Source organism: Meiothermus cerbereus (assembly GCF_051297115.1).
Lineage (GTDB): Bacteria > Deinococcota > Deinococci > Deinococcales > Thermaceae > Meiothermus > Meiothermus cerbereus_A.
The window spans coordinates 1-53,849 of sequence record NZ_JBEVAL010000001.1; the positions used below are offsets into that span (position 1 = coordinate 1).

60 protein-coding genes and 4 pseudogenes (1 of these 64 running past the window's edge) are annotated in these 53,849 nt (G+C 63.2%); 23 read left to right on the forward strand and 41 right to left on the reverse strand.

What is annotated here, in order from left to right:
- The coding region (locus ABWU19_RS00005) for an ABC transporter ATP-binding protein (protein WP_435899750.1) at nt 1-812 on the forward strand (812 nt) is incomplete at its 5' end.
- Between the two features lie 55 nt (nt 813-867).
- On the opposite strand, the pseudogene ABWU19_RS00010 reads toward ABWU19_RS00005, so the two are convergent.
- Nucleotides 868-1,101 (reverse strand): annotated as a pseudogene (locus ABWU19_RS00010) (transposase); the annotation flags it as partial.
- A 109-nt stretch (nt 1,102-1,210) separates the two neighbouring features.
- On the opposite strand from ABWU19_RS00010, the pseudogene ABWU19_RS00015 reads away from it, so the two are divergent.
- Nucleotides 1,211-2,028: pseudogene (locus ABWU19_RS00015) on the forward strand (IS256 family transposase); the annotation flags it as partial.
- 12 nt (nt 2,029-2,040) lie between these two features.
- On the opposite strand, the pseudogene ABWU19_RS00020 reads toward ABWU19_RS00015, so the two are convergent.
- Nucleotides 2,041-3,185 (reverse strand): annotated as a pseudogene (locus tag ABWU19_RS00020) (ISAs1 family transposase).
- Between the two features lie 17 nt (nt 3,186-3,202).
- Here ABWU19_RS00020 and ABWU19_RS00025 point away from each other — a divergent pair.
- A pseudogene (locus tag ABWU19_RS00025) lies at nt 3,203-3,556 on the forward strand (IS256 family transposase); the annotation flags it as partial.
- 40 nt (nt 3,557-3,596) lie between these two features.
- On the opposite strand, the gene ABWU19_RS00030 reads toward ABWU19_RS00025, so the two are convergent.
- Complete coding sequence (locus tag ABWU19_RS00030; RefSeq protein WP_435899751.1) at nt 3,597-4,688, reverse strand: transposase; 1,092 nt, start codon at nt 4,686-4,688, stop codon at nt 3,597-3,599.
- A gap of 233 nt (nt 4,689-4,921) precedes the next feature.
- Between ABWU19_RS00030 and ABWU19_RS00035 the strand changes: the two genes are divergently transcribed.
- Nucleotides 4,922-6,085: a VLRF1 family aeRF1-type release factor gene (locus tag ABWU19_RS00035; RefSeq protein WP_435899752.1), complete on the forward strand. Its 1,164-nt coding sequence runs from the start codon at nt 4,922-4,924 to the stop codon at nt 6,083-6,085.
- A 57-nt stretch (nt 6,086-6,142) separates the two neighbouring features.
- On the opposite strand, the gene ABWU19_RS00040 is transcribed toward ABWU19_RS00035, so the two are convergent.
- The 11 genes from ABWU19_RS00040 to ABWU19_RS00090 form a co-directional block, all read right to left on the reverse strand.
- Nucleotides 6,143-7,210 (reverse strand): VanW family protein, encoded by a 1,068-nt coding sequence (locus ABWU19_RS00040; RefSeq protein ID WP_435899753.1) that lies wholly within the window; start codon nt 7,208-7,210, stop codon nt 6,143-6,145.
- Nucleotides 7,211-7,310: 100 nt separating this feature from the next.
- Nucleotides 7,311-7,586, reverse strand: coding sequence for a metal-sensitive transcriptional regulator (locus ABWU19_RS00045; protein WP_435899754.1), 276 nt, complete (start codon nt 7,584-7,586; stop codon nt 7,311-7,313).
- Nucleotides 7,587-7,672: 86 nt separating this feature from the next.
- A complete protein-coding gene (locus tag ABWU19_RS00050; protein ID WP_435899755.1) occupies nt 7,673-8,485 on the reverse strand; it encodes a redoxin family protein in 813 nt (270 codons plus the stop codon).
- Nucleotides 8,482-8,616, reverse strand: coding sequence for a hypothetical protein (locus tag ABWU19_RS00055; RefSeq protein ID WP_435899756.1), 135 nt, complete (start codon nt 8,614-8,616; stop codon nt 8,482-8,484). The genes ABWU19_RS00050 and ABWU19_RS00055 overlap by 4 nt, the downstream gene beginning before the upstream one ends.
- A 114-nt stretch (nt 8,617-8,730) precedes the next feature.
- Complete coding sequence (locus tag ABWU19_RS00060) at nt 8,731-9,171, reverse strand: copper chaperone PCu(A)C (RefSeq protein WP_435899757.1); 441 nt, start codon at nt 9,169-9,171, stop codon at nt 8,731-8,733.
- Between the two features lie 57 nt (nt 9,172-9,228).
- Nucleotides 9,229-9,981, reverse strand: coding sequence for a hypothetical protein (locus ABWU19_RS00065; RefSeq protein WP_435899758.1), 753 nt, complete (start codon nt 9,979-9,981; stop codon nt 9,229-9,231).
- 2 nt (nt 9,982-9,983) lie between these two features.
- Nucleotides 9,984-10,487, reverse strand: a complete 504-nt coding sequence (locus ABWU19_RS00070) for a nitrous oxide reductase accessory protein NosL (RefSeq protein WP_435899759.1) — start codon at nt 10,485-10,487, stop codon at nt 9,984-9,986.
- Between the two features lie 59 nt (nt 10,488-10,546).
- Nucleotides 10,547-11,200: a nitrous oxide reductase accessory protein NosL gene (locus ABWU19_RS00075; protein ID WP_435899760.1), complete on the reverse strand. Its 654-nt coding sequence runs from the start codon at nt 11,198-11,200 to the stop codon at nt 10,547-10,549.
- A complete protein-coding gene (locus ABWU19_RS00080) occupies nt 11,181-11,819 on the reverse strand; it encodes an ATP-binding cassette domain-containing protein (protein ID WP_435899761.1) in 639 nt (212 codons plus the stop codon). Before ABWU19_RS00080 ends, ABWU19_RS00075 begins: the two co-directional genes overlap by 20 nt.
- Complete coding sequence (locus ABWU19_RS00085; RefSeq protein WP_435899762.1) at nt 11,804-13,000, reverse strand: NosD domain-containing protein; 1,197 nt, start codon at nt 12,998-13,000, stop codon at nt 11,804-11,806. Before ABWU19_RS00085 ends, ABWU19_RS00080 begins: the two co-directional genes overlap by 16 nt.
- A 99-nt stretch (nt 13,001-13,099) precedes the next feature.
- Nucleotides 13,100-13,480 carry a DUF2946 family protein gene (locus ABWU19_RS00090; RefSeq protein WP_435899763.1) on the reverse strand — a complete coding sequence of 127 codons (381 nt, stop codon included), beginning with the start codon at nt 13,478-13,480 and terminating at the stop codon, nt 13,100-13,102.
- A gap of 121 nt (nt 13,481-13,601) precedes the next feature.
- Here ABWU19_RS00090 and trxB point away from each other — a divergent pair, with 121 nt between their 5' ends.
- From trxB to ABWU19_RS00125, 7 genes are all read left to right on the forward strand, one after another.
- Entirely contained in the window at nt 13,602-14,540 is a 939-nt protein-coding gene (gene trxB / locus ABWU19_RS00095; protein ID WP_435899764.1) for a thioredoxin-disulfide reductase, read from the forward strand.
- Between the two features lie 9 nt (nt 14,541-14,549).
- The gene (locus tag ABWU19_RS00100; protein WP_435899765.1) at nt 14,550-15,614 is read left to right on the forward strand and encodes a C4-dicarboxylate transporter; all 1,065 of its coding nucleotides are present in this window, start codon (nt 14,550-14,552) and stop codon (nt 15,612-15,614) included.
- 58 nt (nt 15,615-15,672) lie between these two features.
- Nucleotides 15,673-16,605 (forward strand): heme/hemin ABC transporter substrate-binding protein, encoded by a 933-nt coding sequence (locus ABWU19_RS00105; RefSeq protein ID WP_435899766.1) that lies wholly within the window; start codon nt 15,673-15,675, stop codon nt 16,603-16,605.
- Nucleotides 16,605-17,600 (forward strand): FecCD family ABC transporter permease, encoded by a 996-nt coding sequence (locus ABWU19_RS00110; protein WP_435899767.1) that lies wholly within the window; start codon nt 16,605-16,607, stop codon nt 17,598-17,600. The genes ABWU19_RS00105 and ABWU19_RS00110 overlap by 1 nt, the downstream gene beginning before the upstream one ends.
- Nucleotides 17,593-18,366, forward strand: a complete 774-nt coding sequence (locus ABWU19_RS00115; protein WP_435899768.1) for a heme ABC transporter ATP-binding protein — start codon at nt 17,593-17,595, stop codon at nt 18,364-18,366. The genes ABWU19_RS00110 and ABWU19_RS00115 overlap by 8 nt, the downstream gene beginning before the upstream one ends.
- Nucleotides 18,367-18,635: 269 nt before the next feature.
- Nucleotides 18,636-19,976, forward strand: coding sequence for a DUF3422 family protein (locus ABWU19_RS00120; protein ID WP_435899769.1), 1,341 nt, complete (start codon nt 18,636-18,638; stop codon nt 19,974-19,976).
- 9 nt (nt 19,977-19,985) lie between these two features.
- Nucleotides 19,986-21,047, forward strand: a complete 1,062-nt coding sequence (locus ABWU19_RS00125) for a hypothetical protein (RefSeq protein WP_435899770.1) — start codon at nt 19,986-19,988, stop codon at nt 21,045-21,047.
- Nucleotides 21,048-21,181: 134 nt separating this feature from the next.
- Here ABWU19_RS00125 and ABWU19_RS00130 read toward each other — a convergent pair whose 3' ends face one another.
- Complete coding sequence (locus ABWU19_RS00130; protein WP_435899771.1) at nt 21,182-22,075, reverse strand: LysR family transcriptional regulator; 894 nt, start codon at nt 22,073-22,075, stop codon at nt 21,182-21,184.
- 126 nt (nt 22,076-22,201) lie between these two features.
- On the opposite strand from ABWU19_RS00130, the gene ABWU19_RS00135 reads away from it, so the two are divergent.
- From ABWU19_RS00135 to ABWU19_RS00155, 5 genes are all read left to right on the forward strand, one after another.
- Complete coding sequence (locus ABWU19_RS00135; RefSeq protein ID WP_435899772.1) at nt 22,202-22,348, forward strand: hypothetical protein; 147 nt, start codon at nt 22,202-22,204, stop codon at nt 22,346-22,348.
- Between the two features lie 137 nt (nt 22,349-22,485).
- Nucleotides 22,486-23,160, forward strand: a complete 675-nt coding sequence (rpe, locus tag ABWU19_RS00140; protein WP_435899773.1) for a ribulose-phosphate 3-epimerase — start codon at nt 22,486-22,488, stop codon at nt 23,158-23,160.
- Complete coding sequence (fba, locus tag ABWU19_RS00145; RefSeq protein ID WP_435899774.1) at nt 23,141-24,064, forward strand: class II fructose-1,6-bisphosphate aldolase; 924 nt, start codon at nt 23,141-23,143, stop codon at nt 24,062-24,064. Before rpe ends, fba begins: the two co-directional genes overlap by 20 nt.
- Entirely contained in the window at nt 24,061-24,540 is a 480-nt protein-coding gene (locus ABWU19_RS00150) for a YqhA family protein (RefSeq protein WP_435899775.1), read from the forward strand. The genes fba and ABWU19_RS00150 overlap by 4 nt, the downstream gene beginning before the upstream one ends.
- Nucleotides 24,541-24,622: 82 nt before the next feature.
- Nucleotides 24,623-25,096 carry a c-type cytochrome gene (locus tag ABWU19_RS00155; RefSeq protein ID WP_435899776.1) on the forward strand — a complete coding sequence of 158 codons (474 nt, stop codon included), beginning with the start codon at nt 24,623-24,625 and terminating at the stop codon, nt 25,094-25,096.
- Nucleotides 25,097-25,260: 164 nt separating this feature from the next.
- Here ABWU19_RS00155 and ABWU19_RS00160 read toward each other — a convergent pair whose 3' ends face one another.
- From ABWU19_RS00160 to ABWU19_RS00235, 16 genes are all read right to left on the reverse strand, one after another.
- Nucleotides 25,261-25,557, reverse strand: a complete 297-nt coding sequence (locus ABWU19_RS00160) for a metal-sensitive transcriptional regulator (RefSeq protein WP_435899777.1) — start codon at nt 25,555-25,557, stop codon at nt 25,261-25,263.
- Nucleotides 25,558-25,569: 12 nt separating this feature from the next.
- On the reverse strand, nt 25,570-26,238 hold the full coding sequence (locus ABWU19_RS00165; RefSeq protein ID WP_435899778.1) for a cytochrome c biogenesis CcdA family protein: 669 nt from the start codon (nt 26,236-26,238) through the stop codon (nt 25,570-25,572).
- Nucleotides 26,239-26,254: 16 nt separating this feature from the next.
- Complete coding sequence (locus ABWU19_RS00170; RefSeq protein ID WP_435899779.1) at nt 26,255-26,980, reverse strand: Rieske (2Fe-2S) protein; 726 nt, start codon at nt 26,978-26,980, stop codon at nt 26,255-26,257.
- A gap of 9 nt (nt 26,981-26,989) precedes the next feature.
- Nucleotides 26,990-27,553: a c-type cytochrome gene (locus ABWU19_RS00175; RefSeq protein ID WP_435899780.1), complete on the reverse strand. Its 564-nt coding sequence runs from the start codon at nt 27,551-27,553 to the stop codon at nt 26,990-26,992.
- On the reverse strand, nt 27,553-28,848 hold the full coding sequence (gene soxC / locus ABWU19_RS00180) for a sulfite dehydrogenase (protein WP_435899781.1): 1,296 nt from the start codon (nt 28,846-28,848) through the stop codon (nt 27,553-27,555). The genes ABWU19_RS00175 and soxC overlap by 1 nt, the downstream gene beginning before the upstream one ends.
- 58 nt (nt 28,849-28,906) lie before the next feature.
- A complete protein-coding gene (locus ABWU19_RS00185) occupies nt 28,907-30,187 on the reverse strand; it encodes an FAD-dependent oxidoreductase (RefSeq protein ID WP_435899782.1) in 1,281 nt (426 codons plus the stop codon).
- Nucleotides 30,188-30,310: 123 nt separating this feature from the next.
- Nucleotides 30,311-31,177, reverse strand: coding sequence for a translation initiation factor 2 (locus tag ABWU19_RS00190; RefSeq protein ID WP_435899783.1), 867 nt, complete (start codon nt 31,175-31,177; stop codon nt 30,311-30,313).
- Between the two features lie 9 nt (nt 31,178-31,186).
- Complete coding sequence (locus ABWU19_RS00195) at nt 31,187-31,618, reverse strand: rhodanese-like domain-containing protein (protein WP_435899784.1); 432 nt, start codon at nt 31,616-31,618, stop codon at nt 31,187-31,189.
- 51 nt (nt 31,619-31,669) lie between these two features.
- Complete coding sequence (soxA, locus tag ABWU19_RS00200) at nt 31,670-32,467, reverse strand: sulfur oxidation c-type cytochrome SoxA (RefSeq protein ID WP_435899785.1); 798 nt, start codon at nt 32,465-32,467, stop codon at nt 31,670-31,672.
- A 4-nt stretch (nt 32,468-32,471) separates the two neighbouring features.
- Entirely contained in the window at nt 32,472-33,002 is a 531-nt protein-coding gene (gene soxX / locus ABWU19_RS00205; protein WP_435899871.1) for a sulfur oxidation c-type cytochrome SoxX, read from the reverse strand.
- A gap of 48 nt (nt 33,003-33,050) precedes the next feature.
- Complete coding sequence (soxB, locus tag ABWU19_RS00210; RefSeq protein WP_435899786.1) at nt 33,051-34,757, reverse strand: thiosulfohydrolase SoxB; 1,707 nt, start codon at nt 34,755-34,757, stop codon at nt 33,051-33,053.
- Nucleotides 34,758-34,813: 56 nt separating this feature from the next.
- The gene (soxX, locus tag ABWU19_RS00215; protein WP_435899787.1) at nt 34,814-35,389 is read right to left on the reverse strand and encodes a sulfur oxidation c-type cytochrome SoxX; all 576 of its coding nucleotides are present in this window, start codon (nt 35,387-35,389) and stop codon (nt 34,814-34,816) included.
- Between the two features lie 10 nt (nt 35,390-35,399).
- Entirely contained in the window at nt 35,400-36,191 is a 792-nt protein-coding gene (gene soxA, locus ABWU19_RS00220; protein WP_435899788.1) for a sulfur oxidation c-type cytochrome SoxA, read from the reverse strand.
- Between the two features lie 9 nt (nt 36,192-36,200).
- Nucleotides 36,201-36,527, reverse strand: a complete 327-nt coding sequence (gene soxZ, locus ABWU19_RS00225; protein WP_435899789.1) for a thiosulfate oxidation carrier complex protein SoxZ — start codon at nt 36,525-36,527, stop codon at nt 36,201-36,203.
- A gap of 11 nt (nt 36,528-36,538) precedes the next feature.
- Entirely contained in the window at nt 36,539-37,000 is a 462-nt protein-coding gene (soxY, locus tag ABWU19_RS00230) for a thiosulfate oxidation carrier protein SoxY (RefSeq protein WP_435899790.1), read from the reverse strand.
- Nucleotides 36,993-37,427: a thioredoxin family protein gene (locus ABWU19_RS00235; RefSeq protein ID WP_435899791.1), complete on the reverse strand. Its 435-nt coding sequence runs from the start codon at nt 37,425-37,427 to the stop codon at nt 36,993-36,995. Before ABWU19_RS00235 ends, soxY begins: the two co-directional genes overlap by 8 nt.
- Before the next feature lie 421 nt (nt 37,428-37,848).
- Here ABWU19_RS00235 and ABWU19_RS00240 point away from each other — a divergent pair, with 421 nt between their 5' ends.
- Nucleotides 37,849-38,328: a TlpA family protein disulfide reductase gene (locus tag ABWU19_RS00240; RefSeq protein WP_435899792.1), complete on the forward strand. Its 480-nt coding sequence runs from the start codon at nt 37,849-37,851 to the stop codon at nt 38,326-38,328.
- Between the two features lie 118 nt (nt 38,329-38,446).
- On the opposite strand, the gene ABWU19_RS00245 is transcribed toward ABWU19_RS00240, so the two are convergent.
- The 7 genes from ABWU19_RS00245 to ABWU19_RS00275 all read right to left on the reverse strand — a co-directional run bounded on the left by ABWU19_RS00245 (nt 38,447) and on the right by ABWU19_RS00275 (nt 43,074).
- Entirely contained in the window at nt 38,447-38,899 is a 453-nt protein-coding gene (locus tag ABWU19_RS00245) for a CZB domain-containing protein (RefSeq protein WP_435899793.1), read from the reverse strand.
- A 242-nt stretch (nt 38,900-39,141) separates the two neighbouring features.
- Entirely contained in the window at nt 39,142-39,906 is a 765-nt protein-coding gene (locus ABWU19_RS00250) for a sulfite exporter TauE/SafE family protein (protein ID WP_435899794.1), read from the reverse strand.
- Entirely contained in the window at nt 39,897-40,244 is a 348-nt protein-coding gene (locus tag ABWU19_RS00255) for a rhodanese-like domain-containing protein (protein ID WP_435899795.1), read from the reverse strand. The genes ABWU19_RS00250 and ABWU19_RS00255 overlap by 10 nt, the downstream gene beginning before the upstream one ends.
- A complete protein-coding gene (locus ABWU19_RS00260; RefSeq protein WP_435899796.1) occupies nt 40,244-40,585 on the reverse strand; it encodes a rhodanese-like domain-containing protein in 342 nt (113 codons plus the stop codon). The genes ABWU19_RS00255 and ABWU19_RS00260 overlap by 1 nt, the downstream gene beginning before the upstream one ends.
- Entirely contained in the window at nt 40,582-41,244 is a 663-nt protein-coding gene (locus tag ABWU19_RS00265; RefSeq protein ID WP_435899797.1) for a rhodanese-like domain-containing protein, read from the reverse strand. The genes ABWU19_RS00260 and ABWU19_RS00265 overlap by 4 nt, the downstream gene beginning before the upstream one ends.
- Before the next feature lie 16 nt (nt 41,245-41,260).
- Nucleotides 41,261-41,569 (reverse strand): rhodanese-like domain-containing protein, encoded by a 309-nt coding sequence (locus ABWU19_RS00270; RefSeq protein ID WP_435899798.1) that lies wholly within the window; start codon nt 41,567-41,569, stop codon nt 41,261-41,263.
- Between the two features lie 62 nt (nt 41,570-41,631).
- Nucleotides 41,632-43,074 (reverse strand): MBL fold metallo-hydrolase, encoded by a 1,443-nt coding sequence (locus ABWU19_RS00275; RefSeq protein ID WP_435899799.1) that lies wholly within the window; start codon nt 43,072-43,074, stop codon nt 41,632-41,634.
- 395 nt (nt 43,075-43,469) lie between these two features.
- On the opposite strand from ABWU19_RS00275, the gene ABWU19_RS00280 reads away from it, so the two are divergent.
- Nucleotides 43,470-44,390, forward strand: coding sequence for a LysR family transcriptional regulator (locus tag ABWU19_RS00280; protein ID WP_435899800.1), 921 nt, complete (start codon nt 43,470-43,472; stop codon nt 44,388-44,390).
- A 63-nt stretch (nt 44,391-44,453) separates the two neighbouring features.
- Entirely contained in the window at nt 44,454-45,602 is a 1,149-nt protein-coding gene (locus tag ABWU19_RS00285; RefSeq protein WP_435899801.1) for a phosphopentomutase, read from the forward strand.
- Here the strand turns inward: ABWU19_RS00285 and ABWU19_RS00290 are convergent.
- Genes ABWU19_RS00290 through ABWU19_RS00300 form a run of 3 tightly spaced genes read right to left on the reverse strand, consistent with a single transcriptional unit; the run spans nt 45,599 to nt 48,752 of the window.
- On the reverse strand, nt 45,599-46,990 hold the full coding sequence (locus ABWU19_RS00290; RefSeq protein WP_435899802.1) for a nicotinate phosphoribosyltransferase: 1,392 nt from the start codon (nt 46,988-46,990) through the stop codon (nt 45,599-45,601). The genes ABWU19_RS00285 and ABWU19_RS00290 overlap by 4 nt on opposite strands.
- Nucleotides 46,987-48,012 carry a bifunctional nicotinamide-nucleotide adenylyltransferase/Nudix hydroxylase gene (locus tag ABWU19_RS00295; RefSeq protein WP_435899803.1) on the reverse strand — a complete coding sequence of 342 codons (1,026 nt, stop codon included), beginning with the start codon at nt 48,010-48,012 and terminating at the stop codon, nt 46,987-46,989. Before ABWU19_RS00295 ends, ABWU19_RS00290 begins: the two co-directional genes overlap by 4 nt.
- The gene (locus ABWU19_RS00300) at nt 48,009-48,752 is read right to left on the reverse strand and encodes an NUDIX hydrolase (protein WP_435899804.1); all 744 of its coding nucleotides are present in this window, start codon (nt 48,750-48,752) and stop codon (nt 48,009-48,011) included. The genes ABWU19_RS00295 and ABWU19_RS00300 overlap by 4 nt, the downstream gene beginning before the upstream one ends.
- A 303-nt stretch (nt 48,753-49,055) precedes the next feature.
- Here ABWU19_RS00300 and ABWU19_RS00305 point away from each other — a divergent pair, with 303 nt between their 5' ends.
- From ABWU19_RS00305 to speA, 4 genes are all read left to right on the forward strand, one after another.
- Nucleotides 49,056-51,206 (forward strand): glutamine synthetase III family protein, encoded by a 2,151-nt coding sequence (locus ABWU19_RS00305; protein ID WP_435899805.1) that lies wholly within the window; start codon nt 49,056-49,058, stop codon nt 51,204-51,206.
- 98 nt (nt 51,207-51,304) lie between these two features.
- Nucleotides 51,305-51,610, forward strand: a complete 306-nt coding sequence (locus ABWU19_RS00310; protein ID WP_435899806.1) for a DUF1905 domain-containing protein — start codon at nt 51,305-51,307, stop codon at nt 51,608-51,610.
- The gene (locus ABWU19_RS00315) at nt 51,607-52,122 is read left to right on the forward strand and encodes a DinB family protein (RefSeq protein WP_435899807.1); all 516 of its coding nucleotides are present in this window, start codon (nt 51,607-51,609) and stop codon (nt 52,120-52,122) included. The genes ABWU19_RS00310 and ABWU19_RS00315 overlap by 4 nt, the downstream gene beginning before the upstream one ends.
- A 178-nt stretch (nt 52,123-52,300) precedes the next feature.
- Nucleotides 52,301-53,849, forward strand: partial view of a biosynthetic arginine decarboxylase gene (speA, locus tag ABWU19_RS00320; RefSeq protein ID WP_435899808.1) — the 5' portion only. The gene runs 344 nt beyond the window's last position; only the first 1,549 of its 1,893 coding nucleotides appear in the window; it begins with the start codon at nt 52,301-52,303; its stop codon lies off the right edge, out of view.

Below are 53,849 nucleotides of genomic sequence, written 5' to 3' on the forward strand. Positions count from 1 at the left end.
GCTTGACGCTCGTGCCAGGAGAAAAGGTGGCCCTGTTGGGGCCTAACGGATCTGGAAAGACCACCCTGGTGAGCTTAGCCCTGGGATTGTTACGCCCCCATGCGGGCCAGGTGCAGCTGTTTGGCGAGAGCCCTAAATCGCTCAGCGCCCGCAGTCGGTTGGGGGTCATGTTGCAATCAGCCGCCATCCCCCCGACCCTGGGGGTGCGCGAGGCGGTGGAGCTCTTCCGCAGCTACTACCGCGACCCACTCTCTTTGGCCGACACGCTCCATCTGGCGGGGCTGGAGGGCCTCGAGGAGCGCTGGTATGGTCGTCTCTCCGGAGGGCAACAGCGGCGGGTACAGTTTGCCCTAGCCATCTGCGGCAATCCAGAGTTTCTCGTGCTTGACGAGCCCACCGCGGGCTTGGACCCGGATTACCGACGGGCTTTCTGGGAGTCCCTACACGTCTGGATGCGAGGGAAGACCCTGCTCTTCACCACCCACTACCTTGACGAGGCCGACCGCTGGGCTGAGCGGGTCATCGTACTTCACAAAGGACGGGTGCGGGCTGATGGGCCCGTGCAGCGGGTGAAATCGCAGGTGGCGGCCAAGGTCATCCGCTTCCGCAGCCACGTCGGCTCTACAAGCTTCGAAGGTCTGCCCGGCATACTCCAGGCTTCTGTGGTGGGGGATTATATCGAACTGGCTACCGAGCGGCCTGAGTCGGTCATTCCCCAGATCCTAGCCGTCGATCCCAGCCTGTGCGACTTGGAGGTGCGCGAAGCGGCGCTCGAGGAGGTGTTTCACGAGCTGATCCGGGAGCAAGTTTAACTCTGTCCGTGATCCTGCTGCTAGGCGCCCACATATGCCTCCGTGTGCTACCTCATCACTCCACCCCGGCCATCTTCAGGAGCACCCGGCTGCGAATCAGGTTGTGTACCGGAAGGATGAGATTGACCCGGGCCACCAGGCCCCAGTAGAAGCGGGCTTCTACCCGGTGAAGCCCCAAAGACCGCACCATCACGCTGAACCGGGTCTCGATCCAGTTGCATACCCTTCCCATCCACCCTTTCCACCCCGCCTCCACCACCTTCCCTCCCCTGAGCCGGCAGGGCGGGGTCGTGTAAGGAACTTTGTGTAAGGGTTTGTGTATGAATGGGGGTACCAGGTGAGAAGGGAGGTACCCCGTGGGGTCGTGTAAGGAATTTTGTGTAGGGGTCTGTGTATGAATGGGGGTACCAAAGCTGGAAAGGAGGTACCCCGTGGACCAGGATACCCTGCGGAGCTTGCTGAGGGAAGCGGTGCAGGAAACGGTGGGCGAGATCCTGCAGATGCTCATGGAGCTAGACCGTACAGCCTTCCTGCGGGAGCACGGCGGGCGCAAAAACGGCTACTACCCCAGGAGGCTGGAAACTACCTTTGGGCAGGTGGAGCTAGCCATCCCCCGGGACCGGGAGGGCCGGTACTACCCTGCCCTCCTAAAACCCTACGCCCGCCGCATGGTGGACCTGGGGGAGGTGGCCGTGGCCCTTTACGCCGCCGGGCTCAGCCAGCGCAAGGCGGCAGAAGTGATGAGCCTGCTCTTGGGCCACCGGTACTCCCACGAGACCTTGAGCGCTCTGACGGACGAGGTCTTGGAGGCAGCGGCAGCCTTCCGCAGACGGCCTTTGCCCGAGGAGATGGCCTTGGTCTACCTGGATGGGCTTGCCATCAAGGTCTTGAGGGAAGGGGAGGGGGTGGTACGGGAAACCGTGTACGTGGCCCTGGGGATCACCCCGAGCGGGGAAAGGCGAGTTTTGGGATTCTGGCTCCTGCCCACAGAGAGCGCCACCGCTTGGGAAGCGGTTTTGAGGGAGCTATGGGAGAGGGGCCTGCGGCGGGTCTTGGATGGCCTGTCCGGGATGGAAGAGGCGATCCGCTGGCCCAGTGGCAGCGGTGCGTGGCGCATAGGGTGCGCTCCAGCCTAGCCCAGGGGCGTCTTCGGGACCGGGCCTGGCTGGCCCAGGACCTGAGGGGGATCTGTAGGGCAAGGAGCCGGGTGGAAGCCCAGACTTGACCGCTATGCCGCATAGAGCCCCAGGAAGCGCAGGGCGGAGAGGGGGTTGAAGGAGAAGATTTCTAGGGCTGCCTTCTTCTCCCTCACCCCCTCTCGGTGAAGCATGGAGACCAGGAAGGCCCGCAGCACCGCTAGCACCCACGCCCCCACCCCCCGCACCTGACAGGCATCCTCCCGGCTGTCGCCGCGAAACCACGCCTCCCCAAAGCACACGTCCCGCACCCAGAAAGACCGGTTCTCCACCTCCCAGCGGGAAAGCAACAGGCTCCCCAGCCGCTTTGCGTCCGCTACCTCCGGCCCCAGGCTGGTGAGGGCGTAGCTCACCGTCCGCCGCACCTCCCCCGTCCCCTTGTGCCTCACCTCCCGCCAAAGCCGCACCACCTGCCTGGCCCCAGGGAAGGCCCGCACCTCTTCCGGCAGGTAGGGGGAAGCCCAAACCCGGTAGGTCCACACCTCCCCGTCCCGCACCCCACTCCAGGTCGCCTCCGTCTCCCCGGGAAGACGCCTCCCCGCCATCCCCTTGAACACCTCCAGGGCCCACTCCAAAAGTTCCCCCTGGTTCCCCTTCAGGACCAAGAGATAGTCCCCCCTTTTTTCCGCACCCGGGCCGCCACCTCAGGGTACAGGTACCCCGCGTCCCCCACCACCACCTTGCCCTCCAGCTCCCTCGCCTCCAAACGGTCCAGAAGCTCCAGGAAGGCCTTCTCCTCCCTCCCTTCCGCCCGGGCCTGGGCCAGGGTGGTATGGAGGTGCAGGGCCAGGACCTCCACCAGCTTGACCTGGGGGCTTTTCCCCTTGCCGCTTCCCCGCAGGTGCTTCCCGTCCACCACCAGGACCTCCCCAAGGTCGGCTTCGGGGAAGACCTGGCCAAGGGCCGCCTGGAGCTTCTCAGGATCCAGGCGGTGACTGCTTCTCCGTCAGGAGAACACCTTGAGGAGAAGGGTGATGGCGGTGTGGCCTGGGGCCTTGCGCAGGCCCAGGTGGGGCAAGAGGTGGGGGTTGGCGCGGGCAAAGCGTTCCACGCCGCGCAGGGAGTCCACGCGGCTCAGGAAGGCCACCAGGATGAGGGCCAGAAGGCCCCAAAGGGGGTACTGCCGGTTGTGGGCCCGAGGGTCCGGGACCTGGGATAGCGCCTGGCGCAGAGTCATGATCTTTCTCTACCCCAAGGGCTGTATATCGGTCAAGTCTGGTGGAAGCCCTTGGGGCTTTGAGGTCTGGGGGGCCAGGTACCCTTCCCTGGTGGGAGAACTCGGGGGCTCTTTTGCGCCCTGAGGTGCTCTGGCCTTATTTGCGGAGCACCAACCTGATGGAGCGGTTTATCCGGGGGACCAAGGTGCGGGACCACAGGTTTCCCAAGGAGGAGGCGGTGTACAAGCTGCTTTACCTGGAGTCCGAGAGGCAGGAGGGGAGGTGGGCGGAGCGGAGGCTCAAGGGTTTTGCGGAGGTGCAGGAGGTGCTGGAAGGGATGCTTCGGGAAAGGTATGCCTCTCGTACACAGACGCTTACACATAGATCTTGACACGACCCCTATTCGCGTACTTGAGACAAGCTTGCTCAACTCAAAACTTGCACCTCCCGCATACGCTGCATAACCCCCCACCTCCCCCCGGCGGCCACAGGCCCAGGGTATGGAGTTCCAGCAGGACAACCCGGACCAACAGGTCCGGCAACAAAACCCGCGCGGCCAGCACCCCCGCCTCCCGCCAGGTGAGGCCCCCCTCCCCCTCCACCCGCACCCAGTGGGCCAACAGGTAGGCCAAAAGGGAAAGCACCAGAAACCGGTGGACCCCTACCGCACTCCGCTGCCCAAACTGCCCCAGGGAAAACTCGCTCTTCATCGCCCGGAAAAAGTGCTCAATGGCGAACCGCTTTCTCCCCCAAACCAGCATCGTCCGGGCCGTGGCCACCCCATACCGCCATTCCCACCCGCCCCCGGGCAGAGGGTAGCGGTAGCGGAAGGCCCACACGGGGAAAGAGAGCCCCCTCAGGTAGACCCGGCCCCCCTGGCGCCTGAGCTGGGCCAGATGACCCCCTCCCCGGAGATGCCGGTCCCGGCGTACCCCCACGATAGCCTCCAGACCCATCCTCCTCACCCCCAAAAGGAATCGGGAGGTGCCAAAGGCGGTGTCGGCCACCACCCGAAGGCGGAAGGCTCCCTTCAGCCAAGGGGGTAGGGAGGAGAGCAGACGAAGCGCCAGGAGCGAAAGACTTTTCTCTCCCTTCCCCCGCCACAGGCGGTAGGCCCAGGGGATGCGAAGGTCTCCATAGACGAGGTAGAGGACCACCAGGTGGAGGCCCCACTGGCCGTGGAAGAAGGAGAGGGGGAGATGGGGGAAGCGTCCGCGTTTCTCTAGGGTGACCAGGTCCAGGACTACCAGAAGCCTGGGCTTGGGTCCCCCTCGTCTTCTGGCCCCCTCCAGAGCTTTCTCGGCCTCCCTTCTGGTAAGGCGGATGAGGGCGCGGGTGGGCCAGGGGTAGAGGTTCAGAAAACGGGAGAGGGCGGAGGGGGACTTGGTCTGGCTGTGCTGGGGTCTAGCCTTGCCGTGGCCTTGGAGGAGGAGGAGAAGCAGAGCCTTGAGGGAATCCCGGAGGTAGGGGCTTGGCAGAAGGGCCAGGATGCGGGAGAGTAACACTTGGGCTGCCCTTTGCATGGCACCCGTCATCTGACGGGAAACCGGCAGCCCCTTTCAACTGGTCCCCCCGCATAAATCTGAGGCCGGGAGCATAGGTGCAAGTTTTGAGTTAACCTATGATCCGGAGTCGGGGCGAACAGCCACCATTCAGGTGATTGTTCGCCCCGACCGAAGGGGATCGTTCACTTCTCGTTTTCCTGCAGCGACAAAAAGGCAAAGGCCGCGATAGTATTTCTTTAGAAAGGAGATATATGCTCAGCAAAGCGCAAATCGCCTACCTCCACGAGGTTATAGCGCCACACGCCGCACCGCTGCTCTCCTTGTATCTGGATGTAAACCTTGCCAACCCCGACAACAGTGGCAAGGCCTACGTGCTGCGGGCCAAGGAAGCCATGGAACGCTCAGGGGTTCCGCAGGCCCTTGCCAGGAAGGTGCTCGAGCGCCTCCAGCACTACATTCCCCAGGGCCGTACCCGTGTTCTTTTTGTCGCAGAAGACCTGTTTGAAGACTTCCACCTGCAGGTCGAGCTGCCTTTGCTCGAGCCCCGTGCGGGGGTGGAAGCGCACTGGGGCGCGCCCTACCTGGCCCCGCTGCTGCTAGCCCTGGACGAATATGAGCGCTACGGTGTGGTGCATATGGATCAGGAGCACCTGCGCTTGTTTGAGGTTTTTCTGGGCGGGATTGAAGAAGTGGCCGATGCCTTCAGATTGCTCGACACCCACAACTGGCGCCACCTGGGCGAAGACCGCACCGGCACGCCTGGGCGCAGCGCCTCGCCAACTGCCAGCGATGCGGGGGTGCCGGCGCGCGGAGGTTCGGGCAAGGACCATTTCCGTCGGCGGGTAGATGAGTGGAGCCTGCGCTTCTACCGTGAGGCTGGGATCCTTTTGCAACAGCAGGTGGACCAGCGGGGCTTGCAGCGGTTGATTTTGCTGGGAGTGCCCGAGGAAGCCCAGCTAGCCCTGCCGCAGCCGGTGGCCGAAAAAGTGGTGGCGGTGCTGCCCCCTTTGCACGCCTCTAACCCCAGCCCGGCTGAGATTCTCAAGGCTGTGGCCGCTACCATCGAACAGGTGGAGCGGCGGGGGGAGGAGGCCTTGCTGCTGGAAGTGCGCGAGAAGGGGGTGGGGGGCCTCGATCATGTGCTGAACCTGTTACAGGAGGGGCGCTTGCAGTATGTGCTGGTGCCCTGGCACCTTCAGGAAAAAGCCTGGCGCTGTCCCGATGGCTGGCTAGGCACCAGCCCCCAGGCCGCCCAAATCCACTGCCCCGGTCAGCCAGTAGAAGAGGTGGAACTCAAGCGGGTGTTGCCCGAGCTGGCAGCGCAGTTTGGTTCCCGGCTCGAGTTCGTTCGGGCCGAAACCGAGCAGCGCTTGTTTAGCGAGCTGGGTGGTCTGGCCGGTATGCCCCGCTGGTAGTTGGCTGGCTGTGGCCGGCCTCAGAAAGCACCTGCTGTGCAGGGAAGCATCGGGGGGCTATGGCCGGGTGCCTACCAGATACACCGCCCCCCAGGCTTTATAGCGGCTCTCGAGCACATCCTGCCGAACTGCCCCAGTTTGCAACCGCACGGTTCGGTAAACCCGCACCCAGGCACCCTCCGCGGCAAAGTCAATTTGCCGGCGGTATCCGAGGGGCAGGGTGGCGTCGTAGATGTAGCGGGTGGGCAGGGGAGGGGTGCGCCACAGAACAACCGGGCCTTGCCAGGTTACCTCGCGGTCTTTGCTGCCGAAAAGGCGAAAAATCAGGTCGTTTCCCTGGACTGAGGTCTGGATGAGCAGATGACCAGGGGTATCGTTTCTGAAGCGTAAGTCCCTGGTTAAAGCGACGGTAGCGTCCAGGCCGGTAGGTTTGTAGTAGCCCACCTGATAGCTATGGGGGTAGCGTTCCACGATGGGCAGGCCAGCGAAATAGGCGGCCCTGAAAAGGGTGGTGCTGACCTGGCAGACCCCACCCCCCACATCCCATACGGTCTGGTTGCCCCGGATGACCCAGGCTCTCTGATAGCCAGCCGCCGCGGTTACAGGCCCCAGGGTGCGGTTGAACGAAAAGACTGTCCCGGGTGGGATTTGCACCCCATCGAACTTGGAAGAGGACAGCCGGATGTTGTGAATCCGACTGGGCGGCGAACCGGCAAAGCCGGTGCGTCCTTCGCCCACCAATTCCAGGATGCCACGCTGCCACAGGTCGTGCACACTGGGTCTGGGCGGCTCCAGGGTTACCGGCAGCACAAACTCACGCCTGCCGACCTCGAGCGCAGCCCGGTAGGCCAGCCGAACCGCCTTAGAATCCAGGCGATAACCCGTTTTTTGCACCGCAATCCAGCCCTTATGGGGGTCGAAGACGAAGCGGGCCGGTCGTGCGGGGCGGTTTAGCTGACCAACCAGCAGCTCGAGTTCGGCCTCGTTTTGTACGGGGTAGCGCTGGGTACCCACATACTCCACCACCCGCCCTTGCTCCAAAACCTGATCCCGCACCACCAGAACGGCATCCGGCCCGGCAAAGGCCAGCGAGAACAAGCCGAGTGTGGCAATTAACCCCCGCATGAGGCCCTTCCTAAAAGGTAGCTACAAGCTAAACCGCCAGGGTTACTGGAGCATTACCTGGCCCGGCCAGGGTCTGGAGGGGGCGCTTGAACGCTGGGCTTTAGCCGCGCAGCAGGCGCACGGCCTCCACGATGGCTTTGGTGTCCCCTTGGCCTTTGGCTAGATCGGCCCGGCACTCCTCCAGGTAGGCTTCAAAGATGAGCTCGCCGGTGGCTTCCAGGGCGCTTTTGACTCCTGAGAGCAGGGTCAGAATCTCGCGGCAGTCGCGGTCTTCTTCCACCATCTTTTGCAGGCCCCGCACCTGCCCCTCCAGCCGCTTGAGCCGGTTCAACACGCGGGTACGGGCCTCGAGGTCATTTTTCTTAACAGTGCGCATGGTGTATCCCTAGGGGGTATCGTACCCCATGCGCCTGCTTCTTCCAACGGGTGCAAGCGGAGGCTGCCATCTACAGGCAAACCGCCCTACTGAAGCTGCCGCAAAAGCTGCTCGAGCTGGGCCCGGTTGACTGGCCCCAGGTGGCGGGCCAGCACCTGCCCATTGGAGCCAATCAGCAGGGTGGTGGGCAGCCCGCTCACCTGGAAGGCCCGCTGCAAGCCCGCACTGTCCAGGAAAACCCGCGCCGAAAGCCCGGTCTGGGCCATAAAGCCCTGGATGGCCCCTACGTCCTCGCCAGCGTTGAGCAGCACGATGGGGTAGCCTTTTTGCTGGTACTCCACCAAAAGCGGCATCTCGGCCCGGCAAGGGGGGCACCAGGTGGCCCAGAAGTTGAGCAGCATGGGCCGGGGTAGCTGGTCAAAGCGCACCTCGGTAGGGCGGCTTTGGGCGGGCTCGAGGTACTGCACCATGCGGCTGGCGTGCTCGGGCGCAGCGGAGGATAGGGTGGGCCGGGTCAGGCTAAACTGCACCCCCAGGGGCAGCAAGGCCAGCGCAAGCGCAGCCCCCCCCGGCAGCAAAAGCCGCGGGCTTTCCTGGCGCAAGAGCAGCGCTGCGGCCAGAGCCCCCACCGGAAGCCCCACCCACCAGTTCCAGCCCCCGCTGCGGATGTCCAGCGTGCCCAGCAGGGCGGCCTCCAGGCTGGGCCAGGTGGAGAGGTGCGCCACCGTATAGCCCACCCGGGCTGCCAGCAGCGTGGCCAGCAGCACCCACCAGGCTTTACTTTCTACCCCCTGCCGTGCCGCCAACCAGGTAAAGGCCAGAATTCCAATCAACAGGGCCAGGTTGGGCCAGCTCAGGGCCAAAGGGCCCAGCAAAAGGGCGTCCGGGCTTAGCTTCATCGGCTATACACCACCCATCCCAACGCCAGCAGCGCCACCCAGGGCATCACCCGGCACAGCGAAAACCCCCGTAGCCTGCAAGCCAGGCTGCTGCGCAGGCGCTCTATGCCAACTTTTGCGAATCGCGTCATATCCGGGGACATTATACCCCTGGGGGATATAAAGCGCAAACGGATTTGGCGGAGAAAATAAAAAGGGGCTTCCATTGCTGCCCCAAAAAAAGCACCTGCCAGACGCTCGAGCTTTTAGCGCATCTCTGCGGTGAGGGTAAAGGTGAGGGTGGCCCCACCTTGTAGCCGTAGCGTCAGGGGCACCTTTTGCCCTTCCTGCAAGGGGCGGGGGTTCTTCTCGCGCAGGCCATAAAGCATCAGGTGGTACTTGCCGGGCAGGATTTCCAGCCGACCCCGGGCGGGCACGGTGAGGAACTCCACCCGCTTCATGGCCGAGATATCCTGGTGGTCGTTGTGGCCGGCGTGGGTGGTCTGGTGAAACTCCACCCGTGTGGCCACAGGGGTGCTGGCCCCCACAATGCGAATGGGTTGATTGGTGGGGTTGTAGAGCACCAGGTAGGCCGCGGTGATGTTGCCCGGTACCCGCCTGATCCAGCCCTGCTCGAGCTTCAGGGTAGGCTGGGCCTGAGCCAGACCTGCCAGCACGAGGAGCATAGTGAGAAGAAACCTTTTCATACGCATTATTTTGCGGGTGGACGCGCTATGTATATGTAAGAAGCCGTACAGCCAGGTCTATCTATCCCGTCTTGAAAAGCGCCAGCCCGCGCCCAGGAGCCCGGCCCCAACCGCCAGCAGGCCTGCCCAAAGCGGGAGCAGGCCGCCGGTATAACCCAAAATCTCCTTGAGCAAATACCCCGTGGGCCCCACCAGCACCGGGGCCCCCAGGGCATACAAAAGCCCCACCCGAAAAAGCTCCAGTGGGTTCAGGAGCACCGCCGCCAGCAAAAACCCTTCCAGCGGGTACTCTCTGAGCGCCACCGCCACCCCCACCACCAGGGGGTCGTAGGCCAGCACCAGGAGGCCCCAGACCAAGAGACCCACCCCCAGCGCCCGGGCGGGCTCGAGGCCTGCCCCCACCCAGCCCGCCAGGGCCACCCAGAACCACAGCAGGCCCAGCCCGCTTAAGAGCAGGAGCATCGCCGCCTGGCCCCCCATCCCCAGGAGCCCTGCTGCCAGGGCCAGCCCCCCCAGAATGGGCAGGCTCAGGCCCAGCCCCACCCCCAGCACCCCACTCAGGTAGAGCCGGGCCGGGCTCTGGGGCATCCCGGCCCAGAAGGCCCAGTCTTCCCGCGCGGTGAGGAGGGGCACCGCCAGGGCCAGCACCAGCGGGGGCAACAACAGCGCCAAAGAAGCAAAAAGCGAGACCACCGCCACCGCCTCCCCCCGGCCCTGGAAGGCCAGGGCCAGCAGGGGCAGCAGCAGCAGCGGGGCAAAGGCCCAGGTGTTGCGCAGCAGGGCCTTGGCGTAGAGGGGCAGGAGGGCCATGCTTACCTTCCGTAGCCTGGCACCCAGGCCTGTTTGCGGCCCCTGGTAAGGAGCTCGTTCCAGCGCAGTTTTTCCCCCTGGTGCTGGGGGCGCTCTCTCAGGTAGGCTTCCAGGCCCGCGGCAGTGCCAAAAGCCAGCAAGCCCACGCCCATAGGGGTACGGATGCGCTCGCTATACAGGAAATGGGCCTGATTGACCGGGATAAAGCGGGCCTCTTTGCGCTCGGAGGTGGCAAAGTCGGCCACATAAAGTTCTTTTGGGGTGGCTTTGGGGCCCCCATACCCCAGGATGTGGTCGAGCAGGCAGCCCACGTCGTCGTAGGCATAAACCTTGCCGGTGGAGGTGATCATCTGGGCTGCATAGCGGGCATCCAGGATGGTCATGTTGCAGTAGGGGCAGGCCTCCAGCCCTACCCGCAGCGCTCTAGGGGCAGCCAGAGCCGGTTGCAGCACCCCAAACCCCAGGGGTAGGGCCAGCAGACTTTTGATAAGGGTACGTCGTTTCATTGGGGGTTCCTCCGGGGGCTGGGGGTGACAGCTCGCCCCCCAGCCCCAAATGTCCACGCTTACTTCAGCAGCCCAGCGTGCCTGGCCAGAAGGTTCACCAGGTTCATCTCCGGCAGAGGGGCCAGGTCTACCAGGGTCTGCCAGTCCAGCAGGCGGGTGCGCCCCAGGTCGGGGATGGTGCGGGCGAAGGTCATGGCGGCTTCGGCGCTCCTGAAGGCGGCAATCTTGGCGTCCATTACCACCCAGCCGCGCTTTTCTCCCCACAGGTACACCGCCTGGCGGGCCGGAAGCAGCTTAACGGCGGCAGGGCCTTTGGCAGGGTCGTAGGCCCCCCGGTCGGTTACGTAGAAGGTGCTGCCCACCCCGTCGCGCAGGCCGTAGACCCAGGCGTAGTTCACCATACAGGCAATGGACTCGAAGTGGTGGGCCTCCTTGCCTTTGGCCGCTTCTTTGAGGGCAATCTGGCTGTAGGTCTGTTCGAAGAAGCCGGGGGCAAAGGTGCGGCCCATAAAGGCCCCAGGGGCCGGGGTCTTGAGGGGCATCTCGCAGAAGTCGCAGGTGCCCTGCTCCCAAGGGATGGCCCTGGCCGCGATGGTCTCGAGGCTGGCCGGCATGGGGGCCGGCTGCATCTGCTGGGCCAGCACCTGGGAAAGCGCGCCTGAAGTGCCCAGAGCCGTAAGCATCTTCACCACTTCACGACGGTTCTTGTGCATAGTTCAGACTCCCTTTTGCGATCACCTGACCGTTTTCCAGGTGCAAAAATTGCTCGGCCAGGCGCGAGATTTCTTCCTGCCGGTGGGCCGATAGAATCACCAGTCCGCCTGTGGTAAGGTGCGCCGATAGCCAGTCCTGCAAGCGGTGCAGGCCCTCGCTATCCAAAGCCGAGGCCGGTTCGTCCAGCAGCCACAGGGGCGGGTAGCCCATGAGTCCCGCGGCCAGGGCCAGCCGCTGCCGCCACCCCCCCGAGAGCTGGGCCACCGGGCGCTTCAGGTGGCCGGCCAGGCCCATGCGCTCCAGGGCCTCCTCCTTGTCGGCTGGGCTGGCTCCTTTGAGCCACCGGGCGGCTTCTAGCACCTCTTCCACCCGCAGGGTGGCTGGGAAGGTCAGGTGCTGGGGGATGTAGGCCCGGACTTTGGCCGCCCCCAGGCTTTGGGGGTGGTATCCGAAGAGCCGCACCGTGCCACCATCGGGCCTGAGCCGCCCGGCCAGCAGGCCCAGGAGGGTGCTCTTGCCCGCCCCGTTGGGGCCCAGAAGGGCCAGGCTGCCCGCCTCCAGGCGCAGGTCAATACCGGTCAGACGCCCCTTTTTGTACAGGCCTACCACCTCAACCATAGACCCCCCAACAAACTCAAAAAAGCCAGCCCCAGCCAGCCGGGCGCTACCCCAGCGGCGGGTGGCGCCGCCGGACGGGCCTCGAGGTCGGCCAGAGCCAGTAGGCGCAGACCCGGCACCCTGGCCTCGACGGCCTCCCAGAGCATCACCCCCGGCGAAAGCGCAAAGAGGCTCAGGTCGGGCTGGCGCGCACTCAGCAGGGCAAAGCTGCTGCTGGGCAGGTGGGGAATGGGCAATGGCGCGGCGCGGTCGAAGGCGTTGCCCTTGAGCACCACCCGGGCCCTGGGGTCGTCCACGGCGAGGTCGTGGAGGTTGCCCACGAAGGTATTGCCGGTAGCGGCGAGGGTGTTTTGGTCGGTGTCGCGGGCAAAAAAGAGGGCGGTGCCGTTGCCGCTAAAGCGGTTGGCCTCGAGCCGGGTGTCGCGCGAGTCCAGCGACAATAGCCCAATGGTGTTACGCGCAAAATGGTTATCCCGCAGCACGGTTTTCCACTCCTCCTGTAACAACAGCCCGTAGCGCAAGGGGCCCACCTCTTCGGCAAACAGGTTGGACTCCACCCGGTTTTCGGCCCCGTGCATGATGGCCGAGCCCACCCGGTTGCCCTGGCTGTGGTTGCCCCGCACCTGGGCCTGGTAGGTGAACATCAGGTGCAGGCCGTAGCGCGCTGCGCCCTCGAGCTGGTTGTGCTCCACCACCACCCGCTCGCCGTATTCCACATAGAGATTGTCCAGAAAGCCCTCGATGCGGTTGCCCCGCAGCACCACCCCGTCGCTGCGGTAGGACTGGAGGCCGGGGGCAGCCAGGGTGCCCAGGAGGGCGCAGCTCTCCACCACGGCCCGGCTGGACTGCTCCACCCGGATACCCCCCGTAGCGCCCTGGGCCCGCAGGCCCCGCACCACGCAGTCTTCGCACCTGTATAAAACCACGGCGGCATCGGGCTGGTAAAAGTCGTCGCCGGGGCCCACATTACGCACCTCGAGGCCCTCCACCACAATGCCGGGCGCAGAGAGGGTGAGTGCGCTGCCCTGGCCGCCCCCATCCAGCACCGCACCCGGACGGGCCAGCAGGCGCACCCCAGGGCTTGTAATCTCCCAGGGGCCACGGTAAACGCCCGCCTCGAGCACCACGGTCTGGCCGGGGGGCAGGGGGGGTAGGGGGGCAGGGGGATACAGTACCAGCATGGCTAGGTAAGGCGGCGGCGGGGGTTTGGGCCGACTGAAAACCTACTGCACATACCAGCGCCAGCGGCTATAGGCCACCTGCGCACGGTATGGCTGCGTTTAGCCAAGCTGGGGCGGCCCCCGGTTGAGCCGGGGGAAGACCGACTCTAGGGAGGGCTGGGCGGCCTCGAGCGGCCACAGCCTTTCCCCGATTTGCAGCACTGGCTGCGGAAGCGCAACGAAGGGCGGGGCCCCGTCGCTGAAGCCCCCCATCACACAGAGGGGGCAGTGGGGCTGGTGGGTATGGGTGGGGGAGGGGGTGGATGGGGCCTGCGAAGACCCTGCAGGGGAGGTGCAGAGATCCACACCCGGCAAGAAGTGCACCGGCAAGGCATGGCTCTGCGGGTCGCGCAAAGCGTACTGGCTCGAGACCAGCAGCACCAGCCCTGCCAGGAACAAAACCCAGAGGGCACGGCGGGCTTGGGCCGGGGCGGCGGACATAGATAAACCAGTATAGCCAGGCCCCCCGTAGGGGCAAACGTCCCGGAGTACATATCCCCCAGGGGTATGTTATACTGACCCATGAAGGGCCAGCCTTATGCTGGCGCAAGGAGACTTTACTATGAGCCAACTCTACGACGTGGTGATTATCGGGGGCGGCCCCGCCGGGCTGACCGCAGGCATCTATACCGGACGGGCCAACCTGAAGACCCTCATCCTGGAAAAAGGCCTGCCGGGGGGCCAGATTGCCCAGACCGAAGAGGTAGAAAACTACCCCGGCTTCCCCGAGCCCATCACGGGGCCTGAGCTATCCGAGCGCATGGTGCAGCAGGCCAAGCGTTTTGGCGCCGAGATTGTGATGGACGAGGCCCAGGGCGTAGAGCGAACCCCAGAGGGCTTTGTGGTGCGGGGCTACGAGCAAGACTACCGCGCCCGCAGTGTAATTCTGGCTACCGGGGCCAACCCCAAGAAGCTGGGCGTGCCGGGCGAGGAGAAGTTTTATGGCCGGGGTGTGAGCACCTGCGCGACCTGCGACGGCTTCTTTTATCGGGGCAAGGAAGTGGTGGTGGTAGGTGGGGGCGATGCAGCGGTGGAAGAGGGCCTTTTCCTCACCAAGTTTGCCAACAAGGTCACCCTGGTACACCGCCGTGACACCCTGCGGGCCAACAAGACCGCCCAGGCCCGGGCCCTGGCCCACCCCAAGATGCACTTCATCTGGGACACCGTGGTCGAGGAGGTGCTGGGCGACGAGACCGTGACCGGGGTTCGTCTCAAGAACCTCAAGACCGGCCAGGTCTACGACTACCCCACCGATGGGGTCTTCGTCTTCATCGGGCACGAGCCCAACACTGGCTTTTTGCAGGGGGTGGTGGAGCTCAGGCCCGACCGCTACGTGGCAGTGCGGGACGAAATTTTTACCTCGGTGCCAGGGCTTTTTGCTGCGGGCGACGTGGCCGACCCCATCTACCGTCAGCTTTCCACCAGCGTGGGGGCCGGTACCCGTGCGGCCATGATGGCCGAGCGCTACCTGGCCGAGCAGGAACACGCCGCGGTGCACTAGGAGGCCCTTATGGAAGCAGCTCTAGCAGCGCCCAGCGTGCGCTACTTTAACCCGGCCTGGTTTGCCACGGTGATGGGCACCGGTGTGCTGGCCCTGGCCCTGGCCCAGTTCGGCCTGGTCGGGCTGGCCCTGCCGGTCTACCTGCTGGCCCTCCTGGTCATGGCGGCGCTCCTGGCGCTCTACCTGACCAAGCTCCTGCGTTTTCCCCAGGCGGCCCTGGCTGACCTACAGCACCCCCTTTTCTCCCAGATGCTCCCCACCCTGCCCATCGCCCTGCTGGTGCTGAGCCTGGCGACCCGTGCGCTGCCGCTAGGGCCATGGTCGATCCCTTTGGGCCAGGGGCTTTTTCTGCTGGGGACGCCCTTGATCTTTGCGGTGGGCCTGCTGGTGGTCTATACCGTGAGCACCCGGCTTAAGCTGCCGCTCGAGGCCGCCAACGGGGCCTGGTTCATCCCGCCAGTCTCGGCCCTTTTGGTGCCCATGGCCGGGGGGCTCTGGCTTTCCAGTTTTCCCCAAGTCTGGCAGAAAGAGCTGTGGGTGCTGAGCGGGCTTTTCCTGGGCATTGGGTTTTTTTTGTTTTTGTTCGTGCTACCGAGTTTTTTACAACGGCTGTATGGGTACGGGCGGCTCGAGCCCCACTTTCTGCCCTCGGTCTTTATCGGGCTGGCCCCGGTGGGTCTTTTGGTGCTGGCGCCCTGGCGCTGGCTCGAGGGCGGGGCGCAGGTGGGGCTGGTTCCTCCGGGCTGGGTTGAAGCCTGGCCGGTGGTGGGGCTGGCCGTCTGGGGCCTGGGGCTTTGGTGGCTGGCCTTGAGCCTGCTTTTGCTCCTGGATACCCTGCTGGTAGAGAGCCGCCGGGCGCAGTTCCACTTTGCCCCCGGCTGGTGGGGGCTGGTCTTCCCCCTGGGGGCTTTCACCCTGGCCACCCTGGCCCTCTTTAGGGGTTTGGACTCGGCCTTCCTGGGCGGGCTGGCCTGGGTGCTGCTCCTGCTGCTGGGCGCCTTCTGGCTGTGGGTCACTCTCTACTCCCTGCGGGCCTGGGCCGGCCTGGGTGTCCTGCGCCCACCCAAAGGCTAGTGGGTAACACTTTTGTGACAATTGTTTGCCGCGCATTTTGGTATATTCCCCACTTGGTATGAGACTTTGGTTCCTTACTCTTCCCCTGCTGCTGGGGCTGGCGCTAGCCCAGCCCTTTCGCGTAACCGATGCCACGGGCCGCGAAGTCGAGGTCAGAAGCACCGAGCGTATCGTGAGCGTAGGCGGCTCCATCTCTGAGATTCTGGACAAGTTTGGCCTCACCGAGCGCATTGTGGGGCGCGATACCGGCTCGTACATTCCGGCGGCTCTCTTGAAGAAGCCCGATGTGGGGCTGTTTTTCCGCCTGAACGCCGAAGCCTTGCTGGCCCAGCGGCCCACCCTGGTGCTGGCGGTCTCCGAAGCGGGCCCCCCGCCGGTGCTGGCCCAGCTGCGCCAGGCCGGCGTGAGCGTGGTGCTGGTACCCGACGAACCTACCCCGGAGGGGGTCAAAAAGAAAATCCGCACCATTGGGGCTGCGGTGGGGCAGCCGGCACGGGCCGAAGAACTGGTACGGGCCCTCGAGCGCGACCTTCTGGCCTTGCGCTCCAAAACCCGGGTGCGCCGGGGTGAGCCCTTGCGGGTGCTCTACATCTACCCGCGCGATCCCCGCAACACCTTTGTTTGCGGCGAAGAAGCCAGCGGCGCAGGGCTGATTACCCTGGCCGGGGCCCAGAATGCGGTCAAGACTGTGCAGGGGGCCGGTGCGGTGCGGGGCTGCGTGAACATCACCGCCGAAGCGGTGGTGGCAGCCCGGCCCGAGGCCATCGTGGTGCCCTTCTTCCCCGACCAGCCCTTTAGCTTCGAGAACATCCTGCGCCTGCCGGGGGTGGCCGAGACCCCTGCCGGCCGTAACCGCCGGATTGTGGCCATGGACGTGACCTACATCTCGGGCTATGGCTACACGGCGGGCCGGGCGGCGCTCGAGCTCCACCAGGCCCTCTACGAGAAAACCGGCCCGGTGCGGATTAACCACCCCAGCTTCAACCCCTGATGCCCCCCAGCACCTTTAGCCGTCGGCGGCTCTTGTTTGTAGTCCTGGCCCTGCTGCTGCCCGCCAGCCTGCTGCTAGCGGCGGCCAGCGGGGCCTACCACATTCCCCCCCTGGAGATTCCCCGGGTGTTGCGGGAGGGGCTCGAGGGGGCTTCGGTCTTGCTCAACATCCGCTTTCCGCGGGTGCTCCTGGCTGCGCTGGTAGGGGGCACCCTGGCCCTTAGTGGGGCGGTGCTGCAGGGCCTTTTGCGCACGCCCCTGGTGGAGCCCGGCCTGCTGGGCCTGGGGGCCGGGGCGGCTTTGGGCGCGGTGCTCTGGCTGGCTTTTTTTCCCCTGGCCGCCTGGGGCCTTCCCCTGGCGGCGGCTCTGGGGGTGCTGGCAACGCTGGCCCTGCTGCTGCGCCTGGCGCCCGCCGGGGGCGAACAGACCGGGGTGCGGTTGCTGCTGGTGGGCCTGCTCTTGACCACCATTCTGAACGCCCTGGTGGGGCTTTTGCAGTTTCGCGTGGGCGACCCCCAGGGCCGAAGCCTGACCTTCTGGACCCTGGGGGGCTTCGGGGGGGCCGGCTGGGAACTGCTGGCCCTGACCGCCCCCCTGGCCCTGTTGAGCACCCTGGCCCTCCTGCGGCTGGGCCGGGCCCTCAATGCCCTTACCCTGGGCGAAGAGGAGGCTTTCCACCTGGGGATTGGGGTGGCGGCCCTGAAGCGGTGGGCCTTGCTGCTGGTAGCCCTGGGGGTGGGGGCAGCCGTGGCGGCAGCGGGAAGCATCGCCTTTGTGGGCCTGCTGGTGCCCTGGCTGCTGCGGGCCTGGGGTGGGGCCGACCACCGCTTTGTGCTGCCGGCGGCCTGGCTTCTGGGGGCCAGCCTGACCGTACTGGCCGACCTGGTGGCCCGCACGGCCCTGGCCCCGGCGGAACTGCCGGTGGGGCTGCTCACCACGCTTTTAGGCGGGCCGCTCTTCTTGCTGCTGTTGGGGCGGGAGGGCTGGCGTGGCTAGCTGGCTCGAGGCGCACGCACTTGGATTCCAGCGGGCAGGCCGCTGGCTGCTGCGCGGGGCTTCGTTCAGCCTGGAGCCGGGTTTTTGGGGCATTTTGGGCCCCAATGGGGCAGGCAAGAGCACCCTGTTGCGGCTGCTTTCGGGCGAGTGGCCCCCCAGCGAGGGCAGCATAGTGCTCAAAGGGGTGCCCCTAAAGCGCTACACGCCGGCCCAACTGGCCCTGGAGCGGGCTTTTTTGCCCCAGCAGCGCAGCCTGGCCTTTCCCTATACGGTGCGCGAGGTGGTGGCCCTGGGCCGCCTGCCCCACCAGCAGCGCCGCTCCGAAAACCCCACCGACCGGGAGCGCATCGCCTGGGCGCTGGAGCAAACCGGCGCCCTTCCGTGGGCCAACCGGCCCTATTTCTCACTCTCGGGGGGCGAGCGCACACGGGTCGACCTGGCCCGCGTGCTGGCCCAGGAGACCCCCATCCTGCTGCTGGATGAGCCCACCAACCACCTCGACCCCCGCCAGCAGCTCGAGGTACTGGCCCTGGCCCAGCGGCTGGCACGGGAAGGCCGTCTGGTGCTGGCCGCCCTGCACGACCTGAACCTGGCGGCTTTGTTTGCCGACCAGCTTTTGCTCCTTAAGGAGGGCCGCCTGGTTGCCGCTGGTACGCCAGAAAAGCTGCTCCGGCCCGCTTTGTTGCAGGAGGTCTACGGGGTGCCCTTCGAGGTGCTCGTTCACGCCGGTCGGCGGCTGGTGCTGCCCAGCTTCGAAGCTGGCTGAAGGTGATCTCACCCGCTATCGCTCTGGCTCACTACATCAAGGGAACCATCCAGCGAGATTTCATTTATTCAATAAGCATTATTTATCAAAAGAACTAAAACCGAGCTTGATAGTTTTGGATTGCTGCAGCTAGACTGGCCCCCATGATTCACTTTGTGAAAGGAGACACATGTCGAGCGCCCTGAGCGCAATCGCGGCCCAGGCCACCAGGCTGCTCCTTCATGCCCGCCTGCTGGATTCCTGAAAGTTTGCCGCTAAAGTATTGTATTATGTTGCCGCCCGACGACGCCCTGAGACAGGAGCTGCACAACGAATTGCATGCCCGGCCCACCGTGCGTATTCAATTGCCAGCGCTGGTGGTGCAGGTAGCGGTGCTCAACGAAGGGGTCTCGCGTGAGCAGGAGCTCGAGCACCTGCGCCGGCTCAGCGGCCAGGGTGAGCTGCACCTCGACCAGCTCGCCGGCACTTTTTTGCGGCTGCGCCTAGCGGGCGGCACCCTCAAGTGGGAGCGGCACACCGAGTTCACCAGCTACACCCTGATCCAGCCGCTGCCCCGAACCGAACCGAGCGAAAACGGGCTTCTGGGTGGCCTGGTTCTGGACCCCCACTGGCTCAAAAACATCCCTGGGCGCACCATCACGGCGGTCGAGCTGCTGATGCTGGTGGGCGAGGTGGAACCTCCCTCCAAGCCCTTGGAGCAGGCCCAGGCCTGGTTTGGCGGGCAGACGGTGGTGGCTTCGATGCTGGGCCGCAACGGCCATAGCTGTGCGGTTACCGATTTTCGCCTGCGCCCGGACGGCTTCGAGCGGATGGTGGTGGTGGCTCCTTCCAGCACCAGTCCGGTTCGGGCCGGTCGGATTGCGGCGCGGCTGCTGGAGCTCGAGGCCTACCGCATGATGGCCCTGCGGGGCTGGCCGGTGGCCCGCTCCCTGCGCAGCATGCTTCAGGAAGCCGAGCGGAACCTGGCCGGCATCACCAGCGAGATGCAAAGCTCGGCCCGCTCCGATCAGGAACTCCTGGACGAACTCAAGGCCCTGGCCGCCCAGGTCGAGCACGCCATGGCCCAGCACGGTTATCGCTTTGCGGCCAGCGCCGCCTACCAGGGCATCGTACAGGCCCGCCTGGCCGAGCTGCGCGAGGGCCCCATCTCCGGAACCCAGACCATCGGGGAGTTTCTGCAGCGCCGCTTTGCTCCGGCTATGGCCACGGTGGAGTCCACCGCCCAGCGGCTGGCGGCCCTTTCGCAGCGCATCGAGCGGGCCGGGGGGCTGCTGCGTACCCGGGTGGACATCGCCTTAGAGCAGCAAAACCAACAGCTTTTGGCCAAGCTCTCCCGAGGCCAGGAACTGCAACTTCAGCTCCAGCGCACGGTGGAGGGCCTTTCGATTGCCGCCATCACCTACTATGTGGTGGGCCTTTTGAACTATCTGGCAAAGGCCGCCAAAGAGGCGGGCTGGCCGGTTCAGCCCGAGCTCTTTACCGGGCTTTCCATCCCGGTGGTGATGGCCGGGGTCTGGTGGCTGACCCGCCAGATCCACCACCGCCTGCTGGCCTCCCAAAGCAGAGCCAAACCACTCACGCCCCAACGGTCGGAGTACCGTCCGGAGTAACTGCGGGCCATGCTGGCTGCCTGTCTGCTGCTGGCGACCCTGCACAACAGCGCGTTGTTTGCGGGGGCAGAGGGGGTCTGGGTGGGCCGGGCCTGGGTGGAAGGGCGGCGGCTTCAGGCCCTGGTGGTGACGCCGCAGGGGGCCCACACCCTGGGTTTTGCCGAGACCGACGAAGGGCTATATGGCCTGGCCCAGCGCCCCGAGGGCTGGGTGGCGGTGGGTTTTAGTGGCGAGGGGGGCCTGGTGGTGCGGCTGGATCGGCGGGGGAAGCCGGTGGTGGCGCACCGGGTGGGGAAAGGCCTGCTCTGGTCTACCGATGGGGAGTATGCCCTGGGGGGGCTGCGCGGACCCGACTGGGACGCCTGGGTGCTGCGCCTGGCAGACCGCAAAAGCTGGGTGTACCCGGCCTCGGGGGATGCCTACGCCTACAGCGGCTTTGGCACCTCGAGGGGGCTCTGGGTGGTGGGGCGGACGGCGGGGCCGGGGGGGTTCGACGCTTTCTGGATGCGCCTCGACCGGCAGGGAAGGCCGGGCCCGGCCTGGCGCAGCAACTTTCCCGGCAACGACTACCTGCGCTTTGTGGGGCCCGGCCTGGCGCTGGGGCGGGCCGAACAAGAGGGCGACTCGGAGGGGCTATTGCTCTGGCTGGACACCGCTCGAGCCGAGCTGTGGCGCAGGCCGGGGCTCGACTATTTTCGCATGTGGCGCGACTACCCCACCGGTCGGGTGCTGGTGGGCGAGGCCGAGGTGGCAGGCGAGCGGCGAGGTTTGTGGGTAGGGTCAGGGCGGGCGGTGGCACTGGGGCCGGGGCTAGGCTCGCTGCGCTTTTTGGAGCCCCAGGGGCCGCGGGCGGTGGGTTTCAGCTACGGCTACAGCCCCGAGGGCCAGGGCTGGATTACGCGGGGCAGTGAACTGGGCCAGCAGCTACAGTACCGCAAGGAGCCCCTTGTTCTGAGGCCCATGCCGCTCAATTGGCGAAGGGAGGAGGTGCGCCTGGTCTGGGAGCCTTTGCCGCCGCCAGCGCCTTTTGCGGGCAGGCTCGAGGCCTGTCCGGATAAAAACAACCGCTAGCGCTGGAGTGTGGCTATCGCACTCTTCACAGACGTTGCCTCCCATCCGGGAGGCAACTGTACTGTGCAGGACGACGCAATAAAGTTTTTGAGCGGCTCAATAATTGTGAAGAGCGCTCTAAGCACACCCAGCAATCAGGAGACCAGCATGTTCCGCAGCGTCTCGGCAGCAGGGTTGCCGGTCTCGCTGGGGTAAAACAGCCAGAAAAGCCGCCGCAGCTCCATGCCCTTGATGCGCAAGGCCCGCAGGTTGCCCACCTTTAGGTTGGGCCGCACCACCACGCTGGAAACGATGCCCACCCCGGCCCCCTCGAGCACCAGCCGTTTGGTTACCTCGTGGTTGTCGGTGTAGAAGACCGGGTTGACCTCGAGGCCGGCCTGCTCCAGGGCCGACCCCAGCACCCGGAAGGTCATGGCCCCTGGCTCCCGCACAATCAGCGGAACTTCGGCCAGTTGCTCGGGGGCGATCTCTTCTTTTTTGGCCCAGGGGTGCTCTGGCGGCACGATGACCACCAGCTCATCCTCGTAAAAAAGATGCCGCTGAAAGCCCTGAAAGTGCTCCACCGCCTCCACCACCGCCAGCTCGATCTCACCCTGCAATAGCCGCCGGGTGAGCTGCTCGGAGCTGCCGCTCTCCAGCTTGATGCGGATCTCGGGGTACAGCCGCTTGAACTCGGTCAGGTAGCGGGGCAGCACGTATACCGCTATGGTGGTCGAGGCCCCAATCTCCACCCGTCCGCGCTCGAGGCGCTCTAAGGCCTGGGCCGCCTGCACAAACTCTTCCAGTGCCTGTACCGCCCGACGGGCCTCGGGCAGCAGGTCCTGCCCGGTTTTGCTAAGTACCAGCCGACGGCCCTGGCGGTGAAAAAGCGGACGGCCAATCTGCTGCTCTAAAGCCCGCAGGTGCTGGCTCACCCCCGGCTGGGTCATGCCTAAGCTCAGGGCGGCGCGGCCCACACTGCCCTCCTGCACCACGCATAAAAACACCCGAAGGGACTGGGGGTTGGGAAAGGGGCGACGCTCAAGCATAAGTAGATATTATCAAATGCCTGAAAAATGAGCTTCCACTGTTTATGCCCAGACGGTGCTGTCCACCGCCGGAGCAGACCTGCAGGGGTGACGGCAGTGCAGGCGGTAAAGGCCCTGGGTGGGGGTGTGGCGCGATCCTTAGCGCAAGAATACAGTGCCCAGCGGGTCTACACCCCCGCCAAAGACACCCACCGCTGCAACCAGCATCCGACGGGCATTTTTTGCGTGGTGTGCGCTGCCGTGACCAGCACGCCACTGGCCTGGGTCTGCTGATGCACGGCCACACCGGCAGACTGGGCTACTGCCTGGAGAAGCTGTGCCCCAGAAGCGATCTTTACTAACCCAGCGGGTTATCGCGTATTATCTGGTACATATGCGCGCGCTTGCTATTCTGAAGGGGGCCCTCAGCTATGCCTAAGCTGCTGGTGGCTCCTTCCATCCTTACCGCCGACTTTGCCCGCCTGGGCGAGCAGATCCGGGAGGCCGAGGCGGCGGGGGTGGACTGGATTCACCTGGACGTGATGGACGGGCGCTTTGTACCCAACCTGACCTTTGGCCCGCTGGTGGTGGAGGCCATCCGTAAGATAACCACCCTGCCCCTGGACGTGCACCTGATGATTGTGGAGCCGGAGCGCTACCTGGCCGATTTTGCCCGGGCCGGGGCCGACTGGATTACGGTGCACTATGAGGCCACCCCCCACGTCCACCGGGCGGTGCAGCAGGTCAGGGAGCTGGGCAAAAAGGCTGGCCTGGCCATCAACCCTGGCACACCCCTGGAGGCCCTGCTGCCCTTGCTGCCCGAGCTCGACCTGGCTCTTCTGATGAGCGTGAACCCCGGGTTTGGCGGGCAAAAGTACATCCCCGCCAGCACCGAGCGCATCCGCCGGCTTAGTGGCCTGCGCCAGCAGCTAAACCCGGCCTGCCTGATCGAGGTAGATGGGGGTATCAAGCCCGAGAACGTGGCCGAGGTATTCCGGGCCGGGGCCGACGTGGTGGTAGCAGGCAGCGCCTTGTTTAATGACCGGCCTGTGGCCGAAAATATGGAAAAACTGATGGGAGAGGTATATGCCGCTGGCCCCAGGTAAAGATGTTCTCGACAAAGCTCGCCGTGAAGGCTACGCTGTACCCAGCTTCAACACCAACAACCTCGAGATCACCCAGGCCATCCTCGAGACCGCCGAGGCCCTCAAGGCTCCAGTCTTCATTCAGGTCTCGGATGGGGCCCGCAAGTATGCGGGGCTGGAGAACCTATCTAACCTGGTGCGCGATATGGCCAACCGGGTGAGTGTCCCGGTGGTCTTGCACCTCGACCACGGGGCCGATTACAGGATGGTTTTGCAGGCCCTCAGGGCTGGGTTCACCAGCGTGATGATTGACGCCTCGCACCACCCCTTCGAGGAAAACGTGCACGAGACCAGAAAGTGTGTGGAAGCAGCCCACGCCGTAGGGGTCAGTGTGGAGGCCGAGCTGGGGCGCTTGCAGGGCATCGAGGACAACATCGTGGTGGATGCCAAGGATGCTTTCCTCACCGACCCTGACGAAGCTGCCCGCTTTGTCGAGGCCACCGGGATCGACTACCTGGCTATTGCCATTGGTACTTCCCACGGGGCCTACAAGGGCAAGGGGCGGCCCTACATTGACCACGTCCGCCTCGAGCAGATCGCCCAGAGGGTGAGCATCCCCCTGGTGCTGCACGGCTCCTCAGGGGTACCGCAATGGCTCAAGGACAAAATGGCCGCCACCGGAGCCGACCTGGGCGACCCCACCGGCATCCACGACGAGGACGTAAAGAAAGCCATCCCCAATGGCATTGCTAAAATTAACATCGACACCGACCTGCGCCTGGCCTTTACCGCCGGCATCCGCGAGGTGGTGGTGGGCAACCCCAAGGAGTTCGACCCCCGCAAGATTCTGGGCGCGGGACGCGACTACCTCAAACAGGTCATCAAGGAGAAGTTCGAACTGATGGGCACGGTGGGGCGGGCTTGAAACGGTTGGAACAGCTAATCCAGTCGGTGCTCTGGAGTGCCCGCTGGGTGATGCTCCTGCCGGTGGTGGGGCTTCTGGCGGGGGCTATCTACTTTGCGCTGCAGACGGGGCTCGAGGTCTGGCGGGCGCTGGGCTCGGGCAGCCTGGAAAAAGCCCTTCCCCTGATGGTGGGCGCGCTAGACCTGGCCCTCTTGGCCTCGGTGCTGATTATCTTTGCCCTGGGGCTGTACGAGCTTTTCATCGCCGAGGTCAGGCAGCCCGAGGGTGGCCTCAACAACGTGTTGATTGTTAAAAGCCTCAACGACCTCAAGACTAAACTGGGTCAGGTCATTCTGATGATCCTGATCGTAAAATTTTTCGAAAAAGCCCAGGCTTTCTCGCCCAAAGCGGCCCTCGACTTCCTTTTCTATGCTGGGGCGGTGGCGCTGCTGGGGGTGGCCTTATGGCTGGTGCAGGCCGAGAAATCCAGCAAATAACCTTTGGTTATCCCTCAGATAACCAAAAGAAGCTTGCAAATCGGTTTTTTGGGCTCATACTATAGGCTGGAGGTGATACAGCTTGATCAAGCGTAATATTTCCCTACTTGTTTCCTCGACTGTGCTGCTGTTGGGCCTGGGGGTGTTTGCTTCTCAGACAGCAGCAGCCCAAACCACTCCCCTCTACGCCCAGTGCCAGGGCTGCCACCAGCCCACCGGCGCCGGAATTCCCGGGGTCTTCCCCCCGCTGGCAGGCCATATACCCGAAGTTCTGGCTGTTAAAGGTGGTCGCGAGTATCTGATTCAGGTAATGCTCTATGGTCTGCAGGGCCAGATCACCATAAAGGGCGCCAAGTATCAGGGTGTAATGCCTGGCTACGCCCAACTCAAGGACGAAGATATCGCCGCCCTGCTGAACCACATTTCCACCCAGTGGGGCAACAAACTGCCAGCTGGGCAGAAAGCCTTCACTGCCGATGAGGTCAAGGCCCAGCGTGCCAAAACCATGACGGCAGCTCAGGTGCTTGAAGCCCGCAACAAGCTGGGCCTTAAGTAAGCCGATAAAATGGGGCACCCAGGCCTTAGGGGTCTGGGTGCTTTTCTTGTCAACGGCAAAGCCTTGTCGCTTGCTGTGGCTACGGCAGGGTCATCGTAAATTCTTTTGCCTTATGGAAACCTCGCCTGCAGAATGGATGGAAGAAGTGCCCACACCCTGCCGGCTCAAATGATTTTGCGCAGAATGGTGGCAATCTGACCCTTGCTAATTTCCGCATCGCCTGCTGCGGCCTGGGCTTCCCAGGCATTCAGGTACTCTTCCAGCACCACGCTGGCTACCGAGTCCATGGCTTTGCGGGTTGCGTTGATCTGATCCAGCAACTCGCTAAAGGGTCGCCCTTCCTCGGCCATGCGTTGCAAGCCCCGCACCTGCCCCTCGATGCGCTTGAAGCGCCGGATGATGCCTTCCAGGGTTTCGGGGTCAGTGAAGGTACCGTCTAGCTTGGGTTTACCAGTGCTCATCTGCCCCTCCGCTCACAACAGTTTTTGCAGCCACTCGGGGGTAATTTTGAGGAAGAAGCTGTTGAGCTGGGTGTAGGTGCCGGTGAGCAAGAGGATGCCCACCCCAATCAGCACCACCCCAGCCACAATCTCCACCGTATGAGAAAGCCGTGCGGCACGCCTTAGGATGCCCCTGGCCCGCTCGGCAAAGAAGGCCACCAGCAAGAAAGGCACGGCCAGGCCCAGGATGTAGGCCACCAGCAGATGCACCCCCCCGCCGGCGGCAGTGAGGGTAAGGATGCCCCCCAGAATCGGGCCGATGCAGGGGGTCCAGCCCAGCCCCAGCACGATGCCCAGCACAAAAGCCCCCCAGGGCCGGTCGGTGGGGCCCTGGTAGCGCAGGTTCACGCCCCATTTGGGCTTGAGGCCCAGCATGTAAAGCCCCAGCAAAATGAGCACCCCACCCCCCACGCGCCCCAGCAGGTCGCGGTACTCGAAGAGCCAGCCCCCCAGCAGGGTGAAGGGCAGGCCCAGCAGCAAGAAGATGGCTGAAAAGCCCAGCACAAAGAAGACCGCATTGCGCATGGGGCGGCCCTGCTGGCCCCCCAGATACAGCAGGTAGGTGGGCACCAGAGGGAGCACACAGGGCGACAGGAAAGAGAGGAATCCTGCCAGAAAGGCGATGGGGAGGCTCAGGGTCATGGGCTGGACTCGAGGGTTATCCCAACACCGGACAGGTGGTGGGCACTTTGGTATGCTCGGCGTAGGGAATCACGGTGGCTTTGGCAACCTCTTCGCGGGCCCGGGCAGTGGCGCGGAACAGGTCGCGAAGGGCCTGGTTCTGCGCCCGGAAGAACTCATCGAACTGGGGGTTGCCTAAAAAGCCCACCGCATAGGCTTCATCCTTGGCTGGGTCGTACTCGAGGGCCACCGCAGCCAGGGCGTGGGGCGCGGGCCCCCCTTTGACCTCGCCGCCACGGGCCACATCGAAAGCCGAGAGGTGCGCGCAGCAGACCATGCGAGGCCCCCGGTTCCCCTCGGGCTTGTAGTAGCCCATGGCCCCCAGGTTGGGGGCGGCGTAGCTGTAGGAGTGGGGACAGATGCTGGTGTAGGCCACCACGCTTTTGCGGGGGCCCACCCCGCCGGGCCAGCGGTAGTTTTTGCCACCGGGCATCTTTACCTCTACCGGAGGCAGCTCGGTGTCCACATTGACCAGGATGTTGGGCGTAGCCGCAAAGGGATAGGCGAAGACAAAGGGCTCGTGGGGTTTGAGGCTGCTCAGCTTAAAGGGGTTGCCGGCCTTGTCTACCAGCAGGGCTTTTTGAAAGGAAGTAAGGCTGCTCTGGGCCCGGACGAACTCGAGCATCCCCAATGGCGATAGCTTGAGCAGCAGGCCCAGTGAAGTGCCTTTGGCCAACAAATCAAGAAAGTTACGACGATCCATTTACTAACCTCAAGGGAGCTTGATCCAGGGGAAGCGTTTTTGTGTGGCGGGGTCCAGCTCCAATAGTGCCCGGGCCGGCATCTGTACCTTGGGCAGGGTTTTAGCGTTCATCGGCTCGTTGGCCTCGATGACCCCGTTCTGATAGAGAATGTAGGCCACCACCGCATACACTTCGCTGTCGGTCAGGATGCCAGGGGTGGCAAAGGGCATGGCCCGGCGGGTGTAGTCGAAAAGGGTGGTGGCGTACTGCCAGTAGTTCCCGATGGCAAAGTCCACCGGGTCCACCTCTGTGGTGATGGGGAAGGGTTCGGAGACCAGCCGGGTAAAGGCCCCACCCTCGCCGCTCGCGCCGTGGCAGCTGGCGCAGTGGATGGCATAGACCTTCGCGCCCTCGTCCACCGTGCCCTCGCCAGGGGGAAGCCCGACGCCATTGGCCAGGATGGAGGGGCGGATATTCCACTCCTGCACCTCCTGTTCGCTCAGCGGGGTACCGATCTGATAGCGCCCCTGGGCCAGCACCAGGGCCGAAAGGGCCAGGGCCGAAAGGGCTAGATAAAACCACCTGTGCCGCATCAGGACTCACCTCCACAGCCGCCCCGGCCCACTGCGCCGAGCCGGGCGGGGGCTCCAGCCAGGGTCTTGTCGCCGTTGACCACCTTGCCGTCGGCCCCAATCCGCCAGGCCTGAATGGCGTTGTAGTGATAGCGGTTGTTGCGGGCCCACTTGGCGAAAAACTCCTCCTGGGTGGGCTGGGTGTTGCCTTTTTCGTCCCAGGCCCGGCTCATGATGACCGTCTCGCGGCCATCCCAGACCCAGTTGTACTTGAAGCGCACCACCGAGAGCGCATCGGGGGCGGGCTCGAGGCTGGCCTGCTTCCAGGTTTTGCCCCCATCCAGCGAAATTTCTACCCGCCGGATGCGCCCGTGGCCGCTCCAGGCCAGGCCGCGAATCTCGTGGAAGCCCCGCTGAATCTGTTGCAACCCCGAAGGATAGGTGATGATGGACTCCGGATCCATCACCCAGGTAAAGGCGTAGATCTTGCCGTCGGCCATGACGTCGGTGTATTCCGAGGTCTCGTCCTTGCTCATGACCGGGGTGTCGGTGACCTCGATGCGGCGCAGCCATTTGACCTGGATGCTTCCCTCCCAGCCCGGCACCACCAGGCGCACCGGGTAGCCCTGCTCGGGCCGGATGGCCTCGCCGTTCTGGGCGTAGGCCACCAGCACATCCTCCAGGGCTTTCTCCAGCGGCAAGCTGCGGATATAGGCCGCGGCATCCTGCCCCTCGGGAATCAGCCAGCGGGCGCCTTCTTTGAGGCCGGCCTCCTTCAGCAGAATCGAGAGGGGCACCCCCGTCCAGGAAGAGTTCGAGACCAGGCCCCGGCTGCGGGTGGCGGTCAGGGTCATGTCGGGGGGGTTGCGGTAGCCGTTTTGCCCGTTGCCCGCGCACTCGATGAAGTAGGTGCGGGTTACCGAGGGTAGACGCTTGAGGTCTTGCAGGGTGAACATCAAGGGCCGCTCGACCATCCCATGAATCACCAGCCGGTAGTCGGCGGGGTTCACATTGGGCACCCCACCGTGATGCCGCTCGAAGTGCAGCGAGCTGGGGGTAATGATGCCCTCGAGCTTCTCCAATGGGGTGAAGTCGGCGCCGGTGTGGCGGCTGCGCAGGTTGGGGGAGATATAGCGAATAACGTCCTTTTCGAACTCGCTGCGCTCGCCGTACTCGCGCAGGGTGGTACCCAGCACCTTCATGGTGTCGGTCGCGCCTGGGGGAATTTTGCTCTGGGCCAGGCCGCCGGAGAGCTTGACGAAGGCTCCGGCAGCCGCACCTTTACTTAAGAGTTGCAACAGTTTACGACGGTTCATCCGGTGTTTTCTCCTATGTGGGGGTGGGACGGTGCTCGCCCCACCCCGGCTCCCAGGCTCAGGCGCCTGGGCCAAACATGTCGCCCCACAGGCCCCTGGCCCATTCAAAAGCCAGCGCCCCGTTGGGCCTGGTGCGGTTGTTGTCTACAGTGGCTTGCTGACGCACCTGGCGGGCGGCCTCGTCCCAGTTGTGCTTGTGCGAGACCCAGATGGCTTCCTCGCTGCTTACAAAGCTGTAGCAGATGTTGTCGGGTAGTGGATTGGCGATCTCGTCCAGGCGCTTGCCGGTAATGCGCTGGGCGATGTGGTCGGCAATGATTTTGCCGTCGTTGTAGGCCACCTGTCCGCTCTTTGGGTAGGGCACATTGCCGATGACGTCGCCAATGATGTAGACCCGGTCGTCCCGCTCGGAGAGGAAGGTGGGCAGCCGCACGTTGGCCCAGCGGTCGCCCAGCGTTGCGGTGCGCACAATCTCACCAGCCTTCATGGGCGGGATGATGTTGGCCAGGTCGAACTTGAACTCGCCCAGGGGGGTTTTGACCTCCTTCTTGGCGTAGTCGATGGCCGTCACCTCGGCCTGGGGGATGTACTGGATGTAGTCCTTGTACAGGTCGTTGTAGGCAGCGGTAAAGCCAGGGCCCTTGGAGATGGGGCCGGGGTTGGCATCCAGTACGATCACCTTGCCCTTGATCTGGTTGGTCTTGAGGTAGTAGGCCAGCATGGCCGCCCGCTCATAGGGGCCCGGCGGGCAGCGGTAGGGGGGCTTGGGTATGGCCAGCACCAGGTCGCCGCCCTCAAAGTTGTCGAGCTGGCGTTTGAGGGCGATGTGCTCCCAGGGCTTGAAGCCCACTGGCAGGAACTGCTTCACCTCGCTGTAGCCCTGGATGGCCTCGTACATGTAGTCGATGCCGGGTGAGACCACCAGGTAGTTGTAGAAGATGATGCCGCTGGTGGTGCGCACGTAGCGGCCGGCCCGGTTGACCTCGATGGCCCGCTCGTTGACGATGGTGACCCCGGCCTTGGCCACGTTGGCGTAGTCGAAGACGATAAAGTCGAGGTCTTTTACCCCACCCAGGTACAGGTTGCTCATGGGGCAGGACATGAAGGCGGGGTTTTTCTCGATCAGCACAACCTCGATGTTGGGGTTTTTGCGGCGCAGATGGCGGGCCGTGCTCACCCCCCCCCAGCCCCCACCGATAATGACCACCCGGTTGCCCCTGGCCGGCCCCAGGACGCTGCTGGGCTTGCTAAAAAACTCCTGGGCAAACGCGCTGCTGGCTGCCGCCGTACCTGCGACCGCACCCGCCTTGAGAACCTTACGACGTGTTACCTTGCTCATGCTTCCTCCCGTGACCCGAGCCACCCCGGAGGGTGCTCCCCCGGCAACTTTCGTGTGCTTGGGCTTGTCCTAAAGTTTATCAGATTTTATCCAAGCCCACGAAAGCCATGGTGGTTTGATACCCTACTGCCGGGGGCGGTAGGGCTGGCCGCCCACCCCTTCCAGAATCTGGCTCATCACCCGCCGGGCTTCTTGCAGCATGCCCATGGTTTTCTGGTTCTGCGCCACCCCTGGCATGATGCCCATCAGCATGGGTTCAATGGCCCCTATAAGCACGCCACCGGGCATGGGCGCCACAAAGAAGCGGCAAGGGGCAGCAAAGCCACCGGCAGGCTGGGCCATAAACATCTCGTAGGCCCATTCGCTCTTGCAGGGCTGGATGCCCACCACCTCGCCCATCTTGACCGCGGGCAGCACGTTGAGGCCGGCGTTGCCTAGCTCGCTTTCGATCAGGAGGGTCAGTTCGTCCACATCGCCCCCCTCGACCCAGTACATCAGGGCCGGCATCATACCGGAGCTGGGGTCGGGCATCATGGCCGGGGCCACCTTGCGGGGCAGCCCCAGGCTGGCGATCACCGCTTTGAGCCTGGCCCCCAGCAGGCGGCTCTTGGTGTTTTTGACCCCCAGCATGCCAAACATCAGATCGGGGTCGAAGGTTCCCACCGTGACCACCCCGGGCCGGGCGGCGTGCAGGTAGATGGTGGGCGGCAGGATAATGGCGGTCAACACGCTTTCCTGCACGGCTGCCAGCACCCCGGCCTCGGGCTCCAGCACCATCAGCAGGTAGTCGGGGAAGTCGGCCTTGAAGTTTTTGACCTGCCCACCCAGGTTCAGGGTACGGGCGACTTTGAGCCCCTGGGCGTTTACGGCAGCCTCGACCCGGGCCTGGGCATCGGCTATGCTGACCCCGCGCAAGGTGGTTTCCAGTGACTGGGCCAGGGCCGATAGCGACAACATAAAACCCAACAACAACATCCACTTGATCTTCATATGCCTCCTCTATGGTCTTTGTACCGGCAGGCCCAGCTCGAGCCAGGCCCGAAAACCCCCGTTCAGGTTTTTGACCTCGCGGTAGCCCAGGGCCCGCAGATACGCCGCCGCCACCGCGCTGACGTGGCCGGTTCCGCAGTACACCAGGATGGGCCGATCCTTCGCCTTGGGTAGCTCGCTCAGGCGGTCGGGGAGCTGGCTGATGTGAATATGGGCCGAGCCAGGCAGGAAGCCCCTCGAGCGCTCCTCGGCGGTGCGAACGTCCAGGATAAATGGCTCGAAGACCTCCACAAAATCCTTGGCCTCGGCGGCGTAGAGCAGGTAGCTGGCGGGGTTGATCTTCTTGAGGAAGCTCCCCATCTGTAATAAGGCGCCAGGGGTCATCTCCTGGGCCAGCCCAAAGCTGCCCAGCAGCACCAGCAGGATCCAACCTCTACGCATAGACACCTCCTCTACAAATCCGTCCCTTTGCCAAATCCGGCGCGGCGTGGTTTAGCGGGTGAAACCGGGCATTTCGGTGAACTTGTTCTTGCCCTTGGTGGCCTCGGCCAGCATGTAGATGGAGAGCGCGATGTAGGGCTCGGAATAAAGCTCGGGTGCGGCGATGCCCACCGACTCGTAGCAGAAGGCGATGCGGTCTTGCAGGGTGAAGAGCTTGTCGGCCTCGAAGCGGTAGGCCGGCCACTCGTTGGACAGGCCCTGGCGTGGGCTTCGTACCGGCGAGAGCCGCACCTTGCCCCCGGCGTAGCTATCGTGGCAGATGGCGCAGTTCATATCGCGGTCGCCCGCCCGGTGGAACCACAGCTCACGCCCGATGTTGTACATGGCGATTTCCTGCGAGGTTTTGGGAACCACGTTGATGGGCATCTCGCTGGACTTGGAGGCCACGTAAGCGGTCAGGGCCTTTACATCGTCGCGTTTGATTTCTTCGGGTCTGAAGCCCTGCAGCCGCACCATGCAGCTCACGATGCGGGTCTCGAGGTCTTCCACCCGCCTTGTGTCGGCAAAGTAGCGCGGTAGCTGGGTCAGGGCACCCTCGAGCTTCCCCGGCCCTAAGCCAAAGTCACAGGCCTCGAGGCTCACATTCTTGGGGCCTCGCTTTTTGGTAAAAAGCTCTTCACCCTGGGCGGCATACAGCTCGCCGGGCAAAATGCCAGCGGTCTGGCGGAACAGCTCCCGCTGCCGCTCGGCTTCCTTGTAGGGGTCTACTTCTTGTTGCTGGGTAAGGGCAATACTCAGGCCCAACCCCAGCGCCAACAAAAATCCGATCCACAGGCTGCGGTTGCGCATGGCATCACCTCTTGGCATTGACCGGCGAGGCCGGCTCGAGCAGGAAAGCGGTTACGTGGGCGGTTTCTTCCGGGGTCAGAATGCCGTGATGACCGGCCCGGTACATCAGCGAGCAGGGCATGGTGGCCCAGGCGTTGTAGATTTTTTCGTAGGTGTATTTGACCACCGCCTCGCTGGTGCCGCGGGCCCCATACCCCACCAGGCCCGGCCCCATGTTCCCCGCCCCGGCCTCTTTGGGGTCACCGGTGTGGCAGGCGTAGCAGTTGCCCTTGCGGGGGTTGGTGAAAAGGGCCTCGCCCTGTTTCCAGTCGCCCATCAGCTTGCCATTGGCGGGGTACTTGATCAGCTTTTTCTGCCGCTCCAGAAATGCCGGCACCAGCTCTGCTGGAATCTTGTCGCGGTACTGCGAGCACAGGGCCTGGTCGGGGTCTTGCTTCATGGTTTCAGCAAACTTGCTACCGCCGTTCTGGATGGCCTGCTGCACGCGCTGCTGAAAAGGGCTTTGCTGCGAAAGGGTAAGCCCCGCCAGCAGCATGACCAAAAGTCCTAACACGTATCTTTTCTTCACTTCTTCTCCTCCTGGTTATCCGGGCAACACATAGCGTTGGTCCAGCACCCGCATGCTGGGACGCGGGGGGATGTTTACGGTTTTGACCTGTTTGAGGTACAGGGCGATCAGGTCGTAGATGGGGCGAGGGGTGTATTTTTCCACCAGGGTGCCGCTGCGCTGAAGGCGCCCCCCAAAAGAGGCCAGGGTGTACTCCCGGTTGGGGTCCAGGCGACGGCCTTTGATGGCCACGTTGCGGATGCGCTGGCCGGTAGGGGCATTCACCGCCAGGTCGTAGGAAAGCCCAAAAACCCGGCTCATGTCGCCCCCTTGCTGGTAGAAGGGGTCGGGGTTGAAGGTGTTGGCCGCCACATCCTCCAGTACGGCCTGTAGGCGCTCGCCCTTGAGCTTGAACACGTAGACCTCGGGGTAGGTAAAGCCGGTGTAGGCCAGGATTTTATCCATGGTGATGGGCTGGCCCGGCAGAATGGCCGTACCCCAGCGGGTACCCGTGCTAAAGGCCACCTCCACCTCCGGGTAGGCGGCCTGAACCGCTCTGCCGGCCAGCTCATCCAGGGTGGAGTAGGTGGAGTCGCGCTTGTACAGCAGGGTTTCGGTAACGCCCAGCACCTGATCGAGGTAGTCCAGGTGGGGGGCATACGCCTCGCGGATGAAGGCCTCGAGCCCGGGGTCGGGCTTGATCAGGTGGGTGGCTACCGGCAGGGTCTTGGCCCGGATGCCGGCAATCCCCCCCTTCTTGAGCTGCAAGTCCACCCGCACCACCGCCTTGCCCGAGGAACCTCCAGCCACCAGCCAGGTGTTGCCCACCCGAATGGGGGCGGGGGTAAAGTCGTGGGTGTGCCCGGTAAGAATCAGATCGAGGCCCTTGATCCGCCCGGCCAGGGCCAGATCCAGCGGCACGCCGTTGTGCGAGAGCAGCACCACCGCGTCCACGCCTTTGCCCCGCAGTTCGTCCACATACTTCTGTAGCTCGTGTTCTCGCACGCCAAAGGAGAGCCCTTCGGAGAACTCCTCGGGGTGTGAGACCTTTACATAGGGGAAGGTGGAGCCGATGATGCCCAGCGTGTAGCCCCCGATTTGGTGGATGGCGTAGGGTTCGTAGATGGGGTCGCCAAAGAGGTCGTCCACAATGTTGAAGCTGACGATCTGGGCCTGCAACTGCTTCACCAGCTCCTCTACCCGCGCGCGGCCCAGGGTGTACTCCCAGTGGAAGACCATGTGGTCGAAGCCCACCCGGTTCATCCAGTCCACCACCACCTGCCCCCTGGTCAAAAGCGAGATGCCGGAGTTGGTCCAGGTATCGCCGCCATCCAGCACCAGGGTGCGCTTTTCCCCTGCCTGGGCTTTTTGCTGCTTGATGAGCGCGCCAATATAAGCCCCGCCACCCATCGGCCCAAAGCGCTGAGCCAAAGCCACAAAGTCTACCGAGGAAAAGGCATAGGCTTCCAGGCTACCCCGTCGGATACCGTAGTAGCGCAAAAAGGCCTCGCCGGTTAGGTATCCGGGCTTGCCTTCCAGGGCCTTGGCGGCCAGCAGGTTGGGCGGCTCCATAAAGTAGTGGGGCCGCAGCTGGGCATGCAGGTCGGTGTTGAAGAGCAGGGTGACGTTGCCGAAGGGGGGCAGGTCGTAGAGGGCCTCGGGGCGCTCCATGGCCTGGGCAAAGGCTTTGGGGGAGGTAATACCCAAGGCCAGCAAGAGTTGTACCAGTTCACGTCGGGTCATTACACCTCCATTTCCCAGGCATGCGCCCGCCAGGGAACACACTGCGGCTAAGGCAACTAGCGCTTAAGCGCCGGTTTGGTGTTGAAGTCCGAGGCCGGGTCGAGCAGGTAGGCCACCACGTCGGCTATCTCCTCGGGTTTAAGCAAACCATTATGCCCGAAGCGGTACATCACCGTGCAGGGGAAGTAGGCCCAGGTGTTGTAGATCACCTCGTAGGTATATTTCTGAACCGCTTCGGAAGTGCCGCGCTGGCCGTACTTCTCCAGGCTTGGCCCCACATTCCCCCCAATGTTGAGAGGGGAGCCCACATGGCAGGAGAAGCAGTTGCCTCGAGCCAGGGTGTTGTAGATGGCTTCGCCTTTTTTCCAGTCGCCCATCAGCCTGCCGTTGGCCGGATACTTGATGGTCTTGCGTTGCTCTTCGATAAAACCACCCAGAACCTCTGGGGGTAGCCTGTTCCGATAGCGGGAGCACAGCGCCTGATCGGCGGCCTGCTTGAGCAGAACGTCGGAGTAGTTTTTGCCCCCTGCCAGTATAAGTTGCTGTAGCTCAGGAGTGATGTAGGGCTGGCCGGTCTGAGCGCTAACCGAAACCAAGAGCACGAACAGTATGGGTAGATAGAAGTGCCGCACAACCCCCTCCTTAGCGAATGAAACCTGGCAGATCCATCTTGCTACCACGGGCCTGTACGTTCATGAAGAGCGTTAGGGCGATGATGGGTTCGGAGTAGAAGTCGGGGGCTGGCATTCCCAGAACGGTGTAACAGGCTCGGATACGATCCGCCATGGTCCAGGCCTGGTCGTTGGAGTAGCGGAAGGCCGGCCAATGGCTGGCCACACGCTTATCCTTGAGCAGGTCGCTATAGGGCAGCACCCCGGCCCGGCGGCCCACGTACGAAACGTGGCAGGTTGCACAGCTCATATCCCGTGGGCCTGCCCGCAGGTAAAAGAGCTTTTCGCCCAGTTCATAGAGCCGCTTTTCCTGGGGCATTACTGGGGTGATGGTGATGGGTTGCTCGTTGGAAAGCGAGGCCAGGTAGAAAGCGATAGCCACCACTTCACTGCGCTTAATTTCCTCTGGCTTGAAACCCTGGATCCGAATCATGCAGGAACGGATGCGCGAGTCGAGGTCTTCCACCCGCCTTGTGTCAAAGAAGTAGCGGGGCAGCCGCCCCACCACCCCCTCGAGCTTCCCCGGCCCCCGGCCAAAGTCGCAGGCCTCGAGGCTGGCCTGCTTAGGCCCCCGCTTGGCCTTGAATAGCTGCTCTCCTTGTGCAACAAACAGATCGCTGGGCAGCACCCCCCCACTTTGCTCCAGGAGCTGCTTCTTTTGTTTTTCGGCCTCCTTGACCGGATCGTCCTCTTCCTGGGCCAGCACCAGCAGGCTAAAAAGGGCTAGAACTACCGTTCCTACCAGACGCCAGAAGCGACCCATCTGAACCTCCTAGGCCAGGGTCAGGTCTGCGGTTCTTTCGCCGGTTTGGCCGTTCAGGTCTTTGCAGGTGACTTTAACCTGCCCTGCTTTGGTGGCCCTCATCTTGAAGGCGAACAGGGGGTTGGCACTGGTGCCGGGGCCGGGCTTGACCTGGGCGATGGGCTGCCCATCCATCGTCACAACGACATCATTGATGTAGTTGGCAGGGATTAGATTCCCGCTGGCATCCCGACGGGTGCCGGGCTCCATAGGGTGCTGCACGACGATCTGTACCCGAACTTCTTCACCAGCCTTGGGTTTAGCTGGGGTGAAACGAATCAAAATGTTAATCGCCATGGTATGCCTCCTTAACCGCAACCGCCTACCGTGACCCGCACCGCCTGCGAGGCCAGCAAGAACCTGCCATCTTTGGTCTCGACCACTGCCCGTACCGGGGCTGTTTCGGCTACCCGCACGCGGGTTGCGTAGTAGGGTAGAACCCCGTTAAGGATTACCGTAAAGAGCAAGGGGTTGGCGTTTTTGTCGCAGAAGCAGTGGATGGCCTTGACCTGATCGGCGGGCAGGCTGGCCTCGATCTCCACCGGTACGTTGGCGCCCGACTCGGCGATGGTGGGGGCCACCAACTTGACCTGTTGTGAGACGGTTAGATCCCTGAAGCCCTTGCCCAGAACCTGCCTAAGGCCTTTCTCGAGGTTGGCGATATCCTCGCCCTCGAGGCCACCCTGGGCCAGCGCCGAAGTCAGTTGGTTGGCCAGCAGGGTTCCGGCAACCGCACCTGCTGATGCCTTTATAAAAGTTCTTCTATTCACAACCTTCACCTCCCACTTTCGCACAGATCTGCCGCAGTTCGCTCAGAAACTGTGCACGGGTGCGGCTACCAAATAGCCGGCCCGCCTCTTTCCACGTACCCCCCTGGGGTACGAGGAAGACAAAACTTGGTGTGCCAAAAGCCCGCATTTGCGCGCTGAGGGCGCGTCCTTCGGGGCTATGGCCGTCCACGCTGGCTACCACAAAGCGGCGCTCGAGGATCCTCGAGACCACCGGGTCGGAAAGAACATGGGTGTTCATCTGGTCGCAATAAGGACAGGCCCCACTCCAGAAATAGACCATCAGGATGCGCCCATGTGCCTGGGCGTATTGACTGGCCTGGGCATAGGGATACCAGCGGTCAAAATCCACCTCCTGGGCGTTAACCGGCAGTAAGGCCGCGATGATTGATAATAATATGTACCGCATAACAAACCTTAACTTATCGATTACCTATTAATACTACCTGGGGGTATGTGCGTCAACTCCTGGTCAAAACACCACTGCTTCCAAAAAACAGCGGTCAGAGCGCTAAATGCTTTTAGAACGCATTATCTTAAACTTTATTCCATTTAGATATAGCTCCCATTACTATTTTTCCAGTACTTCGGTCGGGTGCTGCGGGCCATGAGCTGGCGCGTTGTGCCAAGCAAGGCGCTTTGAAGCAGCAACTCCCAGTACGACCCAAAACGCCTTTTTGTAAGCAAAAAAAGCACAATTTCCAACCAATCGTTTTCCTTGCTTGTCGGCCTGTGCCAATCGTGTAACCCAGCCCCTTGTGCATTAAAGGAGCTTGCTATTTAATTCATAGCAGAATACCCTCTACTGGTATCGAAACATGGGAGGACACATGAAGCGCTGGTGGGCAACTCTACTTTTGTTCGCAATGGGCCTGGCTGTTTCTCCGGGGCAGGTGGCACCCGATTTTCGGCTGCGCGACGTGTCCGGCAAGGTGTACACCCTGGCCAGTTTCAAGGGTAAGCCGGTGGTGATTACCTTCTGGGCCAGTTGGTGCCCCATCTGCCGGGCCGAATTCCCCAAGCTGCATCGGCTTGCCCAGGAGTACCAGGTGCCCTTTGTGGTGATTAGCCGCGAGCCGCGCGACACCGATCAGGTGGTGCGGGATTACATGAAAAACTACGCGAAATTTATACCCCTGCTGGCCTTGCCTGGGGGCGACAACCCCGTAGCCGTAGCCAACCGCTACAGGGTGCTGGGCCAGCCCTGGACTTTTGTGCTCGATGGTGAGGGCAGGGTGGTGAACGTTTATGCCGGTAAGGTGGAGGTAGAGTCGCTCAAGGACGACCTGGCCCTGGCGGGCTACCAGTAAGCTTGTAGCAGCCAGCTCGAGGTAACGCAGGGGCCGATTGCTGCTTGGCTGCTACAACGCAAAAAAATAGCCGCAAAGGCCCTGGGGTGGCTGTGCGGCTGTTGAATGGTGAAGGAAGCTAGTGTAGGGTGCGTTCCTTGTCCATGAGGGCGGCCAGGTTGAACACGATGTCTTTGGACAGACGGTCGAATTCGGTATCGAGCATGGCCTGAGCGGCCTCCACCCCCCGCATGCGGAGGGTCTGGAGTACCCGCGCAGCATACAGGTGGAAGGTGCGGTGTGTTTCGCGCAGGGCTGCAAACTCGGGGTGCAGGGCCAGGGTGCTGCGAGCGGCTTGACCATAAAGCCACTGACCCAGCTGGCACTGGTTGTCCTGCATGATGACGCCGATGTCCAGCTCTTCGTTGGAGCGGCCCAGAATAGAGTCCTCGAGCCGCTTGCGCCAGGCCAGGTGGGCATTGATGACCGCTTGCACATCCAGACCCATGAAGTGCTGCTCGGCTGCGTCTAACTTAGGGGCTTCCGCGGGTTGTTTGCGGCCCCAGCTGCGGAGCCATTCGAATAGGTTCATATGTAGCATGGTATGGGCAATTTGTGTATTAGTTGTGGAAAATGTTGCTTGGCAACACGTTAGAGCGCTCTTCATAGTCCTTGAGCCCCTCACCAACATTACTACTGCGTCCTGCACAGCACAGTTGCCTCCTGGGTGGGAGGTCATGCCTGTGAAGAGTGCGATATGCAAAAAAACAACGCCCAAAATGGGCGTATCGAGATCAATTCTGGTGTATAGAAAAAGCGCGTTATTCGCCGTGTTTATCCATGTAGCACCCTGGGCAGGCTCTGCCACAAGATAAAAATCCCCATCACCACCAAAAACCCGGCAAAGCCGCGCCGCAGGGCAAGTTGGGGAATGGAGGCGGCCAGGCGACCCCCAAACAGGCTACCCGCAATGCCCAGCGCCGCGAAGATCAGCACGATGTCCCAGTGCACGGTGTAGCCCTGCTCGGGCAGCAGGTGCAGGTATTTGTAAAAGCCGCTGGCCGACTTCATGGCCACAATGAGCAGGCTGGTGCCCACCGCCAGGTGCATGGGCAGCCCGCCCAACAAAACCAGGGCCGGAACAATGAGAAAGCCCCCGCCCACCCCCACCAGGCCGGTCAGGGCGCCCACCACCAGGCCATCCAGAACAATCTTGAGGTAGGAGCGCTTGGGTGCGGTCGCCTCGAGCCTGGGCGGGCGGAACATCATATAGGCGGCCACCAGCATGACCACCGCAAACAGCCCCAGCTGCCAGACCCCCGGCACCCACTGGGAGAGGTAGGCCCCCAGGTAGGTGCCGGCCATGCCCGGCAGGCCAAAAAACAGCACATTGCGCCAGTCGATCAGGCCCTTTAGGGCGTAGGGCAGAGCCCCCACTAAGGCGATCAGGCCCACGATGGCCAGCGACTCGGCGATGGCCAGCTTGTCGGGTTCCCCCACCAGATAGACCAGGATGGGCACGGTGAGAATGGAGCCCCCCGAGCCCAGCATCCCCAGGGCCAGACCGATTAGAATCGCGCCCATCCAGGCTAGGAGCATGGGGCCTCCGTGGGATTGAAGGGTGTTTCTGCAGTTGGAGTGGAGCGCTCGAGCGGGTATCCCTGGGCCCTATACCCCTGGATGCCCCCCACCAGCTTGCCCACCTCGAAGCCCTCGTACCCCAGCACCTCCGCAGCCAGCCCCGCCCGGCTGCCCGTCGCGCAAATGGTTACGATAGGGCTTTTTAGGGCTTGGGGTGCGTCCAGGAGTTGCTCGAGCGGAAGGTTGAGCGAACCCGGAATGTGGCCGCCGGCAAACTCCTCTGGCGAGCGAACGTCCAGCAGCATCGCACCGCGCTTTTGCCAGAGGAAAAGCTCGTTGGGGAAAACGTCGTACATCACTTCACCGGGAGTTTGTGTCTCTTCCAGGCCTCAATACCGCCCGCCAGATTGTAGACCTTATAGCCCTTGGCGGCCAGAAAGCGGGCGGCCTGGGCACTGCGGCTGCCGCTACGGCACTGGCAGATGATCTCTTTATCCTTGGGCAGTTTCTCCCATTCGCTGGCCAGTTTGTCAAGGGGCAGGGCCTGCGAGCCGGGAATTTTGCCCTCCTGGCGCTCCGGTGGGGTGCGGACGTCCAGGATAATGGCCCCGGACTTGGCCTTTTCGTGGGCCTCGGCAGGGCTGAGGCGGCCCACTGCCGCCCCACCACCCAGCAGATTTTTGAGCCAGCCGATCAACGCTCTACCTCGAAACCTGCGCTCATCCAGCCGTAGGTGCCGCCCTCGAGGTTGCCCACCTTTTCTTTGGCGAAGCCATGCCCCACCAGGTATTCAGAAGCCTGGGACGAGCGGCCTCCCGAGGCGCAGACCACCACCAGCTTGCGGTCTTTGGGCAGCTTACCCACCTCGCTCACAAAGCGTCCCAGGGGGATATTGACTGCGCCGGGCACGTGCCCCATGGCGTACTCGTAGGGCTCGCGCACATCCACCACATAGGCCCCCTCCCGAATCCACTGCTGGGCTTGGTGGGGGGTGAGCTCGGTGAAGGCGGTGTCCTGGTAGGTTACTTCCAGAGGCTCTGTATCCAGCGGCAGCCCGGCCTGGTACCAGGCCATAATGCCCCCGTCGAGGTTGAGCAGGTTGGTGTACCCCTTGGCCGAGAGCCAGGCTGCGGCCTGGGCGCTGCGGTTGCCGCTGCGGCAGTACAGCACCACCGGCTGATCCTTGGGGATTTCGCCGATGCGCCCGGCAAACTCGGACAGGGGAATCAGGGCGGCGCCTTCGATGCGCACCTGGGCAAACTCCTCGGGTTCGCGCACATCTACGAACAGGGTTTTTTGCGCTTGCAGGTTGCGGGCCTCTTGGGGGCTGATGTCTTTGTATGGAGCAGTGAGCATGGGTGTCCTCCTTGGATTAAACGGGGCTTGCACAGGGAATGCCAGCTTCGCACCAGGCTTTGATGCCGCCCTCGAGGTGCCAGACCTTGGGGTGGCCCAGTTTTTGCAGGATTTGGCGGGCTTCCTGCGAACGGTTGCCGCTGCGGCAGTACAGCAATACGGGCTGTTCGCGCTCGAGGTAGAGGGGGGCCAGGGTCTCGAGCCTCGATAGCGGCAGGCGCAAAGCCCCTGGCAGAAGACCCTCGGCCCATTCTTCGGGCTCGCGGACGTCCACTACCAAAAAGCGTTCCAGGGTTTGATAGGCGGTTTTGACAGGTAGATTCATGGTGCTTGGTTTGTAGGGGAGCCCCCAGCCTCGGCCAGGGGCCCGATACGAGGGTGTCTCGATTACGCGCTTACCAGATCGCGGGCCGGGCCTTTTTCCGTTGGGAAGCCCTCCTGCTGCCAGGCCCGGATGCCGCCGGTCAGGTTGATCAGGTTGGTAAAGCCTGCGCCCATCAGCGCGCTGATGGCGGTGGAGGAGCGGTCGCCGCCCAGGCAGTGCACCACCACCGGCTTGTCTTTGGGGATACGGTTCAGGTTGTTCATCACCCGTCCGGCGTGGATGTTCTGGGCGCCGGGGATGTGAGCGGCCTGGTACTCGTCGGCCCCGCGCACGTCCAGGATGGCCGCCTCGCCCTTTTCCCACAGGGCCTTGGCCTGGGCTGCGGTGATCTGAGGAACCGTCTCGAGCTCGCCCTGCACGTAGCCCTCGAGGCCCGGGATATACCCCACCACCCGGTCCAGCCCGATGCGGATGAGCTGCTTGACCAGCTCACCCACCCGCTCAGGGCTGGCCAGCAGGATCAGGTCGCGGTCGTAGGGCAGGAGCCAGCCGGCCCAGGTGCTGAAGCTCTTGCCTGCCGGGATGTTGATGGCCCCCTTGAGGTGCCCTCCGGCAAAGGCCAGCTTGTCGCGGGTGTCTACCAGCAAAGCCCCTTGCTTGAGCTGCCGCTCAAACTGTTCGGGGGTGAAGAGGTGGGGTTCGCGCAGGTCGCCCAGGAGGGGCATCCCGTCGCGGTTGAGCCGCTTCATCTGGGCGAAGTAGTAGGGGGCTTCGGGCTGGCCCGAGAGCAGGGCCTTCACGAAGCCTTCTTCGTCGCCCGTACGCAGGTAGTCGGCCCACCAGGCAAAGCGGCGCTCGTAGCCCACGGTGGTGCTGGCAACCGCCCCCAGCCCCTTGCCGCAGGCGCTACCCGCCCCGTGGCCCGGCCAGACCTGCACGTAATCGGGCAGGGTGAGGAATTTTTCCTTGAGGCTCTTGAACATGCGCCGGGCGCCGGGTTCGGCAGTGCCCAGGATGCCGGCGGCCTCTTCCAGCAGGTCGGGGCGGCCAATATCGCCCACAAACACAAAGTCGCCGGTCAGGAAGAAACCCGGCTCGCTGGCGGCTGCGCCGTCCTGCACCAGAAAGCTGATGTGCTCGGGGGTGTGGCCGGGGGTATGCACCACCGTGAGGGTGATGTTGCCCAGCTTGATCTGGTCGCCGTCGCGCACCAGTTGATAGTCGAAGCCCTCGAGGCCCTTGTACTTCCAGTTTTCGTCGCCCTCGTCGCTCAGGTAAAGCTTGGCTCCGGTGGCTTTGGCCAGCTCGCGGGCGCCCGAGAGGTAGTCGGCGTGGATGTGGGTCTCGGTGATGGCCACAATCTTCATGCCGTTCTTCTGGGCTTCGTCCAGGTAGACCTGGATATCGCGCCGGGGGTCTACCACCACCGCGGTACCTGCCGACTGACAACCGATGAAGTAGCTGCCTTGAGCCAGTCCTTCCTCGTAGATTTGCTTGAAGAGCATGCGCTAACCTCCTGACCCTCAGGGTATATCCCCAGGGGGTATTTTGTCAAATACCCTGAGGGGATATGAGGTACTCCGGCAACACAACCCCGAGCAGCTTGCTGGAATGCTGCGGGTGTGGGGCTTTGCGAAAAGCCACCTTGCCGGGCCGTGGGGCAGACAGCCATGTGTGGGGAAAGGTCCAACCAATGCCAATCTGAGGGATGCAAACTGCGGGTCGCCCTGAGTATACCACCGCTTCAGTGGCAGGCTCCGGAGGACTCAGGCACGGCTTTCGGGGGCCGTGCGTTGCTCAGCGGTGAGGGTTCACAACCAGGCAAGAGGGTCTTTGTGCTGGGCCGGTGTAGCAGGTGTTTATGTATAAGCGAAACGGTATACTGCAGTGATTCTTACTTATGCGTCTAAACCCTCGGTACTTGGTGGTATTTTGCGTGGTGGCCGAACTCAGAAGTTTGAGCCGCGCTGCCGAAGTGTTGCACCTGAGCCAGCCCGCGGTCAGCAAAACCCTCAAGGCCCTCGAGGACGCGGTGCGGCAGCCCCTCTACGAGCGCACCCCCCAGGGCATCACCCTGACCGAAGCCGGCAAAGCCCTGCTGCCCTATGCCTGTGCCGTCAACCGCAGCCTGGCCCAGGCCACCCGCTTTATCGAGGAGAAGCGGCACCAGCGCATCCCCAGCCTCGAGGTGGGTCTGGCCTGGAGCCTGATTCCGCGCTACCAGGCCCCCCTGCTTTCCTGGATCCAAACCCAGCAAGCCCGCTGCGAGCTACACCTGGTGAACGGCACCACCCTGGAGCTCATCGAACAGGTTTACCAGCGCGACCTGGACGCAGCGCTGGTGCTGGGTGGAACCGATGCCCTTCCTGAGCCGCTTGTGGCTCAGCGCCTAACCAGTGAGGAGGTGGTGCTGGTGGTGGCGCCCTCACATCCCTGGGCCGGGCTAGGGGGTGTGGCTTTGGGGCAGCTCGAGGGCATGACGCTGCTGGTGCCCCAGCGCAACTCGCGCCTGCGGCTGCGCCTGGAGCAGTTTTTGGAACGCCACGGCATCGTACCGGCGCGCTTGCTGGAGTGTGGCAGCCTGTATGGGGTCAAGGCCGCCGCCGCTGCCGGGCTGGGGGTGGGCCTGTCCAGCCGCTCATTTGTAGGGCCTGAGCTCGAGGCCGGCCTTCTGCGGCTGCTTTTCATCGAAGACCAGGGTTTTTCCCTGGGCGTGCACTGGGTTTCCTACCCCGAGACTTCGGTCGAGTTTGCCTCGCGTGAACTGCTGGGGCTGCTGTGGCGCAGCCTGAGCAGCCCCCAGGGGCTGGCCAGGGTGTAGAAGGCTTTATCCTGGCCAGCAGTTGTTTAGGTGAATAACCCGGCCTCCGGTATGCTTGTGGGCATGAAGATCACTACCATTGTGCTGGACTCGGTGGGGCTGGGCTACCTGCCCGACGCCGTGCAGTTTGGCGATGAAGGGGCCGATACCCTCGACCACACCGTGCTCAAGACCGGAATTGAGCTGCCCCACTTAGCGGCGCTGGGGTTGGGCCATGTGCCCGGCGTACATACCCTTCCTCAGGTAGCAGCGCCCAGGGGTGCGTTTGGGCGAATGGTGGAGGTCAACCCCGGCAAAGATACCTCCACCGGCCACTGGGAGTTTGTGGGCATCCAGCTTGAGCATCCTTTTCGGGTTTTTCCACAGGGTTATCCACAGGACTTCCTGGCCGAATACTGCCGACGCATTGGGGTGGGGGGCTACCTGCTCAACCAGCCCTACTCGGGCACCGAGGCCATCCGCGACTATGGCGACGAGCACCTGCGCACCGGCTTTCCCATCGTCTACACCTCGGCAGACTCGGTTTTCCAGGTGGCGGCCCATATCGGCAAGGTGCCCCTGGAAACCCTCTACCACTGGTGCCAGGTGGCGCGGGAGATGCTGGTGGGGCCCCTGGCCTGCGCCCGGGTGATCGCCCGCCCCTTCGAGGGCGCGCCCGGACAGTACTACCGGCGCGAAGACCTGCGCAAGGACTTTGCCCTCGAGCCCCCCCACAACGTGCTGGACGAGCTAAAGGCCGCCGGGCTGGAGGTGGTGGGGGTGGGCAAGATTCCCGACATCTACGCCCATAGGGGCTTTAGCCGCGAGGTCAAGGCGGGCAGCAACGCCGAGGGGCTCCAGCGCACCCTGGAGCTCATGCACCAGGACTTCTCCGGCCTGATCTTTACCAACCTGGTGGACTTCGACGCCAGGTTTGGTCACCGTCGCAATCCCCAAGGCTACGCCCAAGCGCTCCTTGATTTCGATGCCCGGCTGCCCGAACTGCTGGCCGCGCTGGGCCCGGACGACTATCTGTTCATCGTCTCCGACCACGGCAACGACCCCACCTACCGCGGCACCGACCACACCCGCGAGTACGGAATGCTCCTGGTAGCGGGGCCGGGGATGGCCGGGCGGAACCTGGGCACCCGCGCCACCTTTGCCGATCTGGCTAAAAGCTGGGCCAAAGCTTTTGGGCTGGGCTGGGCCGGGCCTGGAACCAGCGTTTTTTAGGCGTTCCCCCGCACTTCCTCCCAGGTGTAGCGCCGCGTGATGGCGCCGTTCTCGAAGACCGTCTGCAGGATGCTCTGGGGGTGGGGCTGGGCGGCCTCCAAGGGCAGCTCCACCGTGCGGATGCCGCGCTCGTCTTTGATCACGTCCAGGCGGCCTTTTTTGGAGAGCTTGCTGGGGTCGTCTACCGGGCTTTTGCCCACCCCGTAGGTCTCGCCCTCTACCGTGACCAGGTGCAGCTTCTGGGCGAACTTCTGGGTGTCGCGGTGGGGGTGCTGCAAGAGGGCCCCGCCCATGCCGAAGGCCACGTTGGAGGCGCTGTAGCCCCACTGCTCGAGCAAAAACAGCACCTTGCGGATGGTATCGGCGTTCACCCCGTCGCCCTGGATGACCCGCACCCCCTGGAGCACCTTGTAGCCCTTCTGGTTGACGGTGGCGCCGAACCTGGCCTCGAGGGTCTGCACCGTGCGCAGCACCACAAAAGGCGGGTCGCCTGAGTCGGGCCGGATGACCACGGTGGCCCCCGAGTTTTGTATCAGCTCGCGCAGTTCCTCGCCGATAATCTGACCCACGGCGTGCTCGCGGTTGTAGGAGTCAATCACCATGGCCAAGAGCGCCCCCGGCTTGCCGTAGGTCTCGATCATCTGGCGGTAGGCCTGGGCCTCGCCCTCGCGGCCAAAGCTGGTTACGGTGCTGTGTTCCATGGCCGGAATGGAGTAGCCGGCCATCTCGGCCCCGTAGTAGTTGCGGGCATAGACCAGGGCGGTGACGGTGTCGGTGCCCTGGAAGTTGACCAGGTGGGCCATTCCCCCCAGCCCGGCGCTCTCTAAGCTGCTCACCCCCCGCGCGCCAAAGTCGTGCAGCTTGAAGGGCAGCTCGGCCTCGGGGTCGTCGGCGGTTTTCTCCAGGTACTCTTTGATGGTGTTGCGGATGTTCCAGGAGATGGTGCAGACCGTGGTGGGATACCAGACCGCGCGCAGCAGGGCGGTCTCGAGCCAGCCCGGCAGCCAGGGCACTTGGGGGTCGGTGCTCTCGATGATGACCAGGGGGTTGTGCACGGGCACTACCGTCCCTTCCGGCACCGCCCGGATGCGTACCGGCAGCCGCCCCCCTAAGTCCTGGGCGATGTGGCGCCAGCCCTCGTAGGGGAAGGGCAGGCCGTGGGCTTGGAAGACCTCCTGGGCCTCCTCCACCTCGCGCATGCCAACCCCTTTGCTCAGGTACTCGATCAGGAAGGCCTGCAGGCCGAAGAAGCGCACAAAGTTGGAGTCGCCGCCCCGGCTTTCGATGTACCAGCTGGCGTAGGTCATGCCCTTGGGGAACTGGGCGAAGTGGCTGGCCTTGTAGCTGTCGGTGTTAAGGATCAGGTTGTGGGGGTTGAGGGTTTTCACGAAGGCTCCTTTCCTTGGAATAGCGCGGGCTGGTGCGGCGCACGCCCCAAAAACCAACAAATCTGTTGATAGTGATCTTCAAAGAAGCGATCCTGGTGGCGCTCGAGCCCGGCCAGGGGCAGCCAGAAGGCCCTGGAAGCGTCGTCCTGCCCCTCTACCGCTGGGGGTGGGGTATCGTCCAGGTCGAAGAAGTGGCCCAGGCTAATCACCCTTCCGCGCAGGCTGCGGCCAGGGTAGTCGAAGGCCTGGGTGGCCTTGAGGTGCTGGGCTCCCAGGGCCAGGCCGGTCTCCTCGCGCAACTCGCGCAGGGCGGCTTGCAGCAGGGTTTCTCTAAGCTCCACATAGCCCCCCGGCAAGGCCCAGGCCCCTTTGCCCAGCGACCCCCCGCGTTCGACCAGCAGCACCTGCTGCTGGGCCAGCACCACTGCGTCGCTGGCCACGTGGAGGAGGGGATAGGGGTAGCGTGAATCGAGCGCGCGGTAATGCTGGATGGTTTTCCACTCCTGCTGCAAGCGGCCATAGCTGGGCGTGCGGGCAAACTGCTCCATAAACTGCCGCACCGCACCCGGAACCATAGCTTTCCACTTGCTGCTGCCGGCAAAGTAGCTGTTTCGCACATCGGTAGCGTTGATCTGGCTTACCACACCGCTGGGCTCAAAGGGCCAGCCGCCAAAGCCGTGCAGGTAGTAGCTGCTTTCGTCCTTGTGGTAGCCGGTGATATAGATCTCGGCCTCCGGGCCGGTAAGGGCCTCCACGGCAGCCCGTACGGTGCGAAACCAGCGGGGGTCGTCGTAGTAGTCGTCGGCGATGGGGACAAAGTGAAGCCCGCTGGCCTCGCCCAGGCTTTCCCGGATCATGGCCTCCCGCTCTTTGGCGCTGAAGGGGTTCTTGGGGGTGGGGTAACAGAAGGCGCTGCCCAGTACCACAATTAGCCGATCGAAGCGCTCCAGGGCGCGGGTGATGGTCTCGAGGTGGGCCCGGTGGGGTGGCTGGAAGCGCCCGATGAATACCGCGGTTTTCATGTTGCCCTCCGGAAGCGGTAGAGTTCGGCGGGTCGGCCTAGGCCACGCTCGAGCTTGCCGGTGGGCTCGAGCATTCCCGAGGCCAGCATCCTGCGCCGGAAAGAGTCTTTGTTGAGCTTTTTTTGCAGGATGGTCTCGTGTACAGCCTGCAGCTGGCGTAGGGTGAACTCCTCTGGCAGCAGTTCAAAACCGATGGGGGTGTACTCGAGCTTTCCCCGAATGCGCCTTAGAGCCACCCCCAGAATCTCGGCGTGGTCGAAGGCCAGGGAGTACTTTTTGTGCCGGTTGTCAAAAATTTCCACGCCACTTTCGCCTTCTGGCAGGCGCAGCTTGAACAGTGCGATCTCCTCGCCCACCTCGCGGATGTGGTTGGCTTCTACCAGGGCGTAATAGGCCACGCTGATGACCCGCATCCGAGGGTCGCGGCCAGGGTCGCCAAAGGTGTAGAGCTGCTCGAGGTAGATGGGGTGCCTGTGAGGCCCTTCTCGCTCCATCCCCACCGCGCTTTCTAGACCGGCCTTTTGCCGCAACACCCGCGCCGCCGCCTCATCGAGCGACTCCTGGGCCTGCACAAAACCGCCGGGCAGGCTCCAGTAGTTGAGGTAGGGGTGTTCCTTGCGCTTGACCAGAAGGGCCTCCAGCTGCCCTTCGCGCAGGGTCAGGATAACCACATCCACCGTTAGCGAGGGCCGGTCAAAGGCATTTGGATCGTAGTTGTTTGGGAGGTGGCGCTCTTCCATGCTGTGCCGATTCAAACAGGCCCCCTTCTGCAGCAAACTTATATGCAATAAGCATATATGCAATATGTAGCTAAATCAAGGTGTTGACGCATTCATGCACATTTGTAAAACTTTTTAAGGCTAAATGTTCATAAATTCAGAAACAAAATGCAATACTGCCGGGGAATATAGTGTTGATTTTTGCAGACTTGTGGTAATGTGTTATTCCAAGTGGTGCTGCTGAATATGTCGAGCCTGGCAAAGTTAGATACAAATAGCATCTAAAATGCAGCCGACAACCCGGCGCCACCCCCAGGAGAAGATATGACCCACGAGTTTGATGTTGTCTCGGCAGCCCGCAACTGGCGGTTCAAGGATGTTCGGCAGGTCTCCAGCGATATCGCCGGCGAGGTATTTGCCAGCGATGTGCTGGACATGGATGAGCTGCGGGAGCTGGTTTCCAAGCCGGTATGGAAGTCGCTTCAGGCCACCATCGAGAAAGGGGTTCCTCTAGACCCCAGCATTGCCGACACCATCGCCCTGGCCATGAAGAAATGGGCCCTGCAAAAAGGGGCTACCCACTACACCCATTGGTTCCACCCCCTCACCGGCTACACCGCCGAGAAGCACGACAGCTTTTATGTCCCCATTTCCGATGGCAAGGTGATTGCTTCGTTTACCGGTAAGGAGCTCATCCAGGCCGAGCCTGACGCCTCCTCGTTCCCTTCGGGCGGCCTGCGAGCCACCTTTGAGGCCCGTGGCTACACGGCCTGGGACCCTACCTCGCCGGCCTTCATCATGCGCCACTCCAATGGGGCAACCCTCTGCATTCCCACCGCTTTCGCGAGCTGGACGGGGGAGGCGCTCGACCTCAAGATCCCGTTGCTGCGTTCCATTGAGGCCCTTAACAAAAGCACCCAGCGGGCCCTCAAGTACTTTGGGGTGGAGGCCAGCAAGGTTGTAGCCACTCTGGGGGCCGAGCAGGAGTACTTCCTGATTGACGAAGAGTTTTACTACCGCCGTCCCGACCTGGTCATGACCGGGCGCACCCTGTTTGGGGCCAAGCCGCCGCGCGGACAGGAGCTCGAGGACCACTACTTTGGCTCCATCCCCGACCGGGTGTTGTCCTTTATGACCGATGTGGAAAACCAGCTCTATGCCCTGGGTATCCCGGTAAAAACCCGCCACAACGAGGTGGCCCCCGGCCAGTACGAAATCGCCCCCATCTTCGAGCCCTCCAACATTGCCGCTGACCACCAGCAGCTGATCATGCAGACCCTGCGCAACACCGCGCGCCGCTATGGCCTGGTGGCGCTGCTGCACGAGAAGCCCTTTACCGGCATCAACGGCTCAGGCAAGCACTGCAACTGGAGCATGAGCACCGATACCGGCATCAACCTCTTGGAGCCCGGCGATACCCCCCACGACAACCTGCAGTTCCTGTTCTTCTGCGCGGCGGTGATCAAGGCAGTGGACATGCACCAGGATCTGTTGCGCATTAGCGTGGCCTCGGCCTCCAACGACCACCGCCTTGGCGCCAACGAAGCCCCACCCGCCATCATGTCGGTTTTCCTGGGCGACCAGCTTACCGACATCTTCGAGCGCATTGCTAGTGGCAAGGGGGGTTCGGGCAAGAAGACGGGAGTGCTCGAGCTGGGTGTGCCGGTGCTGCCGCCCCTGCCCAAGCATGCCGGCGACCGCAACCGCACCTCGCCCTTCGCCTTTACGGGCAACAAGTTCGAGTTCCGCGCGGTGGGCTCTTCGCAAAGCATCTCCTTCCCCATTACGGTGCTCAACACCATCGTGGCCGATGCCGTTGACGCCCTGATGGACGCGGTAGAGGCCAAGATGAAGAAAAAGATGGGCTTTGAGCAGGCTGCCCTGGAGACCATCAAGGAGACCTACGCCAAGCACAAGCGCATCGTCTTCAACGGCGACGGCTACTCGGCAGCCTGGCACAAGGAAGCGGCCAAGCGCGGGCTGCTGAACCTGCGGACTGCCGTGGACGCCATTGAACACTTTACCGACGAGAAAAACATCAAGCTGTTCACCCGCCTGGGGGTGCTCAACGAGCGCGAAATTCACGCCCGCCAGGAGATCATGTACGACATCTACTTCAAGCAGGTGAACATCGAGGGTGAGACCACCGAATGGGTTGCCCAGACCCAGATTCTGCCCAGTGCCCTGAGCTACCTGGCGGAGCTTTCGGAGATTGAGGTCAAGTCTCGTGCGGTTGAGCGCACCATCAAACAGGTTGTGGAGGCTACCGATGCCCTCTCGGACGCTCTGGAAAAACTCAAGGCGCAAAATGCCGAGCTGGGCGGCGACGAAGTGCACGAAAAAGCCCACCACATGCGCGACAATGTGTTGCCTGCCATGAACGAGGTGCGCAAGGCCGCCGACGCGCTCGAGCGCATCCTGGCCGATAAGCACTGGCCTTTGCCCAGCTACCGCGAGATGCTGTTTGTCAAGTAGAACCCTGTTTTTGCACCACCCCCGCTGCAGGGGGTGGTTTTTTACTGCAAGGCTATAATTGCGCTGAGGCTGCCAAGGAAAAAGACCTGGGAGGGAGGATGGGGCTAAGGTTTAGCGGGGTAATCTGGGAGTGGCGCGGCCCCGCGCCGTTCTACTTCGTGACCGTTTCCGACGAGCAGAGCCAGGCCATCAAGCGCGCCGAGCGGTTTTTGACCTACGGCTGGGGCATGATCCCGGTACAAGTCCGCATCGGCCAGACCGAGTGGAAGACCTCGCTGTGGCCCAAGGACGGCCTGTATGTGCTTCCGCTCAAGGATGCGGTTCGACGGGCCGAGGGCCTCGAGGTGGGGCAGATCGTGCAGGTGTGGCTCGAGGTCAGCCCAAATGAGAAAAGGAAGCGATGAACATACCCGAAATGTACAGCTACTTGGTTCGCGCCCGGCGTGAGCTGTGGGCGGTGCTCGAGGCTGTGTCGGACGAGGTGCTGTCCCGCCCGCTGCTAGGTGGCGAGCGATTCCATTGCATCAAAGACCTGGTGTTCCACATTGCCAGCGTAGAGGACTCCTGGTTACACGAGGACATAGGGCGCAACGAACCAGTGCTGGCGCGCATGCCTGCCCTGCAAAACACCACCGGCGACCCGGAGTATGCGGGCTTTCCTCTGCCAACCCTGCTGGACTACTGGCGGGCGGTTGAACAAAGCACCCTGGGCTACCTTGGCACGCTGACGGACGACGAGCTCAAACGGGCCGTGTATCTGCACGACGCGCCTGAGCGGTGCTACACCGTGGAGGGCCTCTTGTGGCACGTCGTGGTTCACGAGATGCGGCACACCGCGCAGATTGCGGTGCTTTTGCGTACCCAGGGCATCAAGCCGCCTGCTTTGGATTTGTTGTGGTTCCTACCAAACTGCTAGCCGAATGCCCGTTGCAGTAGAGCCTGGTCGGACGCCTCTGTTGGGGGCAGCAGTTTGCGGATGGTTTCTTTGCTATAGCATCCTGGGGCAAAATGCCCTACACTCTGTTCTGGACAGCGCACGGTGAATGCCCCCTGACATTCCATCCGTAGCCTGTGTGAGGAGACCCGGATTCAAGTTGGAGAAGCTCAAACGTTTCACTGCCAAGGATGCCGAAGAAACCTACCTCGTCCCCCACTGGGCGGCGGGGTTTTTTCGGGTAGGGGAGGATGGTGAGCTCGAGGTCACACCCGAGGGCGAGGATGGTTCCAGCGCTTCGCTGTTTGAAATTGTGCAGGACTTGCGGGACGAAGGGCGTCCGTTGCCAGTGATGCTGCGCTTCCCCCAAATTCTGAAAGCCCGGGTGGTGGCCCTCAACGAGGCCTTCCGGCGGGCTATAAAGAAGTATCACTACAGCGCTGGATACCAGGGGCTTTTCCCGGTCAAGGTGAACCAGCGGCGCATGGTGGTCGAGACCGTGGCTAGGGCGGGGAAACCCTATGCCTATGGCCTCGAGGCCGGTTCTAAAGCCGAGCTGGCCCTGATTCTGGCCCAGGATTTGCACCCGGAGTCCATCATTGCCTGCAACGGCTTCAAAGACGACGACTTTATCCGGCTGGCCCTGATGGGCAAAAAGCTGGGTAAAAACGTGGTGGTCACCCTGGAGAAATTCGCTGAGCTGGGGCGGGTGATCCGTATAGCTCAGGAACTGGGGGTAGAGCCACAAATTGGCATTCGCTACAAGCTAAAAACCAAAGGCTCGGGTGCATGGGAAGAGTCGGGTGGCGAGGCGGCCAAGTTTGGCTTCACCACCCCGGAGATCATTAAAGCCATAGACATCCTGGCCGAGGCTGGCATGCTGGGCACCATCGCCATGCTGCACTCGCACATTGGCAGTCAGGTGACCGATATCCGCCGCATTAAGCAGGCCGTGCGGGAGATAGCCCAAACCTACGTGCAGCTTCGCAAGCTGGGGGCTCCGGTGCGCTACCTCAACCTGGGTGGGGGCCTGGCAGTCGACTACGACGGTTCCAAGACCGCCTTCTACGCCTCGGCCAACTACACCCTGGAAGAGTACGCCGAAGACCTGGTCTATGTGACCAAGGAAATTTGCGACGGCCACGGGGAGCCCCACCCCACCCTGGTTACCGAGTCAGGCCGGGCCGTTACCGCCTACCACAGCGTGCTGGTGTTGGAAGTGGTGGACACCATCCGCCCCCCCGGCGAAGAAAAAGTCGAGCAGCCCAAGGATGCCCATCCGGTGGTCAAGGACATGTTCGAGCTGGCCCGGAGCATCTCGGCCAAAAACTACCGCGAGGTCTACCACGACGCCTTCGCCAACAAGGACACCATTCAGAACCTCTACGACCTGGGCCTGATCTCGCTGCGCGACCGGGCTGCTGCCGAGGCCCTCTTCTACCAGATTGCCCGCAAGACCCTGAAGCTGGCCCTGGAACTCGATTACCCCGCCGATGAGCTCGAGGATCTGCAAAAGATGCTGGCCGATAAGCTGGTCTGCAACTTTAGCCTGTTCCAGAGCCTCCCCGATACCTGGGCCATCAAGCAGATGTTCCCCATCGTGCCCCTCTCGCGCCTGAACGAACGCCCCACCCGCGAGGCCACCCTGGTCGACATCACCTGCGACTCCGATGGCAAGATTGACCGCTTTATTGATACCCACGATGTGC

Coding starts and splice junctions, on each gene's coding strand:
- ABWU19_RS00190 (WP_435899783.1), bottom strand. CDS start 31,177: ATGAAGATCAAGTGGATGTTGTTGTTGGGTTTTATGTTGTCGCTATCG.
- ABWU19_RS00280 (WP_435899800.1), top strand. CDS start 43,470: ATGCGTCTAAACCCTCGGTACTTGGTGGTATTTTGCGTGGTGGCCGAA.
- ABWU19_RS00270 (WP_435899798.1), bottom strand. CDS start 41,569: ATGAATCTACCTGTCAAAACCGCCTATCAAACCCTGGAACGCTTTTTG.
- ABWU19_RS00255 (WP_435899795.1), bottom strand. CDS start 40,244: ATGTACGACGTTTTCCCCAACGAGCTTTTCCTCTGGCAAAAGCGCGGT.
- soxA (WP_435899788.1), bottom strand. CDS start 36,191: ATGGGTCGCTTCTGGCGTCTGGTAGGAACGGTAGTTCTAGCCCTTTTT.
- ABWU19_RS00120 (WP_435899769.1), top strand. CDS start 18,636: ATGTTGCCGCCCGACGACGCCCTGAGACAGGAGCTGCACAACGAATTG.
- ABWU19_RS00090 (WP_435899763.1), bottom strand. CDS start 13,480: ATGTCCGCCGCCCCGGCCCAAGCCCGCCGTGCCCTCTGGGTTTTGTTC.
- ABWU19_RS00165 (WP_435899778.1), bottom strand. CDS start 26,238: ATGACCCTGAGCCTCCCCATCGCCTTTCTGGCAGGATTCCTCTCTTTC.
- ABWU19_RS00265 (WP_435899797.1), bottom strand. CDS start 41,244: ATGCTCACTGCTCCATACAAAGACATCAGCCCCCAAGAGGCCCGCAAC.
- rpe (WP_435899773.1), top strand. CDS start 22,486: ATGCCTAAGCTGCTGGTGGCTCCTTCCATCCTTACCGCCGACTTTGCC.
- ABWU19_RS00285 (WP_435899801.1), top strand. CDS start 44,454: ATGAAGATCACTACCATTGTGCTGGACTCGGTGGGGCTGGGCTACCTG.
- ABWU19_RS00080 (WP_435899761.1), bottom strand. CDS start 11,819: ATGGTTGAGGTGGTAGGCCTGTACAAAAAGGGGCGTCTGACCGGTATT.
- ABWU19_RS00195 (WP_435899784.1), bottom strand. CDS start 31,618: ATGCGTAGAGGTTGGATCCTGCTGGTGCTGCTGGGCAGCTTTGGGCTG.
- ABWU19_RS00085 (WP_435899762.1), bottom strand. CDS start 13,000: ATGCTGGTACTGTATCCCCCTGCCCCCCTACCCCCCCTGCCCCCCGGC.
- ABWU19_RS00035 (WP_435899752.1), top strand. CDS start 4,922: ATGCTCAGCAAAGCGCAAATCGCCTACCTCCACGAGGTTATAGCGCCA.
- ABWU19_RS00245 (WP_435899793.1), bottom strand. CDS start 38,899: ATGAACCTATTCGAATGGCTCCGCAGCTGGGGCCGCAAACAACCCGCG.
- soxC (WP_435899781.1), bottom strand. CDS start 28,848: ATGAACCGTCGTAAACTGTTGCAACTCTTAAGTAAAGGTGCGGCTGCC.
- ABWU19_RS00175 (WP_435899780.1), bottom strand. CDS start 27,553: ATGCGGCACAGGTGGTTTTATCTAGCCCTTTCGGCCCTGGCCCTTTCG.
- ABWU19_RS00055 (WP_435899756.1), bottom strand. CDS start 8,616: ATGACGCGATTCGCAAAAGTTGGCATAGAGCGCCTGCGCAGCAGCCTG.
- ABWU19_RS00235 (WP_435899791.1), bottom strand. CDS start 37,427: ATGCGGTACATATTATTATCAATCATCGCGGCCTTACTGCCGGTTAAC.
- ABWU19_RS00070 (WP_435899759.1), bottom strand. CDS start 10,487: ATGAAACGACGTACCCTTATCAAAAGTCTGCTGGCCCTACCCCTGGGG.
- ABWU19_RS00110 (WP_435899767.1), top strand. CDS start 16,605: ATGCCCCCCAGCACCTTTAGCCGTCGGCGGCTCTTGTTTGTAGTCCTG.
- soxA (WP_435899785.1), bottom strand. CDS start 32,467: ATGCGCAACCGCAGCCTGTGGATCGGATTTTTGTTGGCGCTGGGGTTG.
- ABWU19_RS00040 (WP_435899753.1), bottom strand. CDS start 7,210: ATGCGGGGGTTAATTGCCACACTCGGCTTGTTCTCGCTGGCCTTTGCC.
- fba (WP_435899774.1), top strand. CDS start 23,141: ATGCCGCTGGCCCCAGGTAAAGATGTTCTCGACAAAGCTCGCCGTGAA.
- ABWU19_RS00130 (WP_435899771.1), bottom strand. CDS start 22,075: ATGCTTGAGCGTCGCCCCTTTCCCAACCCCCAGTCCCTTCGGGTGTTT.
- soxX (WP_435899871.1), bottom strand. CDS start 33,002: ATGCTGCTGGCGGGGCTTACCCTTTCGCAGCAAAGCCCTTTTCAGCAG.
- ABWU19_RS00305 (WP_435899805.1), top strand. CDS start 49,056: ATGACCCACGAGTTTGATGTTGTCTCGGCAGCCCGCAACTGGCGGTTC.
- ABWU19_RS00105 (WP_435899766.1), top strand. CDS start 15,673: ATGAGACTTTGGTTCCTTACTCTTCCCCTGCTGCTGGGGCTGGCGCTA.
- soxZ (WP_435899789.1), bottom strand. CDS start 36,527: ATGGCGATTAACATTTTGATTCGTTTCACCCCAGCTAAACCCAAGGCT.
- ABWU19_RS00300 (WP_435899804.1), bottom strand. CDS start 48,752: ATGGAAGAGCGCCACCTCCCAAACAACTACGATCCAAATGCCTTTGAC.
- ABWU19_RS00050 (WP_435899755.1), bottom strand. CDS start 8,485: ATGAAGCTAAGCCCGGACGCCCTTTTGCTGGGCCCTTTGGCCCTGAGC.
- ABWU19_RS00060 (WP_435899757.1), bottom strand. CDS start 9,171: ATGAAAAGGTTTCTTCTCACTATGCTCCTCGTGCTGGCAGGTCTGGCT.
- ABWU19_RS00030 (WP_435899751.1), bottom strand. CDS start 4,688: ATGCAAAGGGCAGCCCAAGTGTTACTCTCCCGCATCCTGGCCCTTCTG.
- ABWU19_RS00240 (WP_435899792.1), top strand. CDS start 37,849: ATGAAGCGCTGGTGGGCAACTCTACTTTTGTTCGCAATGGGCCTGGCT.
- ABWU19_RS00295 (WP_435899803.1), bottom strand. CDS start 48,012: ATGAAAACCGCGGTATTCATCGGGCGCTTCCAGCCACCCCACCGGGCC.
- ABWU19_RS00315 (WP_435899807.1), top strand. CDS start 51,607: ATGAACATACCCGAAATGTACAGCTACTTGGTTCGCGCCCGGCGTGAG.
- ABWU19_RS00100 (WP_435899765.1), top strand. CDS start 14,550: ATGGAAGCAGCTCTAGCAGCGCCCAGCGTGCGCTACTTTAACCCGGCC.
- soxB (WP_435899786.1), bottom strand. CDS start 34,757: ATGACCCGACGTGAACTGGTACAACTCTTGCTGGCCTTGGGTATTACC.
- ABWU19_RS00160 (WP_435899777.1), bottom strand. CDS start 25,557: ATGAGCACTGGTAAACCCAAGCTAGACGGTACCTTCACTGACCCCGAA.
- ABWU19_RS00310 (WP_435899806.1), top strand. CDS start 51,305: ATGGGGCTAAGGTTTAGCGGGGTAATCTGGGAGTGGCGCGGCCCCGCG.
- ABWU19_RS00045 (WP_435899754.1), bottom strand. CDS start 7,586: ATGCGCACTGTTAAGAAAAATGACCTCGAGGCCCGTACCCGCGTGTTG.
- ABWU19_RS00075 (WP_435899760.1), bottom strand. CDS start 11,200: ATGCACAAGAACCGTCGTGAAGTGGTGAAGATGCTTACGGCTCTGGGC.
- ABWU19_RS00170 (WP_435899779.1), bottom strand. CDS start 26,980: ATGGATCGTCGTAACTTTCTTGATTTGTTGGCCAAAGGCACTTCACTG.
- ABWU19_RS00275 (WP_435899799.1), bottom strand. CDS start 43,074: ATGCTCTTCAAGCAAATCTACGAGGAAGGACTGGCTCAAGGCAGCTAC.
- ABWU19_RS00185 (WP_435899782.1), bottom strand. CDS start 30,187: ATGAGCAAGGTAACACGTCGTAAGGTTCTCAAGGCGGGTGCGGTCGCA.
- trxB (WP_435899764.1), top strand. CDS start 13,602: ATGAGCCAACTCTACGACGTGGTGATTATCGGGGGCGGCCCCGCCGGG.
- ABWU19_RS00250 (WP_435899794.1), bottom strand. CDS start 39,906: ATGCTCCTAGCCTGGATGGGCGCGATTCTAATCGGTCTGGCCCTGGGG.
- ABWU19_RS00125 (WP_435899770.1), top strand. CDS start 19,986: ATGCTGGCTGCCTGTCTGCTGCTGGCGACCCTGCACAACAGCGCGTTG.
- ABWU19_RS00065 (WP_435899758.1), bottom strand. CDS start 9,981: ATGGCCCTCCTGCCCCTCTACGCCAAGGCCCTGCTGCGCAACACCTGG.